Origin of the sequence: Streptomyces sp. ATCC 21386 (genome assembly GCF_018728545.1) — a bacterium.
GTDB lineage: Bacteria > Actinomycetota > Actinomycetes > Streptomycetales > Streptomycetaceae > Streptomyces.
On sequence record NZ_JAAVVL010000001.1, the window covers coordinates 9493512 to 9547002 of the forward strand.

Sequence of the window (53491 nt, forward strand, 5' to 3'; positions counted from 1 at the left end):
TGGTCTCGTACGTCACTACGGCGAGGCTGACGCCGCCGCTTTCGGTGCCTGAGGGACCTCAAGCTCCGCCACGAACACCGCCGCAAGGGCCGTAGCCTCCCTCGGCTTCGCGACGAACGGTCCCGGCTTCGCGGCGAACGGTCACGCCAGCGGCCCCAGGATCTCCTGCGACTCGATCAGCCCCTGATCGCTGGGTGCCCTGCCGGCGTCGAAGACACGGGCTGCCTGGCGGGCCCGGAAGTCCAAGTGGGCTTCGGCGGGCCTGACATAGCCGTGGCGGGCGCGGGCCTCGGCGGGGGTCAGCACCTCGGGACTACGGGGAGGAATGCCCAGCTTGATCGGGGCGATCACGGGAACCGTGGAGGGCGAGAGCAGCCCCAGCAGGCGCAGTTCGGCCCTGGGGCTGAGGTGGGCGAGCGCGAACGCCGTCCTCATCACGGGCACGATGAGCGCGTCGAGGAGGCGGGACTGCCGGATCCCCGCCATCTCGCGCATCCAGCGCGGCATGGTGGCGATCGTGGCGATCCGCTGCGCCTTCGCGACCGCCGTGCTGACCGGCTGCGCCCAGCGCGGCACCGGCGGCATGACGAGTTCACTTCGCAGAAGGTGGTCCATGGCCTGGCGGGCGATCGGGCTGGCGGACAGTCGCGGGCGCATCCGCTCGAAGTACGCCCGGACACCCTCCCGGCTGCGGGGGACGTCGTCGGGGGAGCAGGTCTGCAGTTCCGCGGCGACCGCGCACGCCTCCCAGTACTCCCGTTCCTCCCGCTCGGTGAGCTTGCCGGGCCCGTACTTCTCGTACGCGTAGAGGATGGAGTGCCAGCCGGTGAGCTGGATCCACAGCTGCGAGGCGGGGTCGTTGGCGTCGTAGGTGCCGCCGCCGTAGGGCAGGTCACCGATCGCCTTGGAGTGGATCTTGACCAGGACGTCGGCGGCCCGGCACACCTCGCGCGTACCGGCGAAGGCGACCATCGCGAAGTACCGCAGGGTCCGGTCGTAGCGGGTGCGCGAGCGGCGGTAGATGCCCTGGGTCGCGTGGACGGCGGCCACCAACGGCGGGTCGAGCTCCTCCACGACCACCGCCCGCTGGAACCCCACCGTCGGCGCCGTCGGATAGCTCCAGACCTTCCACACCACCGAGCCCGGGCCGAAGAAGCCGTGGTCCTCGTGCGGTTCGACCTCGCTCCGCCTCAGCTTCGCCATCGAGCCGCTCCTCACGTCCTCCGCGCCGCGGCGAGTGCCGCCACCCCAGTCCATTACGACAGTGCTGCCTTAAATTAAGACACGAGTGTCGTAAACTGCCAAGGTGTCAGCGCCCACCTCCTCGGAAGACAGGCCGCGCAAGCGACGCCCCTACGCCCCGCGCGTGCCGCTGGCGGAACGCCGCGAGCAGCTGCTCGACGCGGCCCTCGCCGTGATCGTGAGCGACGGCTACGACCGGATCTCCATCGACGCCATCGCCAAGAGGGCCGCTGTCGCCCGGTCGGTGGTCTACGGCGCCTACGAGAACCTCGACGCCCTGCTCACCGCGCTGCTCGACCGGCAGCAGGCGCGCGCCTTCGGACGACTGCTCTCGACGGTTCCCCGCACGGAGGACGGTCTGCGCGACCCCGCCGCGTTCGCCTCCGAGGCGGTACGCCGGATGTCCGCGATGCTCCGCGAGGACCCGGACACCTGGCGGCTGATCCTGCTGCCCCCGGGCAACATGCCCCCGGTCGTCCGCGACCGCATCGAGGCCGACAGGGAACGGTTCCGCACCCTGGTCGAGGAGTGGCTCGCCCGCACCCTGGCCGACCGCCCCGGCCCGGCCCTCGACCCCGGGGTCCTCGCCCATGCTCTCGTCGCCTGCGCGGAGCACTTCGGCCGCGTCGCCCTCACCGACCCCGGCAGATTCGACCCGGCCCACCTGATCGACCAGGTCCGGATCATCCTCGGCGCGCTCTGGCCCCTGCCCGGCGCCACGCACTGACGCCACGGACATGTGCACCGCGGATACGTTCACCGCGCCCACGGCCGCCACACGGGCGTACCGCACTCTCACAGCGCCCGTTCAGCAACCGGCAGCCGTCCCGCCCGACGTTCCAGGAGTGCCGCGTATGCGCAGGTCAGAGGCGTTCTGAGCGTTCCAGCGTCCCGAAGATCCCGAAGGAATGGCGGCTGGGACGGCCCGGGGCGCAGTCTTGGGCCATCGCCACCACGGCGCCCCACCGGAACGGCCGGGGACGCTGTGATCGGCACGAGCGAACAGGGGCGCCCCGCGCCGGTTCGCCACCCGACGGCCCTCTTCCGAATGCTCAGAGAAAGCAGTCCCTCATGCGTATCACCACTCGTTTCGCCGCCCGAGCAGCCGCCTCCTCCATGGTCGTCGCAGCCGCCCTCGCGGTGATCGGTTTCCAGGGCTCCGGGCAGACCGCCTCCGCCGCCACGCAGAAGAAGGCGGCCTCGATCGTCACGTGCACCGCGGCGAACACCGAGGTGACCGTCTCCACGCCGACCCGCCCGATCAACCACCTGCTGCTCAAGGCCACCAACACCGGCTCGAAGCCCTGCTACGTCTACAGCGCCCCGTTCCTCAGGGCCGGCGCGGACGCCCAGGCCCCGGTGGCGTGGGCCGAGGAGACGACGCCGCAGTCCGTGCTGATGCTCGAGCCCGGCAAGTCCGCGTACGCCGGCATCACGACGTACTCCCCTGACGGTGAGGGCGGCAGCAGCGTCAAGACGCTGGGCGTGATCTTCGCCGACAGGCAGGGCGACGCGACGGGCGCGGAGAAGACCCTGAAGCTGTCCAAGGGCGGTGTGTTCTTCAACAGCGCCGCCACCGTCACCTACTGGCAGGGCAACGCGGCGGACGCCCTCGCCTGGTAGCGCGTACGGCAGGTCGGAGGGGATGCCCCCGGCCCCGAACCGAAGGCCCGGTGTTCAGGACAGATACGGCTCGTGACCCGTGAAATGAAGCGAACCCACGTTGCCGGCCTGGATCACCGGGCCGTGCTGAACGCCACCGCTGATCGTGTTGTGCACGTCCGCGGCCTGTTGCCCCTCCGCGACGGGCATCAAGTCATCGAGTATCGACCGTAGTTCGGACGCGGCGGCCGGGTTGGACCGCAGAGTGCGACGCAATCGCGTTCGCCACTCCGACTCCACATCCAGGGCGGTCTGCTCGTCACCGGCCTTCAGCGCCGCCGTCAGCTCGTCCCGCGACGTCTCCAGCTCTCCCTCGATCACGTCTCCTTCATCACCACGGTGACGCGAGAAGAACGAGACCATGCGGTCACGGGCCTGTGTCCAGGAGTCCGCCGCCATCTGCTGAACGAATGCCGTGGCTCCCGCGGCGGCAAGTGCCATCAACTCAGCTTCCACCGAACCCCCTTAGCAAGATCGTTCTCGACGCCGGGCTCTTTCTTCGGCTTCCCACCACGACTGTCCCCCATGGACTGACGGTAGGGCACCGCACCAGTTGGCGACAGAGCGCGTCGGCCTCCATGGATCGAGCTCCAGAGATCGAGCTTCAGGGATCGAGGTGTCGCGTGGCGGGCGGGTGACATGGGCGAGGGCTTGTTCGAGCCAGTCGTCCCGGAACGCCAGGCCCCCGCCCCGGGAACACCACAGCGCCCGAGCCGACCGAAGTCGACTCGGGCGCTGCGCCGCAGGTCAGAGGGGATGTCCCCCGTCCGCGAACCGTAGGCCCTGTGGGACTCGAACCCACAACCAATGGATTAAAAGTCTGGGGCATCATTAGACCGGACCATTCCGGCGAATGTCAGCCCGTGCCGGGTCGGGCTGTTACATGCTGGTCAACGGCCCTTTGCGTGAGCCCCGGCAGCGTCTCAAGTGCCGCCCTATGCCGTCTTCTGTCGGCCACTTCCGGGGCGTTCGGTTGAGCACTGGCTGAGCAGAAAGGCCCCGCCACCTGCGGTGACGGAGCCTCGTTCGTTCCCCTCAACTCTACGCCTCCCCGACCCCGATGTCAGTGGCCCCGTCTACCGTGGACGGATCATCAGCGTCTGCTGGCTGCGACGCATCGGGCCCCTGCTCCGGGACAGCGACCGGCGCGGGGGCCTCGTCGCGCGGCTTCCTCGCCCTCGGCACGGCCGCCGCGGCCTTCTCGGTCAGCTCGTCCTCGTACTCCTCGAACAGCTCCATGTACGTGTCTGAGGTCAGGACGACCGTGGAGTGCCGGAGCTTCACCTTGGCGTCGTGCAGGTCTCCCCCGCCAGCCTTCACCAGGGCCGCCGCGCCGTGACGGAGGTCGCGCAGGTTGATGGGCGGCAGACCGGCCGAATCCATGATCCGGCGGAACGTCTTGCTGACGGTGTCCGGGTGCAGCCAGGAGCCGTCCTCCTGGACGAACATCTTCCCAGTGTCGGTCCAGTCCGCGGTGTCCTTGCCCAGCTCGCGCTCGACGGCGGCCCGCGCGTTCCACTCGGCCCGCTCGGCGCGCTGCCGCTCCCGGTGCTCCTCCAGCACGGCGACCGTGCCGGCGTCCACCTTCACGATGCCCACGGACCCGTCGGTCTTCGGTGCCGTCTCGATCGGCGTCCAGCCGTCCACCACGATCTCGGCGGACACCCGGATCTCCTTCCTCTCGGGCGAGAAGTCGGCCCATCCCTGGCCTACGCCCTCGCCGCGGCGCAGGCCGTGGTGGGCGATCAGGTGGAAGAACGCGTACAGCCGGTCGTCCTCGGCCTCGTCCAGGAACGCGCCGAGCTGGGCGGGTGTCCACACCATGACCGGGCCCGGCTTCACTCCGGTCTCCCGCCAGCGCGCGACCCGCTCGTCCGTCCACAGCAGGCCCTTGGGCCGGGCGGCCGGTTCGAGTTCGACGTGGGCGGCCGCGTTGAAGGTGATGAGCTGTCCGGCGATCGCCTTGTTCAGGGCCATGCGGAGGGTGCGGCGGATCGCCTGCTTCGTGGCCGGGCCAGTGACGCGACGGAACGGCGGCATCTCGGCGAGCTTCTCGCGCTCGGCGGCCAGCTGGGCCTTCTCGGCCGCCTTCGGAGCGCCCGGCTTGCCCCTCCTACTGCGGGCGACCTGCTCGCGGCGGGCTGCGTTCTCGGCACGGATGACGTCGTTGCGGTCGTCGATCGCGTTGAACATGTCCTGGCAGTGGCCGACGCTGAGCCGGTCCAGGCGCAGGTGCCCGATGGCTGGCTTCAGGTGCACGCGGATGTGGGATGCGTAGCCGTGGTTCGTGGTGGTCCGCGTCTTCTTGTTGGCCATGACGTGGTCGAGCCAGTCACCGACGAGCATCTTCCCGTCGAGGGGGACCCCGACGCCAAGCTTCCTCGACACCTCGGTCGGCTCGGGAATCGGTCCGCGCGTCTTCTGCAGTTCGGCGAGGAGGTCGCCAACGCGTCGCAGGCCGTCCTCGTCGTCGCCCGCCAGGTCGAGGATGGCGCGGATGCGGTCGAGGTCCTTCTGCGCTTCCTTGACGTCGGCGTAGCCCGTGCGCTGGAACCGCCGGCGCCCGCCGTCCGCGTCCTCGGGGAGTTCCTGGGAGACGCGAGGCTTGCCGTGGGACCGCTTCGACAGGTCGAGGCACTTCGAGCCGAGGCGTTTGCCGTCCGGACCGCGGCACTCACAACGTTTACTGATGCCGCCAGCGCGGCGAGACGTTGGCATTGCTCTCCCACATCCTAGAAAGGCGGATCATCTGTCCTCACATCACGCTTCCGGGACGGCCGCTCCCCTATCACGCTACCGTCAGGTAGAAGAAACTTAATGCCCCTGGAGCTCAGACTGTCGAGCAGTTCCTCGGCAAACCTGGCAAGCGCCTCCTCTCTGCGATCCGCTGCCCCAGCATCGATCTCCCCTTCATCCCCATCCGCCTCCTCCGTGGCCGCCTGCTTAAGCATCGCTTCATAGCCCTCATCCTGCTCCTCGGGCCGGTACCAGTCGATTTCCGCACTCGGAGACCAGAAAAGACCTTGCTCCCGCAGACGGTTATTCACCTCCTGCACAAATGAGGGCGGATAACGAAGCGGGACGGCAGTATCTAGCACTACCTCATCAGTCACGGTGGTCACGTCAAGGCGGGGGTGAATTTTTTTCAGTGAATAGACGCAACGTTCACCACCATCGATACCCCTTGGGATGGGGAGGAAGAAGTAAGAAACAGGCTGTTCAAATGCCCGAGCGAAACTGAGCAGTTCGTTGGCGTCAAACTCCTTCGGGCGCCCCGTCTCCCAGGATCGTTCCGCAGCACTGATGGCAGCCGGCGTCCAGGGCCGACCGCCGGCCTCCATCACTCGCACCGACGCCTCCGCCTGAGTCCATCCCTTGCTACGCCTCGCCCGCATCAAGTTGTAGGCGACTAGCTGGTTGACCGTGAGGACCGTCACGCCGGGGCTGTCTGCCTCCTGATCCGATGCCTCACTGCGAGGCCCTTCCGCTTCAGTCATGCAGCGAATCGTAGACCAGGAGTCTACATACGTACAGGATTCATCCCCACCAGTGAGCAGTAACGGTTGTCTTCCAGTCACTCACAGCACTACTCTCCACCCATGCCCATCAAATCCACACTGGTGCGCAGTGCGCCGCCCCTGCGTGCCGTTCGCGCGGCTCGCGGGTTGACGCTGCGGACCGTGGCTCAACGCTCCGGGATCGACCCCGGGCACTTGTCCAAGGTCGAGCGGGGTGAGAAGCAGCTCTCCATCGACGCTCTCCACCGTCTCGCCGTAGTGCTAGAGCTCCGCGAGCTTGCCCAGCTTCTCAAGCCGTACGTCTGCGATCGGGAGTCGGCATGACTGCCCGCGCGCTCACGGCCGCTGAGGTTCTCGCATTGCCCGCCATGGCGAGCGCGTGGCCGGACGGGGCGGCTGCCTGCGGCGGCATTGGCCGCACGGCCTGGTACGAGCTCATCGCCAGGGGCGAGACGCCCGTCCCCGTGATCCGCGTCGGCCGGTCCCTCAAGGTCCGCCGCAGCGATCTCCTGAACTTCCTCGGTCTTCAGGACCAGGCCGCCGTCGAGGTCGAGTCGGCAGCGTCCGCAGAGGAGAACGACAACGCCCCGGGGGTCGAGCCCGGGGCGCCTGTCGAGACGTCCATCCCTACCGCGAAGTAAGAGAACGGAACAGCTCTATGCACATGGTTGCACAGGCGTCAACGGCGACGCCCACCGAAGAACAGCGCGTCCCCGCCGCGCCCGCCACGATCAACCTGTCCGCTGGCTCCGTCGAGACCGTCATGGTCGACGGCCAGCCGCACATCGTGTTCCGCCCGGCCGTCGAGGCGATCGGTCTCAGCTACCCGGCGCAGTTGCGCAAGCTGAACGACCGGTCGTGGGCCAACCGTTGCGATATCGCCACGGTTGCCGAGGACGGCAAGACCCGTCAGATGGTCGCGGTCGACGTGCCCACCTTCCTCATGTGGCTCGCGACCGTCAACGAGACCAAGGTCGCCGCCGACGTGCGGCCGACACTCATCGCCTACCAGCGCGAAACGACCACGGCCGTCAACGACTACTGGACCCTGGGCGGGGCGATCAACCCGGCCGCCACCCTCGACCAGGTCGAGCAGCTCCGCACCCAGCTCGACGGCGTCGAGCGGGCCCGTCTCGCGCAGGAGCGCCTGTCCGCGATGGGTGTCGCGAAGCAGTTCGGTCTCGTCAACTCCTCGTACGTCGAGGCGATGGCGCGCACCGAGCTGGCGCGGATGAACGGCGAGGAGCCGGACATCGACCCGCAGGACATCACGATCACGTGCGACGAGTACCTGCGGGACGCCGGGATCACCTCGGCCGCCGGCCTTCGCTCCGCCCGCGTGAAGCTCGGCCGTACCGTCGCCGCCCTCTACCGGGCCCGCTACGGCAAGGACCCGCAGAAGATCCGGCGGCCCATCGACGGCGTGTTCCGGGACGTCGCGGTCTACACCATGCGTGACCGCGACCTCTTCGACACGGCATGGGCCGAACTGGGCCGCCACTACGACCTGCAGACCAGCCTTGCCGGGGGTGCGCGATGAGCATCGAGACCATCAACGCGCTGGAGCCCCAGCTGCTGATGCATGAGGTCGTCGACGGCAAGGTGTGCGGCCTGGAATGGCGCGGACCGGAGCTGTGGCTGACCGTCGACGGCGAGGGCCGGCCGATCGACCCGCAGCACGTCTTCGAGTCGCTGCGCCCCCGCACCGGCGGCGACACCGTCCAGGCCGCGCCGATCTCGGCCGCGCGCACGTTCACGGTCACCGACAAGGACACGGCGGAGAAGCTCACCTTCACCTGCATGCCCGGCTGCATCGTGGTGCACGAGGTCATCGACTGCAGCCGTCCCGTGGCCGCGGACGATGTGTGCTGCATCGGCGACGACAACGGTCAGGTCAGCCTGCCCTTCGAAGGGGCCAGCGCCCCGAAGGAGGCGTACGTCCTCAGGGCCTTCGTGCGGGCCGCTCCGTTCTCCAAGGTCATGGCGGAGCGCCTCCCCCACGTCGTGTTCGAGGTTGTCGAGGACGAGTACGTCGTGGGCCTCGACCCGGACAGCCTGGCCGTGGTGATTGGCGTGTTCGAGGAGCGGCTCGAAGCGCTCCGCTGTACGTACGCCGACCTCGTCCAGACCCGCGCCAAGGTCCTCGCCCGTACCGTCCAGGCCGGAAGTGAGGTGACGGAATGACGACGCTGACCATCCGCGAGGGCGTCGAGGCCGCCCGTGAGCGCATCATCAGCCAGCTCGAAGCCGGGCACGCCGAGATGAACCGCGTCGGGCTCGGCAGCCCCGCCCTGGACGAGTTCAACGCCGAGGTCATCCGGCGGATCCGCGCATCGGACGACCCGAAGGCGGAGCTCAACGCCATGGTCGAGCTGATGCGGGAGCACCGTACGGGGGCGACCGCATGACCGCCCCGAAGAACGCCGTGTCGGCCGCAGGGGGAGCCTGCGGCCGTCCGGCCCTCAGTGAAGCCGAGCAGATCCGCCGGGCCAACCGGCCGGTCCGCGACCCCGACCCCAAGCGGAACGCCGCCTACTGGGCGCGCATCGACGCCATCGTCGACCAGGCCCCACCCCTCACCGACGAGCAGCGCGCCGTCATCCGCACCGCGTTCCACCAGCCCGCCACGAGAACCCGGGAGGCGGCGTGAGCACCACCACGCCCACCGAGGCCGCCGTGCGCCTGGTCCTCACCGTGGACCTCACCGGCCGCTACGACAACCACCGCGAAGTCACCGATGCCCTGCGCGAGCAGACCCGGCGGAACATCGACTGCGACACCGTCGTCGTACGGCTCGGCGCCGATGCCGTCCGCCTCAACCTGGAGCTCGGCCGGCTCATCGCCGCAGCGTTCTACCTGTCGGCGAAGCGCATCGAGGTCCACGCCCCCGCCGGGAACGTGATGGGCCCGCTCATCCACGACGAGGTCGCCCGGTACGTGCGCCTCTACACGGCCGACCACGCCCGCATGACCGCCGGACCGGCTGCCGGGCCCCCTCCGGGCTGACCGGAACGCGTGCGGGGCCCCAGCAGCCGCCTGGCGCCCCGCACGCCACATCTCCCCCGTCGGCCACGCACGAAAAGAGCAAGCCTTGATCGACACGGGTCCGACGAACGCGCAGCACAGCGCACGGGCCTCCATGCCTCCGGCAGGCCGCTGATGGGGTACGAACTGCGCCGATGGCTCGCCGACCGGCTTCCGGACGGGCTGTCCTCCGGCGAGCGCCTGGTGGCGCTGGAGATCGCCGACCAGGCTCGCGAGGACTCCCGGGTCGCCTACGGCCCGAAGTTCATGGAGACCGTGGTGCGGCGCACCGGCCTGTCCAGCTGGAAGCAGGTCGGCAAGGTGCTCGGCAAGCTGGCCGCGGCCGGGATCGAGCTGCGTCAGCCGATCCTCGACGCGGACGGCAAGCCGGTTACCGACAAAGCGGGACGAACCATGTTCGCCTGCTCTGGACACCAGACGACGTTCCGAGTGCCGACCCAGAGCGAATGCCCCGCACTAAAGCTCCCCCCAGCGGGAGACCTACAGGCGCAAGAAAGCTCCCCCGGCGAGGGGAGTAATGCCCCCGGAAGCTCCCCCAACGGGGGGACCAATACAGGCGGAAGCTCCCCCGAGCAGGGGACCAAAGAGCCGGAAAGCCCCCCCAACGGGGGGACCAACACCCCAGAAAGGTCCCCCGCCCGGGGCCATAAGGTCCCCCGCCCGGGGGGCCCTACCACTCAAACCACCTCAGTAACTACAACTACAAAAGACTCTGCGGCTGTCGCCGCAGCATCTGACTCACCCGACGGCACGCTCTTCGACGAACCGACACCCGCTCCCGCTGCTGCCGTCCAGCAGGCGAAGCCACGACCCGCAGCCAGCCGAGCGGACGAGCCGCAGGAACCCGACGCGTTCGATGCGTTCTGGGCGGCCTACCCCATCCGGGTCGGCAAGAAGGACGCGATCCGGTCCTGGAACAAGACACTCAAGGCCGGCGTCCCGGCCGCCCGGATCCTCCAGGCCGCCACCGACTATGCCGCCCAGAAGCGCGGCGTCGAGCGGCAGTACATCAAGCACCCGAAGACCTGGCTCAACGGCGGCCACTACGACGACGAGCCGCCCCCGCCGGACGCGGGCCGCACCGCGCACCGGGGCTACGCCAACCCCGAAGACCACGACGTCTACGACGAGGACATGCTCTGATGACCGACGACCAGACCCACAAGTCCCGCCTGACCATCGACCATGAGGGCCTCGGCATCCCCGCTGGCGCCTACGCGCTTCCCACCCTCGGCGCGGTCGAGCACCTCGGCGAGGACACCCACTCCCGGTTCGCCGCCCACTTCGCCGGCGAGCTGCCGCTGTCGGCCCTGACGGACGCCGAGACAGCGTTCCTGCGGGAGCACTTCTTCGACCAGTTCGCCGACCGTCGCCAGCGCGCCCTGGAGTACTTCGGCCGCAACGTGCCACTGCGGTTCCGGGACGCGGCACCCGAGGAGCCGGCCACCGCCTGGGCGAAGGAAGTGGCGGCCGACCCGCACACCGCGCGGTCGGTCCTGCTGCTCGGCCCGACCGGCACCGGCAAGACCCACTGGGCGTACGGCGCCCTGCGGGCCGTCGCAAGCGCCGGGGCATGGGTGCCGTGGACGGCCGTCACGGAGGCGGACCTGTACTCCAGGCTCCGGCCCCGTCCGGGCCACGACCAGGAGGCCGAGTTCCAGAAGATCGCCCGTACGCCGCTGCTGTTCCTGGACGACCTGGGCGCCGCGAAGCCCTCGGAGTGGGCGGAGGAGGTCATCTACCGGCTGGTCAACCACCGATACGACCACTGCCTGCCGTCGCTGTTCGCCAGCAACCTGGCGCCGAAGGGCCTCGCGGACACGCTCGGCGCGCGGGTGGCCTCCCGGCTGACGCAGATGTGCGACCGGATCGCGATCAAGGGCGAGGACCGGCGCCTGACGAAGGGCCAGGCATGAGCGACATCGACGAGTTCACGCGGCCGATGCCGTTTGACTCGGAGGCGGAGCAGTCGGTGCTGGGCGGCATGATGCTGTCCGAGGACGCGATCGCGGACGTCGTCGAGGTCCTCGCCGGCACCGATGACTTCCACGCTCCCCGGCACGAGATGGTCTACGGAGCGATCCTCGCCCTCCACGGCGGTGGCCAGCCCGCCGACCCGATCACCGTCGCCAACCACCTGCGCGAGCAGGGCCTGCTGACGAAGGTCGGCGGCGCCGCGTACCTTCACACCCTGGTTGAGGCCGTTCCGACGGCGGCGAACGCCGAGTACTACGCGGGCATCGTCCGGGACTGTGCGATCCGCCGCCGCCTGGTCGAGGCGGGAACCCGGATCGTGCAGCTCGGCTACGACGGCTCCGACGCCACCGAGGCGATGGATGCAGCCCAGGGCGAGCTGAACGATGCCGCGAAGGTCCGCGAGGACCCCGACTCGGCAATGATCGGCGACGACTTCGCCGACCTCATCAGCGAGCTGGAGACGCTCCAGCGCGACGGGCACGCCCAGGGGGTCCTCACCGGCTACACCGACCTCGACGGCCTCACCCACGGCCTCCACCCCGGACAGATGATCATCGTGGCGGGGCGGCCCGCGCTGGGGAAGTCGACGCTGGGCGTGGACATGGTCCGCCAGGCCGCGATCCGTGACGGCCGACCGTGCGCCTTCTTCAGCCTGGAGATGTCCCGCCGGGAGGTCCAGCACCGGATCATCTCCGCCGAGGCCCGCATCGGCCTGCACCACATCCGCGGCGGCAGCATGACCGATACCGACTGGGTGCGCTTCGCCCAGCACCTCCCGCGCGTGAAGGCCGCGCCGCTGACGATCGACGCCACCCCGAACCAGACCATCACCCAGATCAAGGCCCGCTGCCGACGCCTGAAGCAGCGCGGCGGCCTCGACCTGGTCGTCATCGACTACCTGCAGCTCCTGTCCTCCGGCACGGCCCGGCGTACGGAGACCCGGCAGCAGGAGGTGTCCGACATGAGCCGCTCGATCAAGCTCATGGCGAAGGAGCTGGAGGTGCCCGTCGTGGTCCTTGCCCAGCTGAACCGCGGGCCCGAGCAGCGCACCGACAAGAAACCGCAGGTGTCCGACCTGCGGGAGTCCGGGAGCCTGGAACAGGACGCAGACGTTGTGATCCTGCTGCACCGCGAGGACGCCTACGACAAGGACTCCCCTCGGGCCGGGGAGGCGGACATCATCGTGGGCAAGCACCGCAACGGGCCGACCGCCACGATCACGGTGGCCGCGCAGCTGCACTACAGCAGGTTCGTCGACATGGCACGCGCATGAGCGAGCTCACTGAGGCGGACGTCGCCGCCGCACGTGCGCAGGGAGACCTGACCGCGCTGCTGCTCATGGCCTCGGGGCTGCCGGTGGTGTCCGCGCCGAAGCAGCGAGCTAAGACCCCGACACCGCTGGTGCCTCGGTCCCGGCCGGGGGCGTGGCCGGACGGCTCCCGCTCCCCCGGGCTCACCCCGGATGCCGCCGCGTACCTCCACCAGCTGTGGCCCGACCGGTATCCGGCGCCCCAAGGAGATGTGCCATGACAGCTGTGTGCGGGCTCTGCGAACAGCACCTGGAGCGCGGCCACCTGTGCGAGCGGCACGCCGTCGCCCTCGCCGGGCGCCTTGAGCGGCTGCCCGCGCTGTTCTCCGAGCTGGCCGAGCACCTGGAGCCGCGCCGTACCGGCCTGACCGAGATCGGTGGACCGGCCGGCCCTCGCTCGCCGCTGAACGAGGACGTCATCGACCTCAGGCAGGGCGGTGTAGTCCTGGTCGTCGAGTCGTGGCGGACGGACGTCCAGCGGGTGCGCTGGCCCCGCCACAGTCCACCGCCCATCGAGGGCGGTATGGATCAGCGGGTCATGACGGCCTGCCGGTGGCTCGGCATGGAGCTGGAGTGGATCGCCGCGCACTACCCGGCGGCTGGCGACCTGGCCCGTGAGGTGCGGGAGATGGAGGGCGGCATGCTCGCGATCGTCGGCGAGCCTCCGCCCCGGCCGCAGCGGCTCGGCACGTGCATCGCGGTCGTGGACGACGAGGGCACGGTGTGCGGAGCGGTCCTGTCCCGGCTGCCCGGCGGCCCGGTGCAGTGCCGACAGTGCCGGACTCCGTACCGGAGCGAGCAAGATCTGCTGCTGCTCTGGCACTACCAGCCCAAGCAGTCGGCATGACTATCACAGACCCTCTTTCATATAAGGGGGGATGTGATAACCTCAGGGAGGTGGAAACGCCTACATGGCGGGACCGTCTCCGTGCGGAAGACGAGTTGCTGGAACAGCTCGACGACCAAGCTGAGCAGGCCCGCAGACGACGAGCGGAAGCCCTGAAGGAAGGGGCTGACGAACTCGGCAGCGTCTACGCCGTGGCGAAACAGCTGGGCATCAGCTGGACAGCCGCAGCGAACGCGATCAAGAAGTACACAACGGCATAACGCAGAGCGGGAGCCAGAGCAGCAGCTCCGACGGTGCTGGAACACCGACGGGCGCGCGCGCCACTCCGACTCCCTGACCGCTGACCATCCTGATGTACCCAGGAGGCATCGGCTATGGCCGATCATGTCGCGGGCTCGAACACGCCCGCAAGTTCCCCCACGCCCGTCACCGAGCTGCTCGCGCTGTGCGCCGCCCCGCGTGCTGCCGCCCCCGCCCGGCGGCTGATCGCCGCAGGCCTCATCCGACACCTGCCCGGCCGCACCCTCACCGTGCGCGCCACCCCGGTTGGCGTCACCGGAACCATCACCCCCACCCCGCTCGCGCAGACCCTCGACGACGACAGCGACGACGCCTGTCCCGTCTGCGGGTACTGGACGTGCCGCTGCGGCACCGCGCGCACGCACGCCGTGGCGGTGGCCGCACGATGAGCGAGCAGACCACGAACCCGGGCGACGCCCGCGACCTCCGCCAGCTCCTGGAGGCCGTCCTCGAAGCCGTCACCCTGCCGTACGACATCGGCGACCACGCCCGCCGGATGGAGATCCGGGCCGACTGGGTCCGCGCCACCCTCAAGGGCGCCCTCGCCGAGGACCCCGCCGGGATCGGCTGGAACGTCGACTTCCTCCGCAGCAGGCTCCGCGCCGAGGAGACCGAGGCCGCCGAGCGTGCCGCCCGCGCCTCCGTCGACCGCGCCTTCCCCGTCGTCGCCGCCTTCCTCGCCGACGAGCGCGCGAGGGGTGAGGGCCAGTGAGGCGCCGCCGTGAAACCCCCGCCGACGACAACGCCCGCACCGTCCGCCTGCTGGACGCCTCTGACCGTGCGTTCGAGCGGGAGCCGGCCGACGGCCTGGCCGTCGAGTTCGAGGCCGTCGTCATGGAGGGCCTGCTCACCGACCGGGCCGTCCCCGTCTACCCGCCCGTCGGCCACGCCTACCCGAGGAAGGGGTGAACGGCGTGACCGAGCCCCGCACCGTCACCCTGCCCACCATCGACCACGGCCCCGTCACCCTCACCTGCCCGGCCTGGTGCCGCGGCCACGCCGACCACCGGCCCGACACCCACCGCTCCGACATCCTCCACATCGGCCCGGCCGTCACCCTGACCTTCCACGGCGCCGAGGTCGTCATCGCGTGCATCGTCCAGGCGCCCTGCGCCACGATCGACACCCCCGGTCTCGGCGGCCGTACGCCCGGCATCTCGATGGACCCGCCCGCCCGCACGCTCACCCCGGTCGACGTCTACAGCTTCGCCGCCGCCCTCGACGGCTACGCCGACCGGATCCGCGACCTCGCCGACCAGCTCGACGCGATCCTCGCCGGAGGTCACCAGTGACCACCCGCGAACTCACCAAGGGCCAGGCCGGTGTCCTCGGCACGGCCGCCGGCCTGATGGTTGTCGTCGGCGGGTTCGGCGCCTGGGGCACCTACAGCAACGCCGTCGCCGAGTTCCACCGCCAGGCCACCGCCGCCGGGGTCGTCGCCGCCGGCGAAGGCCTCACCCTCATCCTCGCCATGGTGATGCTCGGACGGACCATGCTCGGCCAGTCCTCCCCCGCCGTCGTCCGCGGCGGGATGTGGCTCGCCCCGCTGTCCGCCAGCGGCATCGGCATCACCATCGCCAGCGACGTCCGCGAGGCCGCCGTGTACGCGGTCACCCCGCTCGCCATGTCCGGTGCCGCCGAAGGCCTCGGGTTCATCGCCCGCTCGATCGTCGTCTACCGCACCGGCGTGGACGCCGAGGTGATGCGCCGCAACGCCGATGCCGCCCGGCAACTCGCCTTCCAGCGGGCCGTCGCCGACGGCCACCCCGGCAAGTTCCGGCGCAAGCTCGCCGTCCGCCGGTACTGGTCCCTCGCGAAGTACGTGGGCGTCGGGGACACCGAACTCGGCGCCGGCCTGGTCGACGTCCAGCGCGTCCGCGTCCGCGAGGGAGCTGATGCGGCCCTCGCCACCATGTACGGCGGACAGCCCTCCCTGAAGGAAGTCGATCCCGCCCCGGCCCGGTCCGCACAGGCCGTACTGCGGGAGAAGTTCGCCGAGATGGACCCCGCCGACGTCATCCGGATCGCAGCGGATGCGCACCCTGATGCGCCCCCGCCCGAGCTGGCCGCCCTCCTCGTCTCCTACGGCGTCGTCGTCGACGCCGTCCAGGTCGCCGTCGTCCTCGGCCAGCAGCCCCCCGAGTACGAGGTGCATCGCCCTGATGCGCCCGCGCATCAGCAGGTCAGCGAGCTGGAACCTGTCAACCTCCAGGGCGCCGTCGAGGAAGCCGCCTCAACCCTCGGCGACGGCGCATCACCCCGCGAGATCGCCGAGCACATCGCCCGGCACCGGCGCCTGCTCGTCGACGAGCCCTACGTCCGCACCGCCCTGTCGAGGGCCGCGAAGAAGACCGTGGCCGAGGCCCCGGCCAAGCCGATGGAAGGTGGATACGCATGATGCGCCTCCTCTTCGGCGCCCTCCTCGGGCTCCTCGTCGCCTACCCCTCGCTGCTCTCCGTCGTCGTCGCCGTGGCCGTCGCGGTCGCCTCTCAGCCGGTCGTCCTGGCGGTCGCCGCCGGGGTCATCGCCTGGCCGCGCATCACCCGCCGCATCAGGGGGTGGACGTCATGAGCGACGCCCTCGACAAGGCCGAGCAGGCGGTCCGCGCCGCCGAGACCGACACCGCCGCCGTACAGCTCGCCATGGCCGCGATGGAACTGGCGAAGCTCGCCACCCAGCAGCAGGCCCAGGCGCCCGCGCACCAGTGCCAGCACGACCACGGCAAGACCCGCCGCAGCACCGGCGAGTGGATCGGCATCGCGTGCGCGGTGTGCGTCGGCGGCGTCGGACTCGCCTTCGCCAGCCTCGCCCTCGCCATCCTCGGCGGCGTCGGCGCGATCGTCGTCCTCGTCCTGCGGGACCTGTGGCGCGACATGCAGAAGGGCCGCCGCTGACGGTCCCTCCGTCCTCCGCCAGTTGTGGCTCTCCTGACCACAACTGCGGGGGTGCGGTGGGGCCGGCCAACCGGCCAGCCCACAACCGAGAGGAGCCCGTCATGGGCCTGTTCAGCCGCTCTACCGCCGATGAACTGCGAGCCGAAGCCGCCCAGATGGAGGCGTGCCGCGACAGCTCCGCCCGCTGGCAGGCGATTTCCGGGACCAGCCACCTCCACCCCGAGGACGACATGGTCGCCGCCTACCAGCGCAAGCTCGACGAGATCAACGCCGAGCTGAAGAACCGCTGATCCGGCCCTTCCGTCCCCCGCGGCTCGCTCCGTGGGGGTGCGGTGGGGCCGGATAGCCCGGCCCGTCCGAGGAGGACCCCGTGACCGACAACCCCGACATCCGGTTCGCCGACTTCACCACGACGGAGAAGTTGAAGGTCATCGCCCTGACCGCTCGTATGGCCAAGCGCGGAGCAGGCGGTGACGGCGTCGACATCTCCGACCTGAAGCGCAAGGTCGAGCGCATCGAGCGGCAGGCCGCCCGCCGCAAGAGCAAGTAGCTACACCCCGGGGACGGCCCATCCCGCCAGGTCAGCGACCGTCCCCGGGCCCCATCGCCCCTCAGGGAGACAGGACCACCAGCATGACCGACACCGCACCCGAGCAGCGCGTCAACGGGCACCACGCCCCGCAGGTGTCGCTGCTCAAGCTCGCCCCCGAACCCGCCACCGAGACGCCGGCCCCGGTCGAGGCCACCCCCCGCGCCCGCCGCCGGGTACGCATCGACCACCTGCGGCGCGTCGTCGTCGAGGCCCGCGAGCACGGCTCCTACCGGGCCGTCGTCCGGCACGGCTCCTACGTCGTCGGTGGCACCCGGATCCTCACCCGCAGGGCCTGGGACTCCCGCACCACCGCCCGCCACGAACGCATGATGCGGGCCGCAGAAGCCGCAGGCCAGGAAGACGTCGCCCGCGACTGGGAACAGCGCGCCTACATCTTCCGGCAGTCCCGGCACCGCCGCCGCATGGAACTCCTGCAGCTGGCCATCAACGCCCCCAAGGCCCTGTTCATGGGCGCCACCGCCGGGGCCGGGATCCTACTGCTCCTCGGCATCATGCTCGCCTGGGCCAACCACGACGTCTCCGACGTCCTCACCCCGCTCGCCGGCGTCATCGAGTTCGTCGCCTGGGTCGCGTTCATCGCCGGCGTCATCTGGGATCCGCTGCTCGTCTGCCTGCCGTTCATCGCCCTCGCGGGAGTGTGGGCCGTCGGACGGCACCGGCAGACCGCCCCGGCCTGGGCCCTGCCCGGCGACCCCGAGCAGCGCGACGTCGTCCCCGACGAGGGCGCCATCCTCAAGGCGCTCGGCAACCTGGCTATCGCCCCGCTCAACAAGGCCATCAAGGAGGGCTGGCAGCCCCGTTGGGTGTCCCCGACCACCCGGTCCGGGAACGGCTACCACACGCAGGTGCAGCTCCCCATGGGCGTCACCGTCGAGATGATCAGCGGGAAGAAGAACGTCCTCGCCCACAACCTGCTCCGTAAGCCCGTCGAGGTGTGGCCGACCGAGCCGCCGAAGCAGCCCGGTGTCCTCGACCTGTGGGTGGCCGACCAGGGTTCCCTGTCCGGTGCGGTGCCGCCGTGGCCGCTGCTCACCGAGGGCACGACGGACTACTTCAAGGGCGTGCCCGTCGCCGTGTCGCAGCGCGGCGAGGCCATCATCGGCAAGCTCATGGCCGCCAACTACATGGTCGGCGGGATCATGGGCTCGGGTAAGTCGTCCCTGGTCATCGCTCTGCTGCTCGGCGCGATCCTCGACCCGCTCGTCATCGTCGAGGCGTACGTCATGGCGTACAACACGGACTATGACCCGCTGAAGCCGCGCCTGAAGACGCTGGTCAAGGGCGACGACGACGAGGACATCGAGGCCGCCCTGAAGGCCCTGCGGCAGCTGCGCGACGAGGTGACGATGCGGGGCAAGTTGCTGGAGGAACTCGGCGAAGGCGCCACGAAGGTGACGCGGGAGCTGGCCCTGAAGGACCCGCGGATGCGGCCGAAGGTCGTCGTCTTCGACGAGTGCCACGAGCTGTTCATGCACAAGGAGTACGGCAAGGAGGCCGCTGAGCTGGCCATCAAGGTGATGAAGAAGGCCCGCAAGACGGCCATCACCCTGGTGTGGGTCACGGTGTCCCCGACCGCCGACAGCCTTCCGCGCGACGTCACCCGCAACACCAGCCACCGCGTCGCGTTCGCGGTCGGCGACCACGTCGCCAACGATGGCCTGCTCGGCTCCGGGAAGCACAAGGCCGGCATCACCGCGACCACGCTCATCCCCGGCGAGGACGTTGGCACCGCCGTCACCTACGGATTCACCAGCAAGCCGTTCGAGGTCATCCGCGCCCACTACGTCGCCCGTGACCCAGAGAAGGGCATCGACGAGGTCACCCCGGTCGTCGATCGGGCGATGGCCCTGTACGAGGGCACCGCAGCCCCGGAGACGCCCGCCTACGCGCCGGCGGACCACCTCGCGGACATCCTGACCGTCCTTGGCAACGAGCCGAAGCTGCGCACCCAGGACGTCCTCCACCGGCTCCGCGACCACAACCCCGGCGAGTACGACGGCTGGTCGTTCCGCGACCTGCGGCGCGTCCTCGACGACTGCGGGCACGGCGAGTACAAGACCGGCGGCGGGGTCATGCACGTCAGCCGACAGCGGATCGTGGACGCCATCGCCGACCGCGCGGCCGACGCCGAGGACGACCTCGACGAGTAGGGAGGCGCCCACAGGTCGGGGAGTTCTCCCTAAGAGCCTCCCCGACACGCCTCCCTGTACATGACCTGCGGAAATGGCCAGCCAGGGAGGCGAGGGAGGCGGCGTATCGGAGGCACCCGAGCCCAGGATTCAGGGGCTCATCGTCCCCTTCTCCGCCTCCCTCCCTGGGCATCATGGACGCATGGAGTCGCAGATCATTCGGCCCGGCCACCTCACAGCCCACCAGACCGCCCGACAGCTCGGCATCACCCTCGGAGGCGTCCGCAAGCTCGTCCAGCGCGGACGCCTCCACCGCTCCGGCGGCAGCATCGGACAGCCCTGGTACGCCGTCGACGACGTCACCGCCCTCGTCCTCGAACGACACGCCAAGAGGGCTCTGATCAAGTCCGCTTGACCGCAGGTCAGCTGCCTGTCACGCTTTCCGCGTACAGCCATGCCCGCACACGGGCCCCACACAGACCCACGACGAGCCCCCGGTGACCTGAACCCGGGGGCTTTGTCGTGCCATCAGGGAGGTGTCATGCCCGCTCGCCCTGAAGCGCCCAGAGACGCTGTAGAGGCTGCCCACCTGCTCGCCAGGGCAGGGAAGCACGTACACCTGTCCTCCGAGGGACACCAGACGTGCCTGAAGGGGACATGCAACACGCTGACCATGCTGCCCCCACCACCACCTGACGCCCCCACACCACCCCCGGGAGGTACCCCCCGTGCCTACCCGGCCCCCCTCCCGGTGCTCTGACCCCCGATGCCCTGCCCTCGCCACCAAGCGAGGCAGATGCGACGACCACCAGCCCATCCCATGGGCAGGCAGGGACGACAAGGCCAGCAGGTACGGCATCAGCTCAGGCAGATGGCGCACGCTCAAGCGCCGTGTCACAGCACGTGACAACGGATGCTGCTACCGATGCGGTGACGAACAGCCCAGCATCGACGACGACCCCGACGGCGAGCACCAGCACGAGCTGGACCACATCACGCCGATCTTCGAGGGCGGAGCAGCCGAGGACCTCGACAACCTCGGCCTGATCTGCGGCCCTTGCCACCTCGTGAAGTCCAAGGCCGAGGCCGCGAGGGCGAACAGGGCGCGACGCAAGGCCCGCTGACACCATGGAGGCTCACCCCATGCCCGCAGAGATCACCAGCACCGTCCGCCTGGCCGTCGGGATGCCCGACGGCTCCGAGGTCCGTGCCGAGGTCGGCCTCATCGCGATCTCCGTCCACCCCGACGGCGTCGACATCAGCGAGGTCCATCGAGCGCTCGGAGAGCTGCTGATCGACGCCGGACGGTACATGGTCAACAGCGCACCCACCCCCGGCCCCGCCCCCCAGGGGGAAGGGGAGTCCGGATCGCAGGGGTGATCGGCTGGGGGCCCGGCGCCGTCAGCTCGGCACACACACGCTCAGAATTGTGAATCCGGGTCCGGGGCCCCAATCACCCTCAGTGACGAATGTTTCCGCAGGTCACAGGAGGTGGTCTCATGGGGCGCACCGCCCAGCCCGCCGCGCTGAAGCTGCTGACCGGCCGCGCCGAGGGCCGCGACTCCGGGGGCCGCAAGGTCAACCCCGGGCCGGCGTTTAGGCGGATCCCGCCCAAGCCCCCGACGTGGCTGTCCCCGGAAGCCAAGGCCGAGTGGCGGCGCGTCGCCCCCGGCCTGTCCCGCCTCGACCTGCTGAAGGAGGAGGACCGGGCGATGCTGTCGGCCTACTGCGAGACCTGGTCGGTGTTCGTCCGGGCGAGCCGCGAGGTGACGAAGAACGGGCTGACCGTCATGCAGGTCACCTACCGGGGTGAGGCCCGGATCGAGAAGCCCGTGGCGAACCCGGCGGTGGCCGTGGCCCGCAACGCCGGCCGGGAACTGCGCGGGTTCGCCGCCCAGTTCGGCCTGAGCCCGGCGACCGAGCAGGCCCTGAGCAGGGGGGCCGACGATGGCAGCGAGGACGACAACCCGTTCGCGTAGGAAGGCCGGCGAGGACACCCCCTCGGCCTTCCTCGACGACGCCGAGCTGGAGCGGCTGAAGCTGTCGCCCGAGGTCGCCTGGTACCTCACCTCGCGCGGCATCCCGCTGCCCGACTGCCCGCCGCTGATCAAGACCCCCGAGCCGCGGGACGTCGCCGGCGCACGCTTCGACCCCGACCGCGTCGACAAGGTCATCAGGTCCTTCAGCCTGCTGCGCCACACCCAGGGCCAGTGGGCCGGCCGCCCCCTGGTCCCGGACCCGTGGCAGGTCGCATGGATCATCGCGCCCGTCTTCGGCTGGGTCCGCTTCGACGCGGACGCCGACATGTACGTCCGGATCATCACCGACCTGTACGTCGACGTGCCCCGCAAGAATGGCAAGTCCACGCTGTCGGGCGGCCTGGCGATCTACCTGACGTGCGCGGACGGCGAGCCCGGCGCGCAGGTCATCGCCGCGGCGACGACGAAGCAGCAGGCCGGGTACGTCTTCACCCCGATCCGGCAGCTCGCCGAGCGGGCGCCCGCGCTGAAGGGCCACGTCAAGCCCTACCGGGGCAAGATCATCCACCCCAAGAGCGGCAGCTACTTCGAGGTGATCGCCTCCGTGGCGGACGCCCAGCACGGCGCGAACCTCCACGGCGCGGTCATCGACGAGCTGCACGTCCACAAGGACCCCGAGATGGTCGAGGTCATCGAGACCGGCACCGGCTCCCGGCGCCAGCCCCTGATCGTCATCATCACCACGGCGGACAGCGGCAAGCCGGAGACCATCTACAACCGCAAGCGGACCCGCATCGAGCAGCTGGCCCGCGGCGTCCTCTCGGACCCGTCGGTGTACGGCGTGGTGTGGGCGGTCCCGAAGGACGCAGACCCGTTCGTCGAGGAGAGCTGGCGTGCGGCCAACCCCGGGTTCGGGATCTCGCCCACCCGCTCCTACCTGGAACGCAAGGCCCGCGAAGCGCAGCAGTCGCCGGCGGACCTGGCGAAGTTCCAGCGGCTGCACCTGGGCCTGCGCACCAAGCAGGTGACGAAGTACCTGACCCTGGAGTCCTGGCGCGCGAATGAGGCCATCGTCGACGAGGCGAAGCTGAAGGGCCGCGAGGCGTACGGCGGCCTGGACCTGGGCGCGGTGTCCGACCTGAACGCGCTGGCCTGGCTGTTCCCCGACGACAGCGACGGCAGCCTCGACTTGGTGCTGCGGTTCTGGACGCCGCAGGACAACCTGGCCTCCCTCGACAAGCGCACCGCCGGGGCGGCCACGCGGTGGGTGAAGGAGGGGTGGCTGAAGGCCACGCCCGGCAACGTCACCGACTACGACGCCATCGGCCTGGTCGTCCGCCAGGACCTGGACGCCTTCGACGTCCGCGCCCTCGGCTTCGACCGGTGGTCGTCGACGTCACTGACGAACGATCTGGAGGGCGAGCGGGCGCCGATGGTCGGCGTCGGCCAGGGCTTCAAGACCATGTCCCCGGCGCTGAAGGCCGTCAAGCGGCTGCTGCTCTCCGGGGAGCGGGCCGTCGGCCAGGGAGGCCGGCCGATGCTGCGACACGGCGGCAACCCCGTCATGACGTGGATGGTCGACAACCTCGCCGTCGCGATGGACGCCGCGGGCAACGTCAAGCCGGACAAGGCCAACGCCGCCGAAAAGATCGACGGCGTGTCCGCCCTGTGTGACGCGATGTCCGAGGTCCTCGCCCGTCCGCCCAAGCGGAAGTCCGCTTACGAGGATTCCGAGTTCGAAGCGATCTGAGAAGGGGGTGGACGCATGCGCTGGTGGCCACGCCGCAAGGCCCGGCCCGGCGGGCAGGTCATCGACCAGGACGGCGTGCCCGTGCTCGCCAAGGCGGCCGAGCAGTTCGGCGACCTGACGCAGCTGGGCAACTACCTCGCGGCGAACGGCATCCGGGTGGTGGACCCGGGGGTGCCGCTGTCGAACTACGCCGACACGGCCGCGGCCGCGCGCGTGTGGGAGACCCAGCCATCGGTGCGCAAGGTCGTCGACTACATCGCCCGTCAGCTGTGCACGATCCCGTGGCACGTCTACGAGCGCGTGTCCGACACCGACCGGCGCCGGGTCACCGACCACCCGCTGGCGCAGCTGCTCGCCCACCCCGCGCCGCACCGCTCACCCGCGCGGCTGTGGCACTCCACGCTGGTGGACTGGCTGATCTACGACCGGTGGTGCCAGCAGCTCCTGCCCTCGGCCGACACAGCGTCCGGGTACGAGCTGCGCAGGAAGCCGGCCCGCAGGTTCCACATCCTCGCCGACGACGATGACGAGCCCGACGCCCTGTACCTGATCTCGTCGCGGGGGCCCGCGCAGGTGGTGATGCTGCCCGCCTCGTACCTGTTCGATCACGGGTACGCGACGATCGGGGCGGACGGCACGTCGCCGATGATGACGCTGCAGCAGATCCTCGCCGAGCAGCGTGAGGCCGTCGAGTGGCGCCGCCAGGTCTGGAAGAACGGCGCCCGAGTCCCGACGGTCATCGAGCGGCCGGCCGACGCCCCGTCCTGGTCGGAGGGCGCGAAGAACCGGTTCACCGCAGCGTTCAACGCCTTCATCGGCCGGGCCGGGCAGGCAGGCGGCACGCCGATCCTGGAAGACGGCATGAAGCTGGTGACCGTCAACGCGTTCAACCCGCGCGAGACGATGGACATCGAGGGCCGCCAGCTCACCGACGCCGAGGTCGCCTCCGCCTACCACATCGCCCCCGAGCTGGTGGGCGCGCGCGAGGGCACGTTCTCCAACATCGACGCCTTCCGGCAGATGCTGTTCACCATCAGCCTCGGGCCGTACGTCACGCAGTGGCAGGACGTCCTGAACTCCATGCTGGTGCCGCTGCTGGCGCCCGGCTCGAACCTGTACGTCGAGGCGAACCTGGAAGCGAAGCTCCGCGGCTCGTTCACCGAGCAGGCCGCGCTGCTTCAGACCGCCGTCGGGGCGCCGTACATGCTGCGCTCGGAGGCGCGCGCGGTGCAGAACCTGCCGCACGTGGACGGCACCGACGAGCTGGTGACACCGCTGAACGTGATCGTCGGCGGCCTCGCCTCGCCCAGGGACACCGCCCCGGAGACGCTCCCAAAAGGGCGAGGCCGCCCCGCGTGAAGGCCGGGCGGCCCGAGGACCTGGGCACCTTCGACGCCGAGCGGGACGCGTTCGCCGCGGCCCTGACCGGGTGGGCCGAGCGGCAGGCCGACGGGCTGCTGGAGCGCGCGGACGCGAAGGCGGACGGGCCGCCGGACTTCTTCGACCTGTGGGCGGCGCAGTCCCCGGAGCGGCAGGCACAACTAGCGGCTCTGATCGCCGGGTACGGATTCCGGCTCGCTCAGGTCGGTGCCTGGTCGGTGCTCGGGGTGTGGAACCCGGAGGCGGATGGCTGGGACCCGGCGGTGATGGAGGCGTGGCTGGCCGTGGCCGCGGCCTCGCACGCAGCCCAGTACGAGCAGGCCGCCTACACCGCGGCGACCGCCGCCGTCCGTGACGAGGGCGACTGGCGCGACAACCTCAAAGCCGGGCTGGCGTCGTGGGTCGTGGCCGCCGGGATGCGCGCGGTGACCGCCGCGACGGAGGCCCGTTCCTTCGGCTCGCACGACGCGGCCGGTGCCTCGGGTCTGACCCACAAGGTGTGGCGCACGGGCGGCAAGAACCCGCGTGCCTCGCACGTGCGGCTAGACGGCGACGCGGTCGAGCTGGGCGGGACGTTCTCCAACGGGCTGCGGTGGCCGGGCGACGCGAACGGCGACGCGGACGAGACCGCGAACTGCAACTGCCGCCTGGACTACACACGAGAGGGGGGCTGACCGTGCCCCGCACCAAGGAAGCATCCGCCCGGATCAAGGCGGCCGGTCCTGCCGACGGCCTCGCCGAGGGCCAGTTCCGGGCGCTCGTCTCGGTGTTCGGCAACGAGGATTCCATGGGTGATGTCGTCGCGCATGGCGCGTTCGCCCAGGTCCTCGCCGAGTGGAAGGCGTCCGGCGACCCGATCCCGGTGGTCTGGTCGCACAAGTGGGGCGACCCGTTCGCCCACATCGGCAGCGTGATCGAGGCGACCGAGACGCCCGACGGGCTGGAGGTCCTCGCGCAGATCGAGGACATGGAGACCAACCCGACGGCGAAGCACGTGCACGGCCTGCTGAAGGGCCGCCGGATCAAGCAGTTCTCGTTCGCGTACGACGTAGGGGAGGGCGGCTGGGTCGACACCGACGACCTGGTGAACCACCCGTGGGGCGAGTACTACGAGATCAAGCGGTTCAGTCGGCTGTACGAGGTCGGGCCGTGCCTGGTGGGGGCGAACCAGCAGACCGAGCTGCTCGCCGCGAAGGCCGCCGATCTGGTGCGCGGCGCGAAGGCCGGCCGGGTGCTCAGCCAGGCGAACTACGACGCCCTGTCCAGCGCGCACGCCTCGATCGGCGAGGTGCTGGCCTCGGCTGAGCCGCAGAAGACTTCCCGGCCCGATGGCCGGGGCAACCCCGAGGAGACCGGCCACCGGCCGGCCGAGCCGCCCGCCGCCGCCCCCGAGGCGCCCGCGAAGGCTGCCGGTCCGTCGCTCGCCCAGGTCGATGCGTGGATCACCGCACGAGACCTGATTGCACGGAGGACCACATGACGCTGCGCGAGAAGCTCCAGGCGCTGCTGAAGGAAGCGGCCGACCTGGTCGCCAAGGCACGCGAGGAGAACCGGGACTTCACCGACGACGAGGTGACCCGGATCAACGAGCTGAAGACCGAGACCGACGAGGTCGAGGCGAAGGTTCAGGCGGCGGACGCCGCCCAGGCCGCCGCCGCCGCGATGGCGGGGAAGGCCACTGCCCAGCCCGGCACCCCGCCGGCCGGACCGGCCGGGGTCCTCCAGGTGAAGGACCGGCAGGAGGCGGCCGACGCGGCGACGCTCGGCGAACGGTTCACCAAGTCGGACCTGTACGCCGCGTTCCGCAAGCAGCACCCCAGCGGCCTCGGGCAGGGGTCCACCGTCGACATCGGCCGTATCAAGGTCGGCTCGATGAAGGAGTGGCTGGCCAGCCGCAAGGCCACTGCCGCGCCCCTTCAGGTGGCGCTCGGGCACGTCGAGCCGGTCCGGATGCCGATGGTCGACCAGGTCGACCGCGACAACCTGACGATCCTCGACCTCGTGACCCGCGGCCAGGCCGACGGCCCGTTCGAGTACCTCCAGGTCACCGGCGTGACCCGGAACGCGGCGATCGTCCCGGACGAGATCCTGCCGGGTGACGCGACCGTGAAGCCGACGTCGACGATCCAGACGGAGCTGGCGGACGCCAAGCCGTACACGTACGCGGACGGCTACGACGTCACGAACGCCCTGCTGTCGGACGCGCCGGCGCTGGCGACGTACATGAACAACGAGCTGGAGTACAGCCTCGACAACGTCATCGAGGACAAGCTCCTCAACGGCACCGGGACGGGCGGCGAGCCGAAGGGCATCCTGCACACCACGGGCGTGCAGGAACTGACGTACTCCCCCGGCCCGGACGCGATGGCGCAGGTGAAGGCGATCCGTCAGGCCATCACGGCGATCACGCGGCTGCCGGGCGGCAACGTCACCGCGTGCCTGATGTCCCCCGAGGACGACGAGGCATGGGACCTCATGCAGGACGCCAACGACCGGTTCTTCGGGCAGGGCCCGTTCGGGCAGGGCCCGTCGACCTCGTGGGGCCGCGCGCGTGCGCTGTCCGAGCGGCTCACCCCCGGCACCGTCATCCTCGGCGACTGGCGGCAGGTCGCCCTCCTCGACGTCGAGGGCCTGTCCATCCTGGCGTTCAACCAGCACAAGGACTACGCCCAGCGGAACCTGGTCTACGTCCGTGCCGAGCTGCGCGCCGAGCAGGTCATCTGGAAGCCGAACCGGCTGATCGTGGTGAAGCCGGCCGGGGGTGGCAGCTGATGCCGGTGCACAAGATGGTGACCATCGACGGGATCCGCGTCCGCGCCGAGGACGAGGCGCGCTACCGCGCCCGCACGGGCGCAGGCGCGGGCCCGCTCACGCGCGCGCTCGCAGAGCCCGAGCCGCTGTTCGACCCGTCCGAGCACGATGCCCCGGCCGTGCTGGAGCACCTCGCCACGGCGGACGAGACGGAGACCGCGCGGGTCCTGGCGGCCGAGGCCGCAGGCAAGAACCGCAAGACGATCATGGGGAAGGACACCGCATGAGCACGAGCAGTTTCCAGGTCACGATGTCCGGCGCCGCACCCAAGCGCCGGTTCCTGACGACGGCCGCGGCCGTCGACGACGGGGCCGTGATGCGGCTGGCCGTCGCCGGGGAGATCCCCGTCGGCGTCACCGACGGCACCGACCTGGCAGCCGACGAGGAGTTCACGTTCTCCGTGTCCGGGCGGGCCGTGTGGGAGGTGGAGTCCGGAGAGGCCATCGACCCGGGCAACATGGTCCGCTGCGGCACCCTGGGCAAGGCCTTCGTCTGCGACCCCGGCGACCTGTACGCGGTCGGCATGGCGCTCGACGACGCCGCGGCGGCGGGGACCGTGATCCGGGTGGCGCCGCTGCGGACCGTCGGGCTGGGCGGCATGGCCAGCACGGCGCCGACCATCAACAACGTGGCCAGTCCGTTCGCCAGCCTCACGGCTGCGGCGGACGCCCACAACGCGCTGCTGGCCGCGCTGCGCACGCGCGGCGTCATCGCCGGGACCTGACCGTGGCAGCGGCCAGCCCGTACCTCGCCGACCCGTCAGAGCTGGCCCAGTTCCTGGACGTGCCCGCCGACGACGTGCGGCTCCTGGCCGCACTGCGTGCCGCGACCCGGCGGTTTCGCGGGCAGGTCCGGCACCCGGTGTCGCTGGTCACCGACGACACCTCCTACCTCGACGGCAGCGGACAGGCCGTGCTGCGCCTGCCCGCCTGCCCGGTCGTGGCCGTGCACTCCGTCCAGGTCGACGGCGAGGAACTGACCGGGGTGAAGGTCCGCCGTCAGGCCGGGCTGCTGCTGCACCCGGATGGCTGCTGGCCGGAGTGGTCGGAGGTCACCGTCGCCTGGGACCACGGTCTCGATCCGGTCCCGGGCGAGGTGGCGGAGGCGGTCATCGACCAGGCCCGCACCATCTACCGCACGGACCCGGCGATCCAGCAGGTGACCACCGGCACCGAGTCCGTGTCGTTCGCGGTGACGGCCGCGGTCGGGATCACCGAGCAGTGGCGGGCCGCCGTCGAGGCGCACCGCCTGAACCGGGGAGACGACGCCTGATGCCGCCGCTGGCCAACCCCCTGCGGCGGCACACGGTCACCGTCATCGACCGCGTCCTGACGGGGCAGGACGAGCGCGGGCACGACGTGTACGAGGACGTCGAACGCGACGTGGCGGACTGCAACATGCAGCCCGTCGCCTCGACCGAGCAGAACGACAACCGCACCCAGGTCGTCACCCGCTGGCGGCTGGCCGGACCGCCCGCGATGGGGCTGACCGCCCTGTCGAGAGTCCGGTTCCGCGGGGTGCTGTACGAGGTCGACGGGGACCCGGGCGAGCACGACAGCTTCGCCGGGATCCTCGACCACACCGAGGCGTTCCTGAAGGTGGTGAGCGGATGAGCAGCGGGATCCGGTTCGAGTTCGACCCGGCGTGCCTGCCGGAGGTCATGCAATCGGCCCCCGTCCGGGACGCCCTGCGGGAGACGGCGGAGGAGATCGTGCCGCGCGCCCAGGCGCTCGCGCGCGCCGAGATCGGCGAGGAGTTCGCCGAGTCCATCACCGTCTCGGAGGAGATCCGGCCCCGTGGCCGGCCGACCGCCAAGGTGGTCGCCGACCGGGCGGACGCCGAGGCGCACGAGTACGGCGACAGCACCACCGCCCGGCGCCGCATCCTCGGGCGGGCCGCCCGCACCGGGGAGAGCTGATGTGGCCGGACATCGAACTGGCCGTCATGAAGGGCATGCGCACCCACCTGACCGGGGTGCGCGTCACCGACGAGGTCCCGCCAAAGGTCGAGACCCTCGGCCCGGTGGTCGTCGTGCAGGTGGCGGGCGGCGCCGACAGCCACACCAGCGACACCGCCACCATCGACGTGGAGGCATTCGCCGCTGACCGGGCCGCCATGTGGCAGCTCGCCGAGCGGGCCCGGGCAGCCGTCCACGCGCTCGCCGCGAGCGTGGCGGGCGAGGTCGTCATCGACACCGTCGACACCGTGCAGCGCCCGGTGCCGGTCCCCTACGGCAACCCCGCCGTACGCCGGGCGATCGCCACCTACACGCTCACCACCCGCGCCAGCACCCACGCCTGACGCGCGGCAACCCACCCGCCCCCGCCCGAGCGGGGGCTTCGTCATGGAAGGGGGCCGCGATGCCGGCCGCTGACTTCACCACCATCGCGGAGCTGCGCTCGTCGCTGATCCGCAAGGCGCTCCGCTACGCCATCTTCGCCGCGGACGCCTCCGCCGACGCGGTATCCGAACCGTTCGACGTCGACGGCGTCCTTCAGACCCTGCCCGCCGGGTACGTCCCGGTCGGCTACACCACGACCGACGGCGTCACCTTCTCCGGCGACCTGTCCACCTCCGACGTCGAGTCGGGGCAGTCCGCCTCTCCGACCCGCTCCGACGTCGAGACCGACACCGCCACCGCGCAGTGGGTGCCGCAGGAGACCAACGCCGCCGCCGTGGCGCTGTACGAGAACCTGCCGCTGTCCGGGCCGGGTGCGCTGCCCGTCATCGGCTCCGAGGCGTGGACGTGGTCGCGTCCGAAGACCCCGCCCACCCGCTACCGGCGGCTGGTGTTCATCGCCGAGGACCTGAACAAGAACACCGGCCAGCCGCTCTACATCGTCCGCCACATGCCCAGTGCGCTGCGCACCGGCCGGGAGGACGAGCAGTGGACGCGGACGGCCGAGATCGCCCGCGGCGTCACGTACCAGGCGTACGTCGACGACGTCCTCGGCACGGACTGCCTGACCTGGATCGACGGGCCCGGCTGGCGCGACCTGGAGCCGCTGTCCAACGAGGTGCAGCAGGTCGCCATCACCGGCGGCCCGACGGGCGGCACCTACACGCTCACGTACTCGGGGCAGACCACGGCCGGCATCGCCTACAACGCCGCCGCAGCGGATGTGCAGTCGGCGCTGGAGGCGCTGTCGAACATCGCGGTCGGCGACGTGACGTGCGCGGGCGGACCGCACCCGGGCACCCCGGTCACCGTCACCTTCGGCGGCCTGCTCGCGGGCACCGACGTGGCGCAGATGACCGCCTCGGCGGCGAGCCTCACCGGCGGCACCAGCCCGGCCGTGAACGTCACGACCACCACCCCGGGCGGCGCGTGAGCATGACCGCCCCCCGCAAGCGGGCTCCGCGGCGGCGGCCAGGGGTGAGCCCCGCCGCCGCGGAGCCTTCCACGGTTCACCCCGAGGCCACCCCCAGCACGAGAGAAGAGACGCACGTGAGCAAGCCGAACAAGAAGCGCTACCGCCTGTCCGAGGTCAAGCAGCAGTTCACCGAGGCCCTCGGCGGTCAGGAGGTGGAGTTCGAGCTGGACAACGGCGAGGTCCTCACCTTCCCCCACCCCCTGTTCGCGGACGACGAGTGGTCGACCGCGGTCGACGACGCCGAGTCCTCCCGGGAGAAGGCGCACGCCATCCTCGGTGACGAGCAGTACGACAAGTACGTGGCCGCCGGGCACTCCGACAACGACATCGCGCTGCTGTTCCTGGCCGTACAGCAGGACATGCGTGACCAGGTGAAGAAGCGCCCTACACGGTCCTAGACGTCCTCGGGCACTACCCCGAGGCCGTCGAGGCCGACCTCTGCCACCACTACGCGCCCCGTGACCCGGTGGCGGAGTACTGGCGCGGAGAGATCAGCCTGCGCAAGCTGCGCGTCCTGGTCGAGGGCCTGCCTCCCAACGGCGCCCTGGCCCGCGCGGCGGCCGGTCACGCGTTGCAGTACGGCGACTTCCGGATGGCCGACGTGGTCGACCTGATGGGCCAGCTGGTGACCGACTTCCGCAACGCCAACCGGGCGGAGAAGTCCCCGCCGCAGCCGTACCCGGAAGCCGTCTGGCGGCCGGAGCCGAAGTCCGCCGTCAAGAAGCGGAAGAGCAAGGACCGCAGGGAGGCCACCGAGGCACGCTCCGGCTACCTGCGGATCGTCGCTCAGGTGACCCCCCAGTACGCAGAGAAGGGGTGAGTCCATGCCCCGCGCTGGTGCTGTGTGGGTCGACGTCCTGCCGAACATGTCCGGCTTCGGCAGGCAGCTGGCGCGGGAGATCGGCGAGCCCGTCGCGCAGGCCTCCCGCGCCGCCGGTGAGGCCGGCGGTGACGAGATGGTCGGCGGGATGAAGGAGAAGCTGAAGACCGGGGGCATGGCGGCCGGCGCCCTGCTGGGGGCCGCGATCGCCGCGTCCGCGGTCAAGCAGCTGGAGAAGGAGAAGACCGCCGACCGCCTCGCCGCCCAGCTCGGCATGTCCGGCAAGGGCGCCGAGCGGGCCGGGAAGCTCGCCGGGTCGCTGTACTCGAAGGCCGTCGTCGACACCTTCGAGGAGGGCGCCGAGTCCGTGCGGCAGGTGATGGGCTCCGGCCTCATCCCGGAGAAGGCCACCGGCAAGGCCATCGAGTCGCTGACCGTGAAGGCCACCGACCTCGCGAAGACCTTCGACCAGGAGGTGGGGCGCACCGCCAACGCCGCCGCCCAGATGATCCGCACCGGGATGGCCAAGGACGGCGGCCAGGCCCTGGACATCCTCACCAAGGGCTTCCAGTCGTCGGCGAACAAGGCCGACGACCTGCTGGACACCATGAACGAGTACTCGACCCAGTTCCGGCGGGTCGGGCTCGACGGGAAGATGGCCATCGGACTGATCGACCAGGCCATCAAGGGCGGCGCCCGCGACAGCGACCAGGTCGCCGACGCCATCGGCCAGTTCGGCGAGCTGGCGCTGGCCTCAGAGTCCGGGGTGAAGGACGCCTTCAAGTCCATCGGCCTGGACGCCGGGCACATGGCCGACCTGATCGGCAAGGGCGGCTCGTCGGCGACCAGCGCCCTACAGCAGACCCTCGACGCGCTGCGCGGCACCGAGGACCAGACCACCAAGCTGACCGCCGCCACCGCGCTGTTCGGTGACCCGGGCACCGTGATGGGCGACGCCCTGTTCGCCATGGACCCCGCCTCCGCTGCGGCATCGTCCGGGATGGACAAGGCGGCCGGGTCGGCCGCGAAGCTGGGCAAGACGATCCGGGGCAACACCGCCACCCGCATCGAGGTGCTGAAGCGGCGCTTCACCGACACGTTCGGCCGGGTCGTCAACGCGGTCGTCATGCCGGGCATCAACGGCCTGATCGACGGCGTCGGCTGGGCGGGCGACGCCCTGGAGACGACCGGCCAGTGGATCAACAAGTGGGGCGCCTGGCTGCTGCCGGTGATCGTCCTGGTCGGCGGCCTGACCATCGCCCTGAACGCTCAGGCCATCGCCACTGGTTTCGTCACCGCGGTGTTCTCCGTCTACCGCGCGGCGATCCTGATCGGCACCACGGTCACCGGCGGATTCACGGCCGCGCAGGCGCTGCTCAACAGCGTGATGGCGCTCAACCCGTTCGTCCTGGTGGCCATCGCCCTGGTCGCCCTGGGCGTCGCGCTCGTCGTCGCCTACAAGAAGTCCGAGACGTTCCGCAACATCGTCCAGGCCGCTTTCCGGGCGGTCTCGGTCGCGGCCCTGTGGCTGTGGAACGTCGTCCTCAAGCCCGTCGTGGGCTTCGTGGTGAAGGCCTTCCAGTGGTGGTGGACGGCCGCGAAGATTTATTTCACGGCCGTGGGCGTGATCTTCTACACGCTCGGCGCGGTCGCGGTCTGGCTGTGGCAGAAGGCCATCTCCCCGGTGATCGGCTGGATCGTCGGCGGATTCCGTCTCTGGTGGACCGGGGTGAAACTGTACTTCTCCCTGGTCGGCGCCGGTTTCCGGGCCGTCGGCGCGGGCGCGGTGTGGCTGTGGGACGTCGCGATCTCGCCCGTCCTCGATCTGATCGTGGGCGGATTCCGCCTGTGGTGGACCGGGGTGAAGCTCTACTTCGGCCTGGTCAAGACCGGTTTCAAGGCGGTCGGCGACGGGGCGAACTGGCTGTGGCAGAAGGCGCTGCTGCCCGCGTTCCGGGGCATCGCGTCGGTGGCCAAGTGGCTCTACGACAAGGGCATCAAGCCCCCGGTCGACGCCGCGAAGGCCGCCGCGAAGGCCTTCGGGCAGGCGTTCACCGACGCCAAGGACACCATCGGCAAGCAGTTCGGGAAGGTCGGCCAGCTCGCGAAGAAGCCGATCAGCTTCGTGATCAACACCGTCTACAACAAGGGGATCGTCGGCACCTGGAACAAGGTCGCCAAGGCCTTCGGCGCCCCGCAGCTGAAGGAGTTCCACCCCGAGGGATTCGCCCGCGGCGGCATCCTGCCCGGCATGTCCTCGTACCGGCAGGGCGACGACCAGCTGGTGCCGCTGCGGCGCGGCGAGGGCATCGCCGTCTCGGAGGCGATGCGCGACCCGTACGAGCGCAGTCGTCTGCTCGCCGTCAACCAGGCCGCCATGCACGGCAAGTCGCTGCGCCCGTTCCAGGGGCAGGGGTTCGCCGAGGGCGGCATCTTCGGCTGGGTCGGCAAGGCCTGGGACAAGGGCACCGACCTCGCCGAGTCCGGTGTGGCGTGGCTGAAGGACGGGGTGAAGGCCTCCGCCGAGGCGGGACTGAACGCCGTGGTGAAGCCGCTCATCGAGAAGATCAGCGGCTCGCCGTCGCTGTACCGGGACATGATCACCGGCATCCCGAAGCGCATGATCAAGGAGATCGTGGGCTACTCCGCGAAGGCCGACGGCAAGCTGGAGTCCGCCGGCATCGGCGGGAAGGGGTACAAGGCGGCCCTGTCCTGGGCGCGCACGCAGAACGGCAAGCCGTACCAGTGGGGCGGCAACGGGGATCCGAGCTGGGACTGCTCGGGGTTCATGAGCGCCATCGAGAGCGTGATCCGGGGGCAGAAGCCGCACCGCCGTTGGGCCACCGGCAGCTTCTCCGGGGCCACGGCCGCGCCGGGCTGGGTCCTGAACAAGCGCTCACCGTTCATGATCGGCATCACGAACAGCGGGGTCGGTCACACGGCGGGCACGATCAACGGCGTCAACGTGGAGAGCAGGGGCGGGGACGGCGTGATCGTCGGCTCGCGGGCCCGCTCGTACAAGGACGGCCTGTTCACCCACCGGTACGGGTTCGCGGCCAAGGGCTACGCCGACGGCGGCAAGCCCCGCCCTGGTGAAGTCGCCTGGGTCGGCGAGCGCGGCCCGGAGCTGGTCAGGTTCGGCAGCGGGAGCGCGGAGGTCTTCAACCACCGTGACTCCATGCGGATGTGGGAGGGCATCGGGGCGCGGGGGTTCGCCAAGGGCACCGCGTCGGCCCGTACGAAGGCCCGCAAGGACCTGCCCGGCGACCTGACGAACTTCACCAAGTCCCTGACCGGTTCGGCGTCCGACATCTCCAAGGCGGCCAAGGAACTAGCGAAGGACCTGAAGGCCACCGGGGGCAGCGGCAAGGCGCTGGCCGCCTCGGTGACGAAGGCCTCGGCCAAGCTCCAGGCCATGGCCCGCCAGCGCGACGCCGTCGACAGCAGGCTGGAGGCCGCCCGGTCAGCTGCCGCCGACCAGAAGAAGACCGCCGCCGACTTCATGGGGCTGTCGAACTTCGGCGAGGCGGGCAGCATCCGGGAGGTCCTGGACGGGATGCGGGCACGGCAGTCGACGGTGGCCTCGAACGAGGCGCGGATCAAGCTGCTGTCGAAGAAGGGCCTGAACCAGGAACTGATCAGCCAGCTGGTCGCGATGGGCCCGGACAGTCAGCTCGCCGGGCTGATCTCCGGCGCGTCCGCCGGTGAGATCAAGCAGTTCAACGCCCTCGCCAAGAGCGGGGCGAAGCTGTCGACCAGCTACGGCCGCACCATGGCCGACAGCATGTACGACGCCGGGGACTCGGCGGCCAAGGGGTTCCTGACCGGGCTGCTGAAGCAGGAGGCGGAGATCCAGGCCGCGATGGCCAAGCTCGGCGCCGCCGCCGTGAAGGCGATCCGCTCAAAGAAGGGCATCGACGCCCACTCCCCGTCCCGCAAGGGCGAGCAGGCGGGCGCCGACCTCGGGGCGGGCCTGGTCGCCGGGATGGCCGCCTCCGGGCCGGCGGTCGTCTCCGCCGCCGAACGCATGGCCGCCAGCGCGGTGCCATCCGGCATCGTCCCGGTCACCTCCACCGGCGCGGCCGGACAGCCGGCCACAGGGCTGGACGGGCGCCCGCTGTACCTGGTCGTCGAGGACGGCACGGTGCTGCGGGCCTACGTGGACGACCGGGTGGACGGCGCCCTGGACGACGTGCGCCGTACGAAGCGCGCCGGGAAGAAGGGATGAGCGCATGCCGATGATCGTGGATCCGTCGGCGCCACCGATCACGGCGCCGGAGACCGTCACCAGTCCCGAGGGCTGGCTGACGGCCGTCGTGGACCCGGTGTGGGCGGGCGTCTACCTGGCGGTCGACTACATGGCCGGGGACACCCCCCTCGCCGAGGCCGCCGACGTCCGCAAGGCGCTCATCACCCGCCAGGACCCGGGCGCCGCCGGGCCGGTGCCGGTCCGCTCGGGCAACCTGGCCTGGGCGATCGAAGGCACCGGCACCGCGTACGACCACGAATCCCCGCTCGGCGTGGCCGTGGCCTACACCGCCCGCCCGCTGTACGCCGACGGCACATGGGGCCCGGAGACGTCCCTGGCCGTCGTCGTTCCGGCCCCCAGCCCGGGGCACAGCAGGGACCTGTGGCTGAAGTCGCTGGAGGACCCGGGCCTGTCGATGCGGGTGATGTACGGGACCGCGCAGGGCACCACCAGCGCGGCCCGGCAGGAGACCGCCTCCCGCTCGGGCAGCCCCTACACGGCCGTCGCCTACGACACCGCCGCAGCCCCGGCGGAGACCGTATCCGTGGACGTGCTGGCCGAGGACATCGTGCAGTTCCGCACGCTCGTCCGCTCCGGTGTGCTGCTCGCCCAGGTGCGGCCCGGCTACCAGATCCCCGACCGGTTCTTCGTCCCGGCGGACGTCTCGGAGAAGCCGACCGGCAAGCTCGGGTCGACCGGCGGCTACACGGTCACCTTCGACATCGTCCCCATCGAACGACCCGACACCGCCGACCAGCCGATGGTCACCCCCGAGTGGTCCTACGACGCGCTGGCCGCCGCGTTCGCCAGCTACGACACCGTGGAAGCGGCGTACACCTCGTATGCCGCGCTGGCCACGAACGGGGCGGTGGGCTGATGCTGCCCATCAGCCCGGCCGCGCTCGCCGCGCTCGGGCAGGCCACCCGCCGCCCCGTGCGCGCCGAGTGGTCCAACGACGGCGGACGCACGTGGACCGAGGCCCAGTTCGGCTCAGGCGGCGTCACCCCCGACCGGACCTCGGAGTGCCGCTACTCCGCGTCCGTGGAACTCCTCGCCCCGCCCCGGGGCCGCGCGGGCATCAACAGCATCACCACCGAGGTCCGGCTGTTCCAGGGCATCGGGGTGCCGCGCCGGGACATCGAGTGGATCCCGGCGGGCTGGTACGTCATCGACCGGCTCAAGCAGACCCGGCTCGGCGTCGCGCTGGAGCTGCTCGGCCGCGAGGACGTCATCCGCGGCGCCTCGCTGCCGATGGCCCGTACGGTCGGCCCGGACACGGCGCAGGCGTGCGCGCGCACGCTCGTGTGGGAGGCGCTCCCCTCGGCGCCGATCGCCTGGCGGTCCGGGGTGAAGGGGTCCACCGCACTGCCCGCGTTCGTGGTGGACGAGGACCGGTGGGCTGCCGTGTCCGGGGGGACGGACTCGGCCGGGGTGTCCACCGGCATCGCCGCGTCGCTGGGTGCCGAGGTGTACGCGGACGCCACCGGCATCGTCACCTTCGCGCCGATGCCCACGCTCGCCGACCCGGTCGTCTGGCGGATCCCCCGCACCCTGGCGACCGCCGAGCCGTCCGAGGAGGAGACCAACGAGGGCCTGGTGAACCTGTGGGTGGTCACCGGCGACTCCGGATCGGGCGGCAGCGTGGTGGGCCCGGCGTACGCCTTCGACGACGACCCCGCCTCGCTGACCTACGCCGGCCCCGACCCGGTGGCCGACCCGCTCGCCCCGCAGCGCCTGGGACTTCCCGGCGTGCGGGTGCGCACCGGCCGCTACGCCTCGCCGCTGGTGACCACCCAGGCTCAGGCCGACGACGTGGCCCGCGCGAGGCTCGCCGACTCCCTCGGCGTCCAGTCCTCGCTGTCGTTCACCGCCGTCTGCAACCCGGCCCTGGAGCCGGGCGACGTGGTCGAGGTCGAGGTGAGCGACGGCCGGTGGGAGCGGCACCTGATCGATTCCAACCCGTACACGCTCGGCGGCGTCTCGATGACCTGCCAGACCCGAACCAGCACCCGGAGGCTGTAGTGGGCATCCGCGACCAGCTCGGCAAGGACCTGGCAGGGCTTCAGGCCGCGTCCGCCGCAGGCCTTCAGACCGTCTCGGCGGAGGTCACCGACGTCACCGACGAAGGCACCGTGCACCTGCGGATGATGGGCGCGGACCTGTACGACGTGCCGTGTACCGACGCCTACCGCAACCGCAAGGCGGGCGACATCGTGGCCGTACGCCGCGGCGCCGTCCCCGTGGTCCTGTGGCGGCTCGGCGCCGACCCCGCGGAGACCGACCAGACGACGACCGAGCAGATCGCCGTCCAGGCCTCCCTCGACGTCCAGGTCGTACGAGCCGCGACCTACGGCACCGGCGCCCCGGCCGGCAGCGGCTGGCAACAGGCCACCGAGGTCCACGTCCGCAAGGTCGACGGCCGCCTGGAGCTGTACTTCAAGGTCGCCTCGATCGCCGACCCCTCGCCCGGCACGCCGGACGTGCCCGTGCCGAAGCCGGTCACGATCCCGCCGGACGACTCCGGGTCGTGGCGTAACGGCCGGCCGGACGAGTACGCCTCCGCACCCACCCAGGGCGACTGGACCGGCGGCGGCAACCGCAGGGGCGGCTGGTTCTACGGCTCCGCGATCCAGAACGCGTGCGCGGGCAAGACCGTCGCGAAGATGCAGGTCAAGTTCACCCGCAGGCGAGGAACCGGCGCGAACGCCCGGCGCCCGCTGCACCTGTACCTGCACGACCACGCCTCGCCGCCGTCCGGGCAACTGGACCTGGACGACGGGCCGGAGGAGCTGCTGAGCCTGGCCGTCGGGGCGACCGGCACGGCGACGCTGCCCGCTTCCTGGCGCTCGCAGCTCGCCTCCGGCGCGGCGAAGGGCCTGGCGATCTACGCGTCCGGTTCCCGCGACTACCTGGCCGTCACCGGCGGCCGGATCACCATCACCTTCTCGGCGTAGGAGCAGCGTCTTGGCCACCATCGGATACGCCCAACTGCCCGTCCCCGCCGGGGCGTCCGCACCCGCCGTCGTCAGCGCCCTGGCCGACCTGGCCACCGCCATCGACCCGCACCTGGTGCAGCACGTCGAGGACCTCGCCGACCGGACCGCGACGCTGTCGGCGGCACCGCAGCACACCGTCGCGGTCGCCGACGACGGCACCACCTGGATCAAGACCGACGGCGGCACCGACACCTGGGCCACCGTGTGGGAACCGCTCCCCGACTGGCAGAACGTCACGCTCGCCTCCGGCTACCAGACGTCCGGCGGCTACACCCCGCAGGCCCGCCTCATCGGCAAGCAGGTGTTCCTGCGCGGACGCATCGAGCGCGTCGACGGCACGGTCATCGTGAACAACGGCGTGAAGATCGGCGCCGTCCCCACCTCGTGCATCCCGCAGGAGCAGGTCGGCACCTACGCCGCCACATGCTCGCTGGCAGGCGACGTCGTCATCGGCGTGGGCAAGTTCGAGGTCCTGGAGGTCGGCACGTCGTCCACGCTCGGCGTCGCCGGAGACCTCACCTGGTGGTCACAGGACGGGCCAACGGCCGGCGGCGTCCCGTGGATCGGCATCAACGGCTCCTACTGGACTGACTGAAAGGGACACCGAGCATGCCGCTCTACACCTTCGGCGGAACACCGTCCGACGTCCTGACCGACGCTCAGGGCAACGTGGTCCCCGACTATCAGGTGCTGGTGTACCGGGCGGGAACCAGTGAGCTGGTCACCGCCCTGTTCGAGACGGACGGCACGACCGCCATCAGCGAGCTGCGCACCAACGACACCGGCAGCGACACCCCGGGCGCCATCCGCACGTTCAAGGCGGCCGACGTCACCGCGATCGACTACGTCTACAACGGGACCGGCGGCCCGGTCCGCTGGTACCAGGCCGCCCGCGAACTCGCCCAGGAAGCCGCGAGCGCGGCAGCGAACGCCCTGTCCAAGGAGGACGGCGGCACCGTCCAAGGGCCGACCACGTTCGAGGCGGGCCTGAGCGTCGAGGACGGGCTGACCGTCACTGGCGGCGCCACCGTCGACGGCCTGGACGTCGAGGGCGACCTGACCGTGGACGGCACGTTCACCCCGGAGAACCTCCAGCTGTCCGGCATGAGGATCTTCAACCCGAAGGTCTACGGAGCGCTCGGCAACGGCACCGGCAACGACGCCCCCTTCATCAACCAGGCCCTGACCGCGGCGAACGCGGCAGGCGGCGGCTGGGTCATCATCCCGTCCGGCGTCTACATGATCGGCGAGATCCTCAGAATCCGCCGCAACACCCGCCTCACCCTGATGCCGGGCGCCGAGCTTCGCCGGAACTACGCCGGGACCATGCTCCTGAACGGCGACTCCGACCAGGACCACGGCGGCTACACCGGCCACGGAAACATCCTGATCGAGGGCGGCCTGTGGAACATGAGGGGGACCACGTCCGGCCTGACCGGCTCGGCGATGTGCATCTCCATCGGGCACGCCCAGGGCGTCACCATCCGCGACCTCGAAGTCCGGGACGTCTCCGGCTATCACGCGATCGAGCTGAACTCCACGAAGCACGCCCTCGTCGACAACTGCCGGTTCGTCGGTTACGTCGACCCCGGCGGCAGGGACTTCTCCGAGGCCGTTCAGACCGACCTGGCGAAATCGTCCGGCGTCTTCGGCGGGTTCGGGCCGTACGACAACACCGTGTGCGAGGACATCGAGGTCCGCGGCTGCTACTTCGGCGCCAGCGGCACCGGTGGAACGACCGCGTGGCCACGCGGGGTTGGCTCCCACAGCGCGACCGTCGGGACCGCCCACCGCCGCACCCGGATCATCGGCAACACCTTCGAGGGCCTGCTTCAGTACCCGGTCGTCGCCTACGCCTGGGACGACACCGTCATCCAGGGCAACACCATGAAGGGCTGCGGCGCCGGTATCCGGGCCAGGTCCATCATCAGCGCCGACGCCGCCGACAGCACGAACCTGGCCGGGGTCGTCACCAACGCCTCCCAGGTCATGCGGAACCTGGCCATCGTCGGGAACACCCTGCGCGACACCGGCAGCGTCGACGACGCCATCCTCCTGTACGGCGAGGAGACCGGCCGGATCCACGACGTCACGATCAACGGCAACGTCGTCGACACGGTCGGCGGCGGCGAGAACGGCATCCGCCTCTTCCACGTCGAGCAGTACGCCGTGTCCGGCAACACGGTGCGCGAGCCCGGCGGTACCGGGATCTCGCAGGAGCAGGTGTTCGGCGGCACCGTGTCCGGCAACCGGATCTACCAGCCCGGCGGATCCGGCGTCTCCTGCGACACCGGCCAGGGCGTGACGATCGCCTCCAACACGATGCGCAACGCGGGCACCAACGGCATCCACCTGCTCGGCGGCTCGGACGTTCAGGTCCTGGACAACTTCATCAAGGGCTCGTCGAGGTCGGCGGCCGGGAACTACGGGATGCGCGTCTCCAGCTCGCTGGACGGGCTGCTCGTGGCGGGCAACCGGGTGCGCAAGTACGGCTCCGGGAACGAGGCCGCCTGGGGCCTGTCCATCACGTCGACGTGTACCAACGTCCGCCGGTACGGCAACGACCTCGCCGACTCCGGCACGTCCGGCTCGCTCGATGACCAGTCCACCGGCAACGAGCCCAGCCCGTTCGACGCGGCCGGCGTCGTCGAGCTGCTCGTGCGCCCCTCAGGGCGGCACGAGACGACCAGCCGCCTGCGGTGCGGGACGACGTCGACACCGACCTCGGGGACGCTGTACCTGGTCCCGATCTGGCTGCCCAAGGGCGCCGTCATCTCGAACATCAGCTTCGTGTCGGGTGGCACCGCGATGGTGACGCCGACCAACTGGTGGTTCACCCTCCACGACCGCTCCCGCGTCGCGCTCGCCCGCACGGCCGACCAGCTGACCGCCGCATGGGCCGCCAACACCGTGAAGACGCTGGCGATCGCGCAGGCCACCGCCGGGGCCGCCAGCTCGTACACCACCACGTACGGCGGCCTGCACTACCTCGGCGTCATGATCAAGGCGACGACCGTGCCGAACCTCGTCTCGGAGGGCTCCCTCGCCGACGTCCTCGCGTCCGTGTCACCGGGATTCGGCGGCACCGACACCGGCCAGACCACCCCGCCCACCGTCACCGGCGGGGCTTTCACCGCCGGAGCCTTCGGAGCGGGCAGCGGAATCCTGGTGCACGGATACACCACCTGACCCGCCCCGCCCCTGACCGCCCTGAGCCATCCGGCCAGGGCCTTTCTCATGTCTGGAGGCCTCATGGCCACACCTCTGTCCGCTGCCAAGTTCCTCGCCGCTCTGAAGGCGGAGGGCGTGAAGGTCGTCGAGGTCGACGGCTGGGAGGACCACAACCGGGAAGGACACGGCGCCTGGGGCCCCGTCCACGGCGTCATGGTCCACCACACCGTGACCAAGGGCACCGCCAACACGGTGAACATCTGCTGGAACGGCTACCAGGGACTGCCCGGCCCGCTGTGCCACGGCGTCGTCGCCAAGAACGGCGCCATCCACCTCGTCGGCTACGGCCGCGCCAACCATGCCGGCCTCGGCGACGACGACGTCCTCACCGCGGTCATCGCAGAGAAGGCGCTGCCCGCGGCGAACGAGGCGAACACCGACGGCAACAGCCGCTTCTACGGCTTCGAGTGCGAGAACCTCGGCGACGGCAAGGACCCCTGGCCCGCCGCCCAGGTCGAGGCCATGGTCCGCGCCGCAGCCGCACTGTGCCGGGCGCATGGCTGGGGCAAGAACGGCGACACCTCGGTGATCGGCCACAAGGAGTGGCAGCCCGGGAAGGTCGACCCGCTCGGGCCCGGGGTGTCCATGCCGGACATCCGGAAGCGCGTGGCCGAACGGCTGAAGCACCCGGCTTCCTGGTCGCCCGGCACCGCGCCGCCGGCGCCGAAGCCGCCCACGACCGAGGAGCGGCTGACCGATCTGGAGAAGCGCGTCGCCGCGCTGGAGAAGAAGGGCTGACCCTCATGCAGGACTCGACCAAGCGCACCGTGCGCACCGTCCTCCAGACCGCTGTCGGCATCGCCGTGATGCTGCCTGCGATCGTGTCCGCCTCCGGCATCCCGGAGGCACTCCCCTGGGTGGCCGTGTCCCTCGCCGTTGCTGGAGGCTTCGCCCGGGTCATGGCACTGCCCGGCGTCCAGGTACTGCTCCCGGGCTGGCTTCGTACGGACGACGGAGGCCGCGAGTGACGCCGCCGGAATCCACGTCGATCGCGCTGGAGCTGGCCGAGCTCCGGCGCGCGGTCGATGTGGGGAACGCGACGACGCAGGGGCAGCTGGCTCTGCTGGTACAGCGTGGCGACCAGACGGACCGCCGCCTGGACGATCACGAGGCCCGGCTCGACGCAGCGGAGCGGAATCGGTGGCCGCTGCCATCTGTCGCTGCCGTGACGGCGCTCGCGGCTCTGGGTCTGACGCTGTACGAGATCGCCGCCCGCTGACCCATGACAACGCCCCCTGCACGGCCCACAGCGGCTGTGCAGGGGGCGTTTCGTCATGCCCTGGGTCAGTGCAGCGCCTCGATGGCCCTGAGGATCAGGGCGCGCGCATCGGCCCCGTACACAGCCATGCCACGCAGCTGCTCGAACGCCTTCAGGTATTGGGCGATCTCGGAGGGCTGGGTGATGTTGACCTCCGCCGACAGGAACTCCACCGATACGAGGGTGTCGTCGTAGACGTGGAACGTCTCCACGGGCCACTGCCGCCGCTCCCGCGCCGCCATGGGGATGATGCCCAGCGACACCTGCGGCAGCGCCCCAGCGGTGAGGAGATGCCCGAGCTGGGCGGCCATCGCGTCCCCGTCGCCCAGCTGCGTGTAGAGCACGGCCTCTTCAATGACCATCACGAACCGGTGGCCGCGCTCGTGAATGATGCGGGACCGTTCGACACGGGCCGCCGCGGCTGAGGCGCCGTCATTGAACGGGATGCCCCGGAAGTCGGCGATGTTGCTCAGCAGCGCAGCCGCGTAGCCCTCGGTCTGCAGCAGCCCGGGAACCATCGTCGAGGAGTAGATCCGGAACAGCTCGGTGTCGTGGAAGAACTGCACCATGCTGTCCTGAAGCTGCTTCATCCCCCGGCGCACCTGGTGGCGCCACTCGCTGTACATCGACTCGGCGTTAAGAGACTGGACGACGAGGTCTTCCGCCTGGTCGACGGCATTGCAGGCGGCGGCCCACGCCCGGATGTCCTTCGCCGAGGGCGCGGTGACCGCGTTCTCGATGCGGGACGTCTTGGAGTGACGCCAGCCGCACCGGCCGGCCAGCTCAACGACCGTCAGCCCCGCGCTCTTGCGGAGGTCGCGCAGTCGCGCGGCGACGACCTTGCGCGCGGCCTGGGCCGACGAGGACGGGGAGACAGGCATGAACTGGCCTACCGATGCTTCTCTGTCAGCGGATGTCGTACTGGTCGTGCGGGGTGGCTCGCGCCCAGACTGCCTCGAAGGCTTCGGTGCACAGCTTGGCGGCGGCCGGGTTGTCGGTGATCTCCTCGTCGATCCACGAGCCGTCGCCAGCGAAGTGGTTCCAGTGGACCCACTGCTCGTCGAACAGCCAGAAGTCGTTGCCCGGCAGGGCGAGGTCGGAGGCCTGGCGGCGGGGCAGCCAGCGGACTTGTTCGCCTGCGGCGACGTTGGTGAACGTGCCGTCGTACAGGAAGCGGGTGTACTCACTGACCGGTTCGGACACGATGCGGGCCCGGCGCACGACGGCACCGCGGCCGGTGGTCTCCTCTATGAGATCGAGCCACGGCCGCCACCAAGAGGCACGGTCGGCCGGATCATGGCGGAAGCCTGCCCGCCACTGGGCGAACGGGCCTTCCTCGTAGTCGACGGCGTAGGCGTCGCGCATCTCCAGATGGACCGCTGACCGGCAGCCAGCCATCAGCTCATCGAATGTCGGCACGCTCGACGGCATCGCACGCCTCCCTGATCATGTCCACCATCCTGGCGGGGATACGGATCACTGCCTCGTTCTCCGGGATCCCGACGGCATGGCCGGGCACCTCGAACGCGGCGCACTCTGCTTCGAGTTCGGTGCCCGGCTTCCAGCCCTGGAGCACGAGTTCCTTCTTCTCCTGGTCGACCCACACCGTGGGGCTCTGCTTGTCCCCGGTGTTGGGGTCGATGCCGATGAACAGTAGCGACATGGCCACCTCCGTCTCTGCGTTGTGCAGTTATGTCCACCACGGTCGACCCACAGGACGAGCCGGTCAAGGGGGCGTCAGGGCTGTCACCCCTCCCAAGTGCCGCATAGACAGATCTGCACATTGCTGGCCATGCCGCGCGAGCCGCTCCTAGCGTCGGCAGACACGAGAAAACCCCGGCGAGGTGTCCGCCTCCCGGGGCGCGGCCAACGCTGCAGAGGAGCGCCGACATGGCCATGTCTACCACCCGCCTGCCCCAGCAGACCACGATGGATCCGCCGCCCCTTCTCGCCCTCCCCCGCGAGGATCCGGTCCCGCCGGCCGACTGCGAGCGGTGCGCGAAGCTGGCCGAGCAGAGGGCAGCCGCACGGGCCGCCGACGACGGGTCGCGGGTCTCCGACTGCAACGTCCTCATCCGCGCCCACCACCCGGCACGCCGGAAGGCGAGGCGGTGACCGTGGACAGCCCCGAGGACACCGGCAAGACCCCGGCCGGGAGCCGAATTGAGGAACGCTGGCTCGACACCGGCTCAGGTCCCGGCCGCACGGTGCAGGTTGAGGTGTACGACTGCGTCGACGAGGACCCCGAGACGGCCTACCGGCGGATCCTGGACCACGGGATGGACTGCCCGACATGCCGGACGGTGGACGCGGACGGCCGCGCGAACGGCGACTGCGACATAGCCCGACGCCTCAACCTCGCCTGGGGGATGGCGCGCCGCCAGACCGCCTGACACCGACGACTCCCGCCCGCTCCCGCACCCCGTGAGTTCCTGGGGGCGGGCGGTTCCAGGCCCCGGCCGGTGATGCGCGTCCCGGCCGGGGCCGACCCATGTCAGCGGCGGCTGAGAGAGTGAGGGGCATGCCCCGGAACCTGCACCCCGCACGCGATATCTCCGCACAGGTCCGCCGCGAAGTGCTGGACGCCTGCTGCGCGTACTGCGGCGACCCGTTCCCCACGGAGGTCGACCACATCGTCCCCGTAGCCCAGGGCGGCACGTCGGACCGCGAGAACCTAGCTCCGGCGTGCAGTCCGTGCAACGGGGAGAAGCTCGACTTCACGCCGGAGGAATGGAAGGCGTGGCGGCTGGAGATGGGCTGGTGCTGGCCGCCGAAGTCCCGCGCGGCGCGGATCCAGGAACTCGTCGAGCAGTACATGCCGAGCGCATGATCTCTGCGCCTCGGTTGAGCTTCGACTGAGCTAACGATCATCGAGCCCCTGAAAACGCCATGAGCCCCAGTCCAGATACGCTCTGAACTGGGGCTCTTGTGTAGGCCCTGTGGGACTCGAACCCACAACCAATGGATTAAAAGTCCACTGCTCTGCCAATTGAGCTAAGGGCCCAGGCGATGTTGCCTCCCCGAGCATAGCCGGACGTGGCCGGGAGTCCGATCGGGTATCGGTACCCGGCCGCGTCGGAGGGCCGTAAAAAGGTCCGCCGCAGAACAGAACGGGCGGAAGATCGGCGGAAGTCGGGCGAGTTGGCCGGGCCGGACCCCTCCCGTCGCCACGGAACGGCGGCGCGCCGCACCGACCGAACGGCAGGGGCCGGGCCCGGCCACGAACTCACGACGTCACGATGGCCTGCGGTCTGCGGACCGCAGACCAGGGACCACTCACCAGGGACCACTGACCAGGGATCACGGATCACGGATCACGGATCACGGATCACGGATCACGGATCACGGATCGACGATCGGCTCCGGCGTCGTCTTCCGGGCAGCCTCACGGGCCAGACTCCGCTCGTGTTCGGGGTTGAGGAACCAGTGGCGAGCGGAGACCGCCCACCACAGCGCCGCGAAGCCCAGCACCACGAGCACGGCGACCGGGGCGTAGTTGAAGTTCTCGGAGGTGACCGGGGAGAGCTGCGGGAGCATGAACAGGACGGTGATGAAGAAGACCCAGACCACCGCGACGACGCCGACCACCCGCGACCAGCGGCCCAGGTGCCAGGGCCCGCGCTCGAACGCGTCGCCCTTGCGCAGCCTCAGCAGGGTCGGGATGACGTACGCGATGTAGAGGCCGATCACCGCGATGGAGGTGACGGCGGCGTACGCCGTCACATTGATCAGGTACGGGAGGCCGAGGAGGAGCGCGCCGCCCGCCGCCAGCCACACCGCCGCCACGGGGGTGCGCGTGCGGGGGCTGACCGTGTGCCAGACGTGCGAGAACGGGAGCGCCCCGTCGCGTGAGAAGGCGTAGATCATGCGGCTGTTGGCGGTGACCGAGGCCATGCCGCAGAAGAGCTGCGCTCCGATGATGACGAGGAGGAGCAGTTTGCCGCCGGTCGCGCCGAGCGCGTCCAGCAGGATCTGCGCGGGCGGCACACCGGTCGCCGACTCGCGCGCCCCGTCGTAGGACTGGATGGCGAAGGTGAAGCCGAGGAGGAGGACGAGGCCCGCCACCCACGACGTCCAGATGGACTGGACGATGCCCTTGGGGCCGGCCGTCGACGCGTCGTGCGTCTCCTCGGTCATATGGGCCGAGGCGTCGTACCCGGTGAAGGTGTACTGCGCCATCAGCAGCCCCAGCAGCACCACGTACAACCCGCTGCTCCAGCCCGTCTCGTTGACGAACTCGGTGAACACGAAGGACGCCGACTGATGACTGTCCGGGACGATGACGAGCGCTCCGACGATGACGACCACACCCACCACGTGCCACCACACGCTGACGCTGTTCAGCAGACCGACGATCCGGACTCCGAAGGTGTTCAGCAGACCGTGGAGCAGCAGGATCGCGGCGAAGAGGAGGATCGTCCGGCCCGGGGTCACCTCGAAGCCGAACTCCAGGTTCAGGTACGCCGCCAGGAACGACGCCGCGCCGAAGTCGATGCCGGCGGTCACGGCCACCTGGCCGAGCACGTTGAACCAGCCCGTGAACCACGCCCAGGCCGCCGCGCTGCGCTTCGGCGCCAGTCGGTGCGCCCAGAAGTACAGGCCGGCGGAGGTCGGGTAGGCCGAGCAGATCTCGGCCATGGCCAGACCCACGAAGAGCGTCATCAGACCGACCGCGACCCAGCCCCAGGTGATCACCGCGGGCCCGCCGGTGTTCATGCCGAAGAGATAGAGGGTCATACAGCCGGACAGGACCGAGATGATCGTGAAGGAGACCGCGTAGTTGGAGAACGCGGACATACGGCGGGCGAGGACCTGCGTGTAGCCCAGCTGGGCCAACCGCTCCTCGTCGGACACCGAGACCGACACAGAGTCCGGGGCCGAAGCCCCGGCTGCCCCACGGGCTATGTCGTCATCTGTCATGCCCCCAGCAATTCCCTTTCCAGGGACGTGACATGCGCCACACCGTGGCCGAAAACCAGCGGGGGACGGGAGGGAAAACCGAAGGGCCCGTACGACCGAAGTCGTACGGGCCCTTCTCTCTGTCAGCCGGCGTCAGCCGCGGCGCCTGTGTCGGCGGCCGTCAGCCGTCACGCCTGTCCGTCGGCCGTCGGCTGTCAGGCGTTGGCCGTCAGTCGTCAGCCGTCAGCCGTTGCGCTTCCAGCGCGGCTTGTCGTCACGACGGCCGAAGGAGGAGCCGGTGCCGCTGCCGCTGCCGCGGTGGTCGTCACGACGGCCGTACGGGCGCTCGTGGCCACCGGAGCGGAAGCCCGGACGGTCGCTCTGGCGGTCGCGGTTGAAGGGACGGTCGCTGCCCCGGTGCCCGCCGCGCTCGTCGCGGCGCTCGAAGGAACGGCCACCACGGTCGTTGTCCCGGCGGAAGCCACCACGGTCGTTGCGGTCACGGTCGAAGGAACGCCCACCGCGCTCACCGTCACGACGCTCGAACCCACCGCGCTCGTCGTCCCGACGGAACCCGCCGCGGTCGTTGTCACGACGCTCGAAGGAACGGCCACCACGCTCGTTGTCCCGACGGAAGCCACCACGGTCGCCGTCCCGACGCTCGAAGGAACGGCCACCACGCTCGTTGTCCCGACGGAAGCCACCACGGTCGTTGTCACGACGCTCGAAGGAACGCCCACCACGGTCGCCGTCCCGACGGTCGTCACGGCGGTCGAAGCCACCGCGCTCACCGTCGCGCCGGTCGTCACGGCGGAACCCGCCACGGTCGCCGCGGTCGCCGCGGTCGTGGTCACGACGCTCGTAGCCGTTGCCCCGCTCCTCGCGGCGCTGGCGCGGCTGGTCGTACGAGGGACGCTCGTACGCCGGACGCTCGTGCACGGGCTGCTCGACGATCGCGGCCGGGGCCTCGACCGACGAGGCACCGTCCGCCTCGACGACGGCGGCGGCGGTCTCCGCGGCCTCGGCGGCCGCGGCCGCGACAGCGGCCTCCGGGTCCTCGCCCCGCTCCCGGGCGGCACGCGCGGTCAGCCGGTCGGCCTCCTCGCGCAGCTCGCTCGCGCGGCGCGTGGCCCGCTCCAACTGCTTGGTGAGGTGAGCGACTTCACGCTCGGCCTGCTGCGCGGCGTTGCCGGCGGACTCGGCCTGGACCTCGGTCATCGACCGGGCGCCCGTGATCTCGGCGACCTCGGGGTCGAACGTCGAACCACCCTGGATGATGTGACGCCCGGCGTCGACGCCCGCGTCCTCCATCAGCCGGAAGATCTGGCGGCGCTGGTGCGGCAGCGAGAGGGACACGACCGTGCCCGTACGCCCGGCACGCGCCGTACGGCCGGCGCGGTGCAGGTAGTCCTTGTGGTCGCCGGCCGGGTCCACGTTGAGGACGAGGTCGATGCCGTCGACGTGGATGCCTCGGGCGGCGACGTCGGTCGCGACGAGCGCGTTGACGTAGCCCTTCTTGAAGTCCTCCAGCACCCGGGTACGCGCGCCCTGCGTCATACCGCCGTGCAGCGCGTCGGCCTTCACACCGGAGTCACACAGCTGCTCGGCGATACGGTCGGCACCGAGCTGGGTGCGGACGAAGATGATGGTGCGGCCCTTGCGGGAGGCGATCGCGGCGGTGACCGGTGCCTTGTCCTTGGGCTTCACGATCAGGATGTGGTGCGACATGGTCGTGACGTTGCCCTGGGCGCTGTCGACCTCGTGCGTGACCGGGTTGCTCAGGTAGCGCTTGACCAGCGTGGAGATCTCGTTCTCCATGGTCGCGGAGAACAGCATCCGCTGGCCGCCGGCCGGGACCTGGTCGAGCAGCTCGGTGACCTCGGGCAGGAAGCCCAGGTCCGACATCTGGTCGGCCTCGTCGAGGACGGCGATCTGGACGTTCTCCAGCGAGCAGGCACCGCGGTTGATGATGTCGCGCAGGCGGCCGGGGGTGGCGACGAGGACGTCGACGCCGCGCTCCAGGGCGTAGATCTGGTTGCCCATCGACGTACCGCCGCAGACGACCTTCATCTTCAGGCCGAGGACGTCGCCGTACGGCTGGAGCGCGTCCGCGACCTGCATCGCGAGCTCACGGGTCGGGGTGAGGATGACGGCGCGCGGCTTGTGCTTCTCGGTGCGACCGCCGGCCAGCGTGGCCAGGGTCGGCAGGCCGAAGGAGAGGGTCTTGCCGGAGCCGGTGCGGCCCCGGCCGAGGATGTCCTTGCCGGCCAGGGCGTCCGGGATGGTCGCGGCCTGGATCGGGAAGGGGGTGGTCACGCCGTTCTGCGCGAGCTTGCGCACGACGCCCTCGGGGAGACCGAGGTCCGCGAAGGTGACCTCGGGGGCCGCCGTCTCGACGGAGTCGTTCTCGCCGTTCTCGCCGTTCTCGGGCACGACAACGTGATCAGTACTGGAAATGGACATGCGTATGCGAAACCTTCCGGAGTCTCGTCGGCACGCGCCCGTCAACTCCGTGATTCGCACACGACCGCCTCTATGCGGTCCGCCACGGCAAGGGAGAGTACGCGCCACACGGCGCGCTCTGCGGTGGCGCCGGGCAAATGGGATCAAACGATCTACCACCATACGCACCCACCACCCCCCAAGGCAAACTGAGCGGATATCCGCAGGTCAGGTGTGCGCGGGAGATTCAGCGGCGATGGCGGTGCAGGGCCCCGGCCCGGTCCACGGCAGGACCACGCGCAGCCACGGGAGGGAATGCGGTTGGTCACACGGGCGCCCGGGGGGCGGCACCCCGAGGGTCCCGAGCGGAGCGCCATGAGGTCGTGAGGTGCGGCAGGGGCGATGCCGTGGAACCGGCAGCGACCAGGGGAACACGGCACCTTCGACGGAGTCCGGCGCGGAGCCTCGTGCGACCGCGGCGAGCGCCCGGCGCGGCCGGACACCACCAGTGCCCACCTGCCCGTCCACCCCACCGCGTCGCCACCCGCGTTCCGCTGGGACGGCACCGTCGTCCAAGCCGACCGGTGCCCCTCTCTCCAGGACGCCCCCTCCGGCCCGACCGCCCAAGGCCTACGCCGCGTTGCCCGCCTCGGGCGCCGGCTCCCGTTCCATCAGCTGCGCCCCCTGTTCGTGCGCGGACGAGGACGGCTCGGCCGAGGGTTCCGGCGACGGCGGGGGCTCCACCGGCTTCGTCGGCTCCGGCTCGGGCGGCACCACCGTCGGCGGGGGAGTCGGCTCGCCCTGCGTCGGCTCGGGCTTCGGCGGCCGCTCCCCCTTCCCCTCGCCCTTGCCCCCCTTGGGCGGTGCCGCCTTGCCGGACGGCTTGGCCGTCCCGGACGCCGACGCGGAAGCGGACGCGGACTCGGCGGCGGAGGGGTCGGGCGAGGCGGAGCCACGGCGCTTGCCCTGCCCGGACTCGTACCCCGTGCCGCCTCCGCCCGTCACCGCGGAGCCCCCGTCCGGCTTCTCCCCACCTGGTTGCCCCACGGACGGCGACGGCCCGGGCTTCCGCCCGTCGTCCCCCACGCTCATACAGCCGCCGGCTGCCGCGACGGCCAGGACCGTGGCGGCCAGACGGACGGATACGTTCAAGGCGCGCACGGCGGCCACCTCCGAGGGGGGCGAATGAGGAGTCCCCCTGCCCAACTCCCGCCGCCCACAAGAGGACACGCGCCCACCGGCAGCGCCCCGAGGGGGCAAGCCTCCCCGAAAGCGACCGATCGACCGCAACCGAGCGACGGTGGCTATCCGTACCCGAGCGCGTGCAACCGCGCGTCATCGATCCCGAAGTGGTGCGCGATCTCGTGCACCACGGTCACCTCGGTCTCCGCGACCACGTCCTCCCGCGAATCGCACATCCGCAGCGTCGGCCCCCGGTAGATCGTGATCCGGTCCGGCAGCACCCCGGCGTACCACTCCCCGCGATCCGTGAGCGGAGTCCCCTCGTACAGCCCGAGCAGCTCGGGATCGTCGGCGGGCGGCTCGTCCTCCACGAACACCGCCACGTTGTCCATCAGCCGCGTCAGCTCCGGCGGAATCCGGTCCAACGCTTCGGCGACCAGTTCCTCGAACTCCTCGCGCGTCATCTCCAGCACACGGCCATTGTCATGCACGACCCCCGCAACTCGCCCCCCGCATATCCGTCCTCACCCCTGGGCATACGGGACCAATGGCACGCGTCCCCGCCGTCCCCGCCAACCGCACCACCGACGCCGACATCCCCGACACCGCCATGAGGACCGTCTTGCGGACCGCTCTGCGCCGCGTCTCCCGGGCCATGCCACGGGCCCCTCGCGCCCTGGCCCGGCGCTACAGCTCCCGCCGCACCCAGCCGACCCTCGAACTGGTCCACCACCCCCACCCCTGGGGACGCGCACTGGGCCTGGTCGCGGTCGTACTGATCGGCGCCTGGCTGGGCCTGCTGATCGTCGGGAACGTCCGCACCCCCGTCGGCCCCATGAACACGACGATGACGCTGCGCCCGTCCCTCACCGGCGGCACGAAGATCAACGTCTCCCCGCTCGGCGCCCTGGAACTGCGCAGCCACAACGCCCCCGTACGCCTGGACGTGAACGTCGACCAGCTCGACCCCGAGCGCGCCCAGGCCCTGGTCGACCACCCCGAGCGGATCTCCGGGCTGCAGGAGGAGATCGCCTCGGACGTGCAGCACGGCACCGTCGACCTGGCCGTACGGTCGGGCGTCGCCGTCGTCGTCGGGGCCACCACGCTCGGCCTCGCCGTGTTCCGCCGCCCCCGCCGCGCCCTCGCCGCGGGCGGCCTCGCGCTCGCCCTGCTGGCCGGCGCCGGCGGTACGGCCGCCGCCACCTGGAACCCCAACTCCGTCCTGGAACCCAAGTTCTCGGGCCTGCTGTCCTCCGCGCCCTCCCTGGTCGGCAACGCGCGCAGCATCGTCACGGAATTCGACATCTACCAGAAGGAGTTGGCCCGCCTGGTGACGAACGTGACCAAGCTGTACGACGTCACGTCCACGCTCCCCGCGTACCAGCCGGACCCCACGACCATCCGCGTCCTGCACGTCTCCGACATCCATCTGAACCCCGCGAGCTGGAAGATCATCGCCTCGCTGGTGGAGCAGTACGAGATCAATGTCATCGTCGACTCCGGCGACACCATGGACCACGGCAGCGCCGCCGAGAACGCGTTCCTGGACCCGATCGCCGACCTCGGCGCGCCGTACGTCTGGGT

The 53491-nt window shown here is 70.7% G+C and carries 68 protein-coding genes and 1 tRNA gene (2 of these 69 only partly in view); 57 read left to right on the plus strand and 12 right to left on the minus strand.

Annotated elements, in window-relative coordinates:
- Positions 1 to 95, plus strand: the final stretch of a protein-coding gene (locus tag GWK25_RS40750; protein ID WP_215456610.1) for a chloride channel protein. Its footprint begins 1267 nt before the window's first position; 95 of the gene's 1362 nt are visible here — the last part of the coding sequence; its start codon lies off the left edge, out of view; its stop codon occupies positions 93 to 95.
- A 46-nt stretch (positions 96 to 141) separates the two neighbouring features.
- Here GWK25_RS40750 and GWK25_RS40755 read toward each other — a convergent pair whose 3' ends face one another.
- Positions 142 to 1203 carry an oxygenase MpaB family protein gene (locus GWK25_RS40755; protein WP_215456612.1) on the minus strand — a complete coding sequence of 354 codons (1062 nt, stop codon included), beginning with the start codon at positions 1201 to 1203 and terminating at the stop codon, positions 142 to 144.
- A gap of 103 nt (positions 1204 to 1306) precedes the next feature.
- Between GWK25_RS40755 and GWK25_RS40760 the strand changes: the two genes are divergently transcribed.
- Together GWK25_RS40760 and GWK25_RS40765 are read left to right on the plus strand one after the other, a co-directional pair.
- Complete coding sequence (locus GWK25_RS40760) at positions 1307 to 1969, plus strand: TetR/AcrR family transcriptional regulator (protein WP_215456614.1); 663 nt, start codon at positions 1307 to 1309, stop codon at positions 1967 to 1969.
- 344 nt (positions 1970 to 2313) lie between these two features.
- Positions 2314 to 2865 (plus strand): DUF4232 domain-containing protein, encoded by a 552-nt coding sequence (locus GWK25_RS40765; RefSeq protein WP_215456616.1) that lies wholly within the window; start codon positions 2314 to 2316, stop codon positions 2863 to 2865.
- A 54-nt stretch (positions 2866 to 2919) separates the two neighbouring features.
- Here GWK25_RS40765 and GWK25_RS40770 read toward each other — a convergent pair whose 3' ends face one another.
- The 3 genes from GWK25_RS40770 to GWK25_RS40780 all read right to left on the minus strand — a co-directional run bounded on the left by GWK25_RS40770 (position 2920) and on the right by GWK25_RS40780 (position 6401).
- Entirely contained in the window at positions 2920 to 3345 is a 426-nt protein-coding gene (locus tag GWK25_RS40770) for a hypothetical protein (protein ID WP_251829259.1), read from the minus strand.
- A 600-nt stretch (positions 3346 to 3945) separates the two neighbouring features.
- Positions 3946 to 5622 carry a site-specific integrase gene (locus tag GWK25_RS40775; RefSeq protein WP_215456620.1) on the minus strand — a complete coding sequence of 559 codons (1677 nt, stop codon included), beginning with the start codon at positions 5620 to 5622 and terminating at the stop codon, positions 3946 to 3948.
- A gap of 14 nt (positions 5623 to 5636) precedes the next feature.
- Positions 5637 to 6401 (minus strand): helix-turn-helix transcriptional regulator, encoded by a 765-nt coding sequence (locus GWK25_RS40780; protein WP_215456621.1) that lies wholly within the window; start codon positions 6399 to 6401, stop codon positions 5637 to 5639.
- A gap of 102 nt (positions 6402 to 6503) precedes the next feature.
- Between GWK25_RS40780 and GWK25_RS40785 the strand changes: the two genes are divergently transcribed.
- The 50 genes from GWK25_RS40785 to GWK25_RS41030 all read left to right on the plus strand — a co-directional run bounded on the left by GWK25_RS40785 (position 6504) and on the right by GWK25_RS41030 (position 43345).
- A complete protein-coding gene (locus GWK25_RS40785) occupies positions 6504 to 6746 on the plus strand; it encodes a helix-turn-helix domain-containing protein (RefSeq protein WP_215456622.1) in 243 nt (80 codons plus the stop codon).
- On the plus strand, positions 6743 to 7063 hold the full coding sequence (locus tag GWK25_RS40790) for a helix-turn-helix domain-containing protein (protein WP_215456623.1): 321 nt from the start codon (positions 6743 to 6745) through the stop codon (positions 7061 to 7063). The genes GWK25_RS40785 and GWK25_RS40790 overlap by 4 nt, the downstream gene beginning before the upstream one ends.
- Before the next feature lie 17 nt (positions 7064 to 7080).
- Positions 7081 to 7962 carry a phage antirepressor N-terminal domain-containing protein gene (locus GWK25_RS40795; protein ID WP_215456624.1) on the plus strand — a complete coding sequence of 294 codons (882 nt, stop codon included), beginning with the start codon at positions 7081 to 7083 and terminating at the stop codon, positions 7960 to 7962.
- Complete coding sequence (locus tag GWK25_RS40800) at positions 7959 to 8606, plus strand: hypothetical protein (protein ID WP_215456625.1); 648 nt, start codon at positions 7959 to 7961, stop codon at positions 8604 to 8606. Before GWK25_RS40795 ends, GWK25_RS40800 begins: the two co-directional genes overlap by 4 nt.
- Positions 8603 to 8830: a hypothetical protein gene (locus GWK25_RS40805; protein ID WP_215456627.1), complete on the plus strand. Its 228-nt coding sequence runs from the start codon at positions 8603 to 8605 to the stop codon at positions 8828 to 8830. Before GWK25_RS40800 ends, GWK25_RS40805 begins: the two co-directional genes overlap by 4 nt.
- Positions 8827 to 9072: a hypothetical protein gene (locus GWK25_RS40810; RefSeq protein ID WP_215457985.1), complete on the plus strand. Its 246-nt coding sequence runs from the start codon at positions 8827 to 8829 to the stop codon at positions 9070 to 9072. Before GWK25_RS40805 ends, GWK25_RS40810 begins: the two co-directional genes overlap by 4 nt.
- Positions 9069 to 9428: a hypothetical protein gene (locus GWK25_RS40815; RefSeq protein ID WP_215456629.1), complete on the plus strand. Its 360-nt coding sequence runs from the start codon at positions 9069 to 9071 to the stop codon at positions 9426 to 9428. Before GWK25_RS40810 ends, GWK25_RS40815 begins: the two co-directional genes overlap by 4 nt.
- Before the next feature lie 153 nt (positions 9429 to 9581).
- Positions 9582 to 10610: a hypothetical protein gene (locus GWK25_RS40820; protein WP_215456636.1), complete on the plus strand. Its 1029-nt coding sequence runs from the start codon at positions 9582 to 9584 to the stop codon at positions 10608 to 10610.
- On the plus strand, positions 10610 to 11383 hold the full coding sequence (locus GWK25_RS40825) for an ATP-binding protein (protein ID WP_215456638.1): 774 nt from the start codon (positions 10610 to 10612) through the stop codon (positions 11381 to 11383). Before GWK25_RS40820 ends, GWK25_RS40825 begins: the two co-directional genes overlap by 1 nt.
- Entirely contained in the window at positions 11380 to 12717 is a 1338-nt protein-coding gene (gene dnaB, locus GWK25_RS40830; RefSeq protein ID WP_215456639.1) for a replicative DNA helicase, read from the plus strand. The genes GWK25_RS40825 and dnaB overlap by 4 nt, the downstream gene beginning before the upstream one ends.
- The gene (locus GWK25_RS40835; protein ID WP_215456641.1) at positions 12714 to 12974 is read left to right on the plus strand and encodes a hypothetical protein; all 261 of its coding nucleotides are present in this window, start codon (positions 12714 to 12716) and stop codon (positions 12972 to 12974) included. The genes dnaB and GWK25_RS40835 overlap by 4 nt, the downstream gene beginning before the upstream one ends.
- Positions 12971 to 13600 carry a hypothetical protein gene (locus tag GWK25_RS40840; protein WP_215456642.1) on the plus strand — a complete coding sequence of 210 codons (630 nt, stop codon included), beginning with the start codon at positions 12971 to 12973 and terminating at the stop codon, positions 13598 to 13600. The genes GWK25_RS40835 and GWK25_RS40840 overlap by 4 nt, the downstream gene beginning before the upstream one ends.
- Before the next feature lie 50 nt (positions 13601 to 13650).
- Complete coding sequence (locus GWK25_RS40845; protein ID WP_308404451.1) at positions 13651 to 13860, plus strand: hypothetical protein; 210 nt, start codon at positions 13651 to 13653, stop codon at positions 13858 to 13860.
- 114 nt (positions 13861 to 13974) lie between these two features.
- A complete protein-coding gene (locus tag GWK25_RS40850; protein ID WP_215456645.1) occupies positions 13975 to 14289 on the plus strand; it encodes a hypothetical protein in 315 nt (104 codons plus the stop codon).
- A complete protein-coding gene (locus GWK25_RS40855) occupies positions 14286 to 14612 on the plus strand; it encodes a hypothetical protein (RefSeq protein WP_215456646.1) in 327 nt (108 codons plus the stop codon). The genes GWK25_RS40850 and GWK25_RS40855 overlap by 4 nt, the downstream gene beginning before the upstream one ends.
- Positions 14609 to 14809 (plus strand): hypothetical protein, encoded by a 201-nt coding sequence (locus GWK25_RS40860; RefSeq protein WP_215456647.1) that lies wholly within the window; start codon positions 14609 to 14611, stop codon positions 14807 to 14809. The genes GWK25_RS40855 and GWK25_RS40860 overlap by 4 nt, the downstream gene beginning before the upstream one ends.
- A 5-nt stretch (positions 14810 to 14814) precedes the next feature.
- Complete coding sequence (locus GWK25_RS40865; RefSeq protein WP_215456648.1) at positions 14815 to 15192, plus strand: hypothetical protein; 378 nt, start codon at positions 14815 to 14817, stop codon at positions 15190 to 15192.
- Positions 15189 to 16298: a conjugal transfer protein gene (locus GWK25_RS40870; protein ID WP_215456649.1), complete on the plus strand. Its 1110-nt coding sequence runs from the start codon at positions 15189 to 15191 to the stop codon at positions 16296 to 16298. The genes GWK25_RS40865 and GWK25_RS40870 overlap by 4 nt, the downstream gene beginning before the upstream one ends.
- Entirely contained in the window at positions 16295 to 16471 is a 177-nt protein-coding gene (locus GWK25_RS40875; RefSeq protein ID WP_215456650.1) for a hypothetical protein, read from the plus strand. Before GWK25_RS40870 ends, GWK25_RS40875 begins: the two co-directional genes overlap by 4 nt.
- The gene (locus GWK25_RS40880; protein ID WP_215456651.1) at positions 16468 to 16794 is read left to right on the plus strand and encodes a hypothetical protein; all 327 of its coding nucleotides are present in this window, start codon (positions 16468 to 16470) and stop codon (positions 16792 to 16794) included. Before GWK25_RS40875 ends, GWK25_RS40880 begins: the two co-directional genes overlap by 4 nt.
- Positions 16795 to 16895: 101 nt before the next feature.
- Positions 16896 to 17084 carry a hypothetical protein gene (locus tag GWK25_RS40885; RefSeq protein ID WP_215456653.1) on the plus strand — a complete coding sequence of 63 codons (189 nt, stop codon included), beginning with the start codon at positions 16896 to 16898 and terminating at the stop codon, positions 17082 to 17084.
- Between the two features lie 80 nt (positions 17085 to 17164).
- Entirely contained in the window at positions 17165 to 17344 is a 180-nt protein-coding gene (locus GWK25_RS40890) for a DUF6257 family protein (RefSeq protein ID WP_215456655.1), read from the plus strand.
- Positions 17345 to 17427: 83 nt separating this feature from the next.
- Positions 17428 to 19557 carry an FtsK/SpoIIIE domain-containing protein gene (locus tag GWK25_RS40895; protein ID WP_215456657.1) on the plus strand — a complete coding sequence of 710 codons (2130 nt, stop codon included), beginning with the start codon at positions 17428 to 17430 and terminating at the stop codon, positions 19555 to 19557.
- Positions 19558 to 19738: 181 nt separating this feature from the next.
- Positions 19739 to 19951 (plus strand): hypothetical protein, encoded by a 213-nt coding sequence (locus GWK25_RS40900; RefSeq protein WP_215456659.1) that lies wholly within the window; start codon positions 19739 to 19741, stop codon positions 19949 to 19951.
- Positions 19952 to 20264: 313 nt separating this feature from the next.
- Entirely contained in the window at positions 20265 to 20660 is a 396-nt protein-coding gene (locus tag GWK25_RS40905) for an HNH endonuclease (protein ID WP_215456661.1), read from the plus strand.
- A gap of 19 nt (positions 20661 to 20679) precedes the next feature.
- On the plus strand, positions 20680 to 20916 hold the full coding sequence (locus tag GWK25_RS40910; RefSeq protein WP_215456663.1) for a hypothetical protein: 237 nt from the start codon (positions 20680 to 20682) through the stop codon (positions 20914 to 20916).
- 119 nt (positions 20917 to 21035) lie between these two features.
- Positions 21036 to 21515, plus strand: a complete 480-nt coding sequence (locus GWK25_RS40915) for a phage terminase small subunit P27 family (protein ID WP_215456664.1) — start codon at positions 21036 to 21038, stop codon at positions 21513 to 21515.
- The gene (locus GWK25_RS40920) at positions 21484 to 23265 is read left to right on the plus strand and encodes a terminase large subunit (protein ID WP_215456665.1); all 1782 of its coding nucleotides are present in this window, start codon (positions 21484 to 21486) and stop codon (positions 23263 to 23265) included. Before GWK25_RS40915 ends, GWK25_RS40920 begins: the two co-directional genes overlap by 32 nt.
- Before the next feature lie 15 nt (positions 23266 to 23280).
- The gene (locus GWK25_RS40925) at positions 23281 to 24624 is read left to right on the plus strand and encodes a phage portal protein (protein WP_215456666.1); all 1344 of its coding nucleotides are present in this window, start codon (positions 23281 to 23283) and stop codon (positions 24622 to 24624) included.
- Positions 24621 to 25319, plus strand: coding sequence for a hypothetical protein (locus GWK25_RS40930; RefSeq protein WP_215456667.1), 699 nt, complete (start codon positions 24621 to 24623; stop codon positions 25317 to 25319). Before GWK25_RS40925 ends, GWK25_RS40930 begins: the two co-directional genes overlap by 4 nt.
- Positions 25320 to 25321: 2 nt before the next feature.
- Complete coding sequence (locus GWK25_RS40935) at positions 25322 to 26125, plus strand: HK97 family phage prohead protease (protein ID WP_215456668.1); 804 nt, start codon at positions 25322 to 25324, stop codon at positions 26123 to 26125.
- Positions 26122 to 27417 carry a phage major capsid protein gene (locus GWK25_RS40940; RefSeq protein WP_215456669.1) on the plus strand — a complete coding sequence of 432 codons (1296 nt, stop codon included), beginning with the start codon at positions 26122 to 26124 and terminating at the stop codon, positions 27415 to 27417. The genes GWK25_RS40935 and GWK25_RS40940 overlap by 4 nt, the downstream gene beginning before the upstream one ends.
- Positions 27417 to 27683, plus strand: coding sequence for a hypothetical protein (locus tag GWK25_RS40945; protein ID WP_215456671.1), 267 nt, complete (start codon positions 27417 to 27419; stop codon positions 27681 to 27683). Before GWK25_RS40940 ends, GWK25_RS40945 begins: the two co-directional genes overlap by 1 nt.
- On the plus strand, positions 27680 to 28180 hold the full coding sequence (locus GWK25_RS40950; RefSeq protein ID WP_215456673.1) for a capsid cement protein: 501 nt from the start codon (positions 27680 to 27682) through the stop codon (positions 28178 to 28180). The genes GWK25_RS40945 and GWK25_RS40950 overlap by 4 nt, the downstream gene beginning before the upstream one ends.
- A gap of 2 nt (positions 28181 to 28182) precedes the next feature.
- Positions 28183 to 28728, plus strand: coding sequence for a mobile element protein (locus GWK25_RS40955; RefSeq protein WP_215456674.1), 546 nt, complete (start codon positions 28183 to 28185; stop codon positions 28726 to 28728).
- Positions 28728 to 29069 carry a hypothetical protein gene (locus tag GWK25_RS40960; protein WP_037725872.1) on the plus strand — a complete coding sequence of 114 codons (342 nt, stop codon included), beginning with the start codon at positions 28728 to 28730 and terminating at the stop codon, positions 29067 to 29069. Before GWK25_RS40955 ends, GWK25_RS40960 begins: the two co-directional genes overlap by 1 nt.
- Entirely contained in the window at positions 29066 to 29374 is a 309-nt protein-coding gene (locus GWK25_RS40965; RefSeq protein WP_215456677.1) for a hypothetical protein, read from the plus strand. The genes GWK25_RS40960 and GWK25_RS40965 overlap by 4 nt, the downstream gene beginning before the upstream one ends.
- The gene (locus tag GWK25_RS40970) at positions 29374 to 29757 is read left to right on the plus strand and encodes a hypothetical protein (protein WP_215456679.1); all 384 of its coding nucleotides are present in this window, start codon (positions 29374 to 29376) and stop codon (positions 29755 to 29757) included. Before GWK25_RS40965 ends, GWK25_RS40970 begins: the two co-directional genes overlap by 1 nt.
- Positions 29758 to 29816: 59 nt before the next feature.
- Positions 29817 to 30788, plus strand: coding sequence for a hypothetical protein (locus GWK25_RS40975; protein WP_251829260.1), 972 nt, complete (start codon positions 29817 to 29819; stop codon positions 30786 to 30788).
- A gap of 116 nt (positions 30789 to 30904) precedes the next feature.
- Positions 30905 to 31228, plus strand: a complete 324-nt coding sequence (locus GWK25_RS40980; protein WP_308404452.1) for a hypothetical protein — start codon at positions 30905 to 30907, stop codon at positions 31226 to 31228.
- A 68-nt stretch (positions 31229 to 31296) separates the two neighbouring features.
- Entirely contained in the window at positions 31297 to 31650 is a 354-nt protein-coding gene (locus GWK25_RS40985; protein WP_215456680.1) for a hypothetical protein, read from the plus strand.
- 4 nt (positions 31651 to 31654) lie between these two features.
- Positions 31655 to 35878 carry a phage tail tape measure protein gene (locus GWK25_RS40990; protein WP_251829262.1) on the plus strand — a complete coding sequence of 1408 codons (4224 nt, stop codon included), beginning with the start codon at positions 31655 to 31657 and terminating at the stop codon, positions 35876 to 35878.
- Positions 35879 to 35882: 4 nt separating this feature from the next.
- Positions 35883 to 36776 (plus strand): hypothetical protein, encoded by an 894-nt coding sequence (locus GWK25_RS40995; RefSeq protein WP_215456681.1) that lies wholly within the window; start codon positions 35883 to 35885, stop codon positions 36774 to 36776.
- A complete protein-coding gene (locus GWK25_RS41000; protein WP_215456682.1) occupies positions 36776 to 37921 on the plus strand; it encodes a phage tail protein in 1146 nt (381 codons plus the stop codon). Before GWK25_RS40995 ends, GWK25_RS41000 begins: the two co-directional genes overlap by 1 nt.
- A complete protein-coding gene (locus tag GWK25_RS41005; protein ID WP_215456683.1) occupies positions 37921 to 38853 on the plus strand; it encodes a hypothetical protein in 933 nt (310 codons plus the stop codon). Before GWK25_RS41000 ends, GWK25_RS41005 begins: the two co-directional genes overlap by 1 nt.
- Positions 38854 to 38863: 10 nt before the next feature.
- A complete protein-coding gene (locus GWK25_RS41010; RefSeq protein WP_215456684.1) occupies positions 38864 to 39490 on the plus strand; it encodes a hypothetical protein in 627 nt (208 codons plus the stop codon).
- A gap of 14 nt (positions 39491 to 39504) precedes the next feature.
- Positions 39505 to 42084 carry a right-handed parallel beta-helix repeat-containing protein gene (locus GWK25_RS41015; protein ID WP_215456686.1) on the plus strand — a complete coding sequence of 860 codons (2580 nt, stop codon included), beginning with the start codon at positions 39505 to 39507 and terminating at the stop codon, positions 42082 to 42084.
- A gap of 63 nt (positions 42085 to 42147) precedes the next feature.
- The gene (locus tag GWK25_RS41020) at positions 42148 to 42864 is read left to right on the plus strand and encodes an N-acetylmuramoyl-L-alanine amidase (protein WP_215456688.1); all 717 of its coding nucleotides are present in this window, start codon (positions 42148 to 42150) and stop codon (positions 42862 to 42864) included.
- A gap of 5 nt (positions 42865 to 42869) precedes the next feature.
- On the plus strand, positions 42870 to 43094 hold the full coding sequence (locus GWK25_RS41025; protein ID WP_215456690.1) for a hypothetical protein: 225 nt from the start codon (positions 42870 to 42872) through the stop codon (positions 43092 to 43094).
- Entirely contained in the window at positions 43091 to 43345 is a 255-nt protein-coding gene (locus GWK25_RS41030) for a hypothetical protein (protein ID WP_215456691.1), read from the plus strand. The genes GWK25_RS41025 and GWK25_RS41030 overlap by 4 nt, the downstream gene beginning before the upstream one ends.
- Before the next feature lie 65 nt (positions 43346 to 43410).
- Here GWK25_RS41030 and GWK25_RS41035 read toward each other — a convergent pair whose 3' ends face one another.
- From GWK25_RS41035 to GWK25_RS41045, 3 genes are read right to left on the minus strand one after another with little or no spacing between them, the layout of a single operon-like run.
- Positions 43411 to 44265, minus strand: coding sequence for a helix-turn-helix transcriptional regulator (locus GWK25_RS41035; RefSeq protein WP_215456692.1), 855 nt, complete (start codon positions 44263 to 44265; stop codon positions 43411 to 43413).
- A gap of 25 nt (positions 44266 to 44290) precedes the next feature.
- Complete coding sequence (locus tag GWK25_RS41040; RefSeq protein ID WP_215456693.1) at positions 44291 to 44815, minus strand: DUF6879 family protein; 525 nt, start codon at positions 44813 to 44815, stop codon at positions 44291 to 44293.
- Complete coding sequence (locus tag GWK25_RS41045) at positions 44787 to 45047, minus strand: hypothetical protein (protein WP_215456694.1); 261 nt, start codon at positions 45045 to 45047, stop codon at positions 44787 to 44789. Before GWK25_RS41045 ends, GWK25_RS41040 begins: the two co-directional genes overlap by 29 nt.
- Before the next feature lie 227 nt (positions 45048 to 45274).
- Between GWK25_RS41045 and GWK25_RS41050 the strand changes: the two genes are divergently transcribed.
- The 3 genes from GWK25_RS41050 to GWK25_RS41060 all read left to right on the plus strand — a co-directional run bounded on the left by GWK25_RS41050 (position 45275) and on the right by GWK25_RS41060 (position 46214).
- Positions 45275 to 45499: a hypothetical protein gene (locus tag GWK25_RS41050; protein WP_215456695.1), complete on the plus strand. Its 225-nt coding sequence runs from the start codon at positions 45275 to 45277 to the stop codon at positions 45497 to 45499.
- A complete protein-coding gene (locus GWK25_RS41055; RefSeq protein WP_215456697.1) occupies positions 45496 to 45777 on the plus strand; it encodes a hypothetical protein in 282 nt (93 codons plus the stop codon). The genes GWK25_RS41050 and GWK25_RS41055 overlap by 4 nt, the downstream gene beginning before the upstream one ends.
- Before the next feature lie 128 nt (positions 45778 to 45905).
- Entirely contained in the window at positions 45906 to 46214 is a 309-nt protein-coding gene (locus GWK25_RS41060; RefSeq protein WP_060881692.1) for an HNH endonuclease, read from the plus strand.
- A gap of 101 nt (positions 46215 to 46315) precedes the next feature.
- On the opposite strand, the gene GWK25_RS41065 is transcribed toward GWK25_RS41060, so the two are convergent.
- From GWK25_RS41065 to GWK25_RS41085, 5 genes are all read right to left on the minus strand, one after another.
- A tRNA-Lys gene (locus GWK25_RS41065) sits at positions 46316 to 46388 on the minus strand.
- Positions 46389 to 46726: 338 nt separating this feature from the next.
- Entirely contained in the window at positions 46727 to 48304 is a 1578-nt protein-coding gene (locus tag GWK25_RS41070; protein WP_251829263.1) for an amino acid permease, read from the minus strand.
- A gap of 222 nt (positions 48305 to 48526) precedes the next feature.
- On the minus strand, positions 48527 to 50746 hold the full coding sequence (locus GWK25_RS41075) for a DEAD/DEAH box helicase (protein ID WP_215456698.1): 2220 nt from the start codon (positions 50744 to 50746) through the stop codon (positions 48527 to 48529).
- A 609-nt stretch (positions 50747 to 51355) separates the two neighbouring features.
- Complete coding sequence (locus tag GWK25_RS41080; protein WP_215456699.1) at positions 51356 to 51886, minus strand: hypothetical protein; 531 nt, start codon at positions 51884 to 51886, stop codon at positions 51356 to 51358.
- A gap of 143 nt (positions 51887 to 52029) precedes the next feature.
- Complete coding sequence (locus tag GWK25_RS41085) at positions 52030 to 52380, minus strand: metallopeptidase family protein (RefSeq protein ID WP_041819691.1); 351 nt, start codon at positions 52378 to 52380, stop codon at positions 52030 to 52032.
- A gap of 74 nt (positions 52381 to 52454) precedes the next feature.
- Here GWK25_RS41085 and GWK25_RS41090 point away from each other — a divergent pair, with 74 nt between their 5' ends.
- Positions 52455 to 53491, plus strand: the 5' portion of a protein-coding gene (locus GWK25_RS41090; protein ID WP_374105843.1) for a metallophosphoesterase. 625 nt of this gene lie beyond the right edge of the window; only the first 1037 of its 1662 coding nucleotides appear in the window; it begins with the start codon at positions 52455 to 52457; the stop codon falls past the right edge of the window.

What these genes read in the sequence shown, in the direction of transcription:
- GWK25_RS40755 (WP_215456612.1), bottom strand. Translation starts at nt 1,203, where the DNA reads ATGGCGAAGCTGAGGCGGAGCGAGGTCGAACCGCACGAGGACCACGGC.
- GWK25_RS40765 (WP_215456616.1), top strand. Translation starts at nt 2,314, where the DNA reads ATGCGTATCACCACTCGTTTCGCCGCCCGAGCAGCCGCCTCCTCCATG.
- GWK25_RS40770 (WP_251829259.1), bottom strand. Translation starts at nt 3,345, where the DNA reads ATGGCACTTGCCGCCGCGGGAGCCACGGCATTCGTTCAGCAGATGGCG.
- GWK25_RS40775 (WP_215456620.1), bottom strand. Translation starts at nt 5,622, where the DNA reads ATGCCAACGTCTCGCCGCGCTGGCGGCATCAGTAAACGTTGTGAGTGC.
- GWK25_RS40780 (WP_215456621.1), bottom strand. Translation starts at nt 6,401, where the DNA reads ATGACTGAAGCGGAAGGGCCTCGCAGTGAGGCATCGGATCAGGAGGCA.
- GWK25_RS40785 (WP_215456622.1), top strand. Translation starts at nt 6,504, where the DNA reads ATGCCCATCAAATCCACACTGGTGCGCAGTGCGCCGCCCCTGCGTGCC.
- GWK25_RS40790 (WP_215456623.1), top strand. Translation starts at nt 6,743, where the DNA reads ATGACTGCCCGCGCGCTCACGGCCGCTGAGGTTCTCGCATTGCCCGCC.
- GWK25_RS40795 (WP_215456624.1), top strand. Translation starts at nt 7,081, where the DNA reads ATGCACATGGTTGCACAGGCGTCAACGGCGACGCCCACCGAAGAACAG.
- GWK25_RS40800 (WP_215456625.1), top strand. Translation starts at nt 7,959, where the DNA reads ATGAGCATCGAGACCATCAACGCGCTGGAGCCCCAGCTGCTGATGCAT.
- GWK25_RS40805 (WP_215456627.1), top strand. Translation starts at nt 8,603, where the DNA reads ATGACGACGCTGACCATCCGCGAGGGCGTCGAGGCCGCCCGTGAGCGC.
- GWK25_RS40810 (WP_215457985.1), top strand. Translation starts at nt 8,827, where the DNA reads ATGACCGCCCCGAAGAACGCCGTGTCGGCCGCAGGGGGAGCCTGCGGC.
- GWK25_RS40820 (WP_215456636.1), top strand. Translation starts at nt 9,582, where the DNA reads ATGGGGTACGAACTGCGCCGATGGCTCGCCGACCGGCTTCCGGACGGG.
- GWK25_RS40825 (WP_215456638.1), top strand. Translation starts at nt 10,610, where the DNA reads ATGACCGACGACCAGACCCACAAGTCCCGCCTGACCATCGACCATGAG.
- dnaB (WP_215456639.1), top strand. Translation starts at nt 11,380, where the DNA reads ATGAGCGACATCGACGAGTTCACGCGGCCGATGCCGTTTGACTCGGAG.
- GWK25_RS40835 (WP_215456641.1), top strand. Translation starts at nt 12,714, where the DNA reads ATGAGCGAGCTCACTGAGGCGGACGTCGCCGCCGCACGTGCGCAGGGA.
- GWK25_RS40840 (WP_215456642.1), top strand. Translation starts at nt 12,971, where the DNA reads ATGACAGCTGTGTGCGGGCTCTGCGAACAGCACCTGGAGCGCGGCCAC.
- GWK25_RS40850 (WP_215456645.1), top strand. Translation starts at nt 13,975, where the DNA reads ATGGCCGATCATGTCGCGGGCTCGAACACGCCCGCAAGTTCCCCCACG.
- GWK25_RS40855 (WP_215456646.1), top strand. Translation starts at nt 14,286, where the DNA reads ATGAGCGAGCAGACCACGAACCCGGGCGACGCCCGCGACCTCCGCCAG.
- GWK25_RS40875 (WP_215456650.1), top strand. Translation starts at nt 16,295, where the DNA reads ATGATGCGCCTCCTCTTCGGCGCCCTCCTCGGGCTCCTCGTCGCCTAC.
- GWK25_RS40880 (WP_215456651.1), top strand. Translation starts at nt 16,468, where the DNA reads ATGAGCGACGCCCTCGACAAGGCCGAGCAGGCGGTCCGCGCCGCCGAG.
- GWK25_RS40885 (WP_215456653.1), top strand. Translation starts at nt 16,896, where the DNA reads ATGGGCCTGTTCAGCCGCTCTACCGCCGATGAACTGCGAGCCGAAGCC.
- GWK25_RS40895 (WP_215456657.1), top strand. Translation starts at nt 17,428, where the DNA reads ATGACCGACACCGCACCCGAGCAGCGCGTCAACGGGCACCACGCCCCG.
- GWK25_RS40900 (WP_215456659.1), top strand. Translation starts at nt 19,739, where the DNA reads ATGGAGTCGCAGATCATTCGGCCCGGCCACCTCACAGCCCACCAGACC.
- GWK25_RS40910 (WP_215456663.1), top strand. Translation starts at nt 20,680, where the DNA reads ATGCCCGCAGAGATCACCAGCACCGTCCGCCTGGCCGTCGGGATGCCC.
- GWK25_RS40915 (WP_215456664.1), top strand. Translation starts at nt 21,036, where the DNA reads ATGGGGCGCACCGCCCAGCCCGCCGCGCTGAAGCTGCTGACCGGCCGC.
- GWK25_RS40920 (WP_215456665.1), top strand. Translation starts at nt 21,484, where the DNA reads ATGGCAGCGAGGACGACAACCCGTTCGCGTAGGAAGGCCGGCGAGGAC.
- GWK25_RS40925 (WP_215456666.1), top strand. Translation starts at nt 23,281, where the DNA reads ATGCGCTGGTGGCCACGCCGCAAGGCCCGGCCCGGCGGGCAGGTCATC.
- GWK25_RS40940 (WP_215456669.1), top strand. Translation starts at nt 26,122, where the DNA reads ATGACGCTGCGCGAGAAGCTCCAGGCGCTGCTGAAGGAAGCGGCCGAC.
- GWK25_RS40945 (WP_215456671.1), top strand. Translation starts at nt 27,417, where the DNA reads ATGCCGGTGCACAAGATGGTGACCATCGACGGGATCCGCGTCCGCGCC.
- GWK25_RS40950 (WP_215456673.1), top strand. Translation starts at nt 27,680, where the DNA reads ATGAGCACGAGCAGTTTCCAGGTCACGATGTCCGGCGCCGCACCCAAG.
- GWK25_RS40960 (WP_037725872.1), top strand. Translation starts at nt 28,728, where the DNA reads ATGCCGCCGCTGGCCAACCCCCTGCGGCGGCACACGGTCACCGTCATC.
- GWK25_RS40965 (WP_215456677.1), top strand. Translation starts at nt 29,066, where the DNA reads ATGAGCAGCGGGATCCGGTTCGAGTTCGACCCGGCGTGCCTGCCGGAG.
- GWK25_RS40970 (WP_215456679.1), top strand. Translation starts at nt 29,374, where the DNA reads ATGTGGCCGGACATCGAACTGGCCGTCATGAAGGGCATGCGCACCCAC.
- GWK25_RS40975 (WP_251829260.1), top strand. Translation starts at nt 29,817, where the DNA reads ATGCCGGCCGCTGACTTCACCACCATCGCGGAGCTGCGCTCGTCGCTG.
- GWK25_RS40990 (WP_251829262.1), top strand. Translation starts at nt 31,655, where the DNA reads ATGCCCCGCGCTGGTGCTGTGTGGGTCGACGTCCTGCCGAACATGTCC.
- GWK25_RS40995 (WP_215456681.1), top strand. Translation starts at nt 35,883, where the DNA reads ATGCCGATGATCGTGGATCCGTCGGCGCCACCGATCACGGCGCCGGAG.
- GWK25_RS41000 (WP_215456682.1), top strand. Translation starts at nt 36,776, where the DNA reads ATGCTGCCCATCAGCCCGGCCGCGCTCGCCGCGCTCGGGCAGGCCACC.
- GWK25_RS41015 (WP_215456686.1), top strand. Translation starts at nt 39,505, where the DNA reads ATGCCGCTCTACACCTTCGGCGGAACACCGTCCGACGTCCTGACCGAC.
- GWK25_RS41020 (WP_215456688.1), top strand. Translation starts at nt 42,148, where the DNA reads ATGGCCACACCTCTGTCCGCTGCCAAGTTCCTCGCCGCTCTGAAGGCG.
- GWK25_RS41025 (WP_215456690.1), top strand. Translation starts at nt 42,870, where the DNA reads ATGCAGGACTCGACCAAGCGCACCGTGCGCACCGTCCTCCAGACCGCT.
- GWK25_RS41035 (WP_215456692.1), bottom strand. Translation starts at nt 44,265, where the DNA reads ATGCCTGTCTCCCCGTCCTCGTCGGCCCAGGCCGCGCGCAAGGTCGTC.
- GWK25_RS41040 (WP_215456693.1), bottom strand. Translation starts at nt 44,815, where the DNA reads ATGCCGTCGAGCGTGCCGACATTCGATGAGCTGATGGCTGGCTGCCGG.
- GWK25_RS41045 (WP_215456694.1), bottom strand. Translation starts at nt 45,047, where the DNA reads ATGTCGCTACTGTTCATCGGCATCGACCCCAACACCGGGGACAAGCAG.
- GWK25_RS41050 (WP_215456695.1), top strand. Translation starts at nt 45,275, where the DNA reads ATGGCCATGTCTACCACCCGCCTGCCCCAGCAGACCACGATGGATCCG.
- GWK25_RS41060 (WP_060881692.1), top strand. Translation starts at nt 45,906, where the DNA reads ATGCCCCGGAACCTGCACCCCGCACGCGATATCTCCGCACAGGTCCGC.
- GWK25_RS41070 (WP_251829263.1), bottom strand. Translation starts at nt 48,304, where the DNA reads ATGACAGATGACGACATAGCCCGTGGGGCAGCCGGGGCTTCGGCCCCG.
- GWK25_RS41075 (WP_215456698.1), bottom strand. Translation starts at nt 50,746, where the DNA reads ATGTCCATTTCCAGTACTGATCACGTTGTCGTGCCCGAGAACGGCGAG.